This is a genomic window from Gimesia alba (assembly GCF_007744675.1).
In the GTDB taxonomy this organism is placed as follows: domain Bacteria; phylum Planctomycetota; class Planctomycetia; order Planctomycetales; family Planctomycetaceae; genus Gimesia; species Gimesia alba.
In genome coordinates this window covers 3,434,707-3,492,377 of record NZ_CP036269.1, presented here as the reverse complement: position 1 = coordinate 3,492,377, position 57,671 = coordinate 3,434,707, and the positions used below count along the sequence as shown (strand labels likewise).

Genomic DNA, 57,671 nt, shown 5'->3' with positions numbered 1-57,671 from the left:
TTCGCGATCAACATCCGACCTGGGGAGGTCGCAAGATATACCATCGTCTGCTGGCCTTGGGGCACAAACAGGTCCCGGCTGCCAGTACCATTACCGCGATCTTGAAGCGACATCAGCGTATTGATCCGGAAGAGTCAAAGAAACGTCAGGAATATCAGCGTTTCGAACGCAGCGAGCCGAATGAGCTCTGGCAGATGGATTTCAAAGGGGAGTTTTCAACTCTTGACCAACGCTGGTGCTATCCACTGACTGTATTGGACGATCATTCCCGTTTTTCTCTGGTCTTAAAAGCCTGTGGAAATCAGAAAGGCCCCACAGTTCAAAAACATCTGCGAGATGCTTTTCGCCTTTACGGACTACCGCAAGCGATGTTGATGGATAACGGGACTCCCTGGGGATCAACGGTCAGTCCTGGGAGTTATACTCGATTTTCTGTCTGGTTAATGAATCTGGATGTGCGGGTAATTCATGGCAGGCCTTACCATCCCCAGACACAGGGAAAAGAAGAACGATTCCATCGGACGTTGAAGCAGGAGGTCTTGCAGGGCCGTCACTTCAAGAACCATGCAGAACTGCAAAAAACGTTTAATCGCTGGCAGCAGGTGTATAACCAGGAGCGTCCGCATGAAGCCCTGGACTATAAAACGCCCATAGAGCGGTATCGGGTGAGCTCTCGGTCGTACCCGGAACGCCTGCGACAATTTGAATACGACTCAAGCTTCGAGGTCAGGAAAGTAAACAATACGGGACGCGTTGTATTCAAGCGAAAAAAGTATTACCTGAGCCGTGCGTTTCGAGGGCAGCTGGTTGGAATTCGTAGTAATGGAAGGGATGGTGAATGGGATATCTATTATCGCACATTCAAAGTTGGGAAGATCGAACTGAGAAAACAACGTTCCCGGCGTAAGAGTCGTCAACGTTGATTGAGCTCTGTTCGCTTCGCTCTCAGAGCTCAATCAACGTCTTGTAAATAACGAAAGAAAGTGTTACCTATGTATCCGAACGGTTGTGTGCCATGTGTCCGGTCTAAATACTTGCCACCAGTGAAAGACAGTGGGGGCGTCCCTACCTCTTTTGATTGATTGAAGCCATTCATTGATCGATTCTTTTCACACACAAACAAGTCACTGCTTTCATGAAGTTATGACGAAAGGAACCCCTCTCTTTCCCCAAGAGTTTTTTCGTGGATGGGACGTCAACTCTTAACACTGTTGGACAAGCCAACAGTGCCACCCAACGCAAATAAAATCACGTGCCATGTGTTTCGGTGTGGATTGTTTATCTGGGGGCGTTCGGGGGATATCTGGTAGGATTCTCTTTCGGCGGGCGGACATATGCGTTTCGCTCTTACTTTGGGAAGTCGTCAGAGTGAACCTTGGGTTTCGTAACAGCGCTCAAGGTCAGGTAATATTTTTTTATAGTTCAGAGGATGATTCTCAGAAAAAGTCGCCTTTACCGAGGTCGGGAATTACCGGGGCTAACGCCCTGCGGCTAATGATCAAAACAAGATCAGTCGTGTGACATTCGCTCCGGTTCCTCACCATATGCAAAGACGAAATTGAATTAAGAAACGATCCCATGGATCTCATCGCTTTGTTTTAAATTGTTGTTCTGCTGATAAAGTTGTCCTGCTGTTTAATGAATTTTCGTGAGGGGCATGAGGGAGTCAAGATAAAATGGAATTTGATGAGTGGCGAAATGGTGGTGAGATGTGTCGGCATGTTGACGAGACGTGTCTCTTGTGTGCTGGTTGTGCGGCGATGTGTGTCGACCCGCATAACTTTTTGAGGCTGATTTTTTCAAATCTGGCTGAAACCAGCGGGTTTTATAGTGCTCATTTCGCTCGCGGTTTGCAACCTTCACCTGAACCAGTACTGAGCACGCGCGCGACGCGCAACAGAGGATAATCTGAAATTGCGTCAGGGAGTCAAGAGCGACTTTCTTCAGCAGGGGGTGATTCATGCACTGGTGTCGAATAAGCAGCAAAAAAGGAATTTTGTACGACCACGAAAAAAATGAAATCACACGAAAATGAAGTAACCTGGGGATTCAGGGCGCGGCGTGATTGAGCAGGAATTTTTGAATATGCGTTACTCAAACTGGTGTCGTTTCAGTAGAATACACGGAACGATTGACTACGAGGCAGGAGAGACATCATCATGCAAGACATCCAATTTAATTTTGAACGTGTCTGGAGTATCGAGCCCCCGGGCAAACATCTGCTGGAAGGCCCCGTCCTTTCACCCGACGGCACGCGGGTTTACTTCACCGACTGCTTCCAGGGGACAATCTACGAGTTCGATCCCAATCAGCCGACGGTTGCGCCGACGGAAATTTATTCTTACGCACCCTACTGTTGTAACGGGTTACAGTTTCTCCCGAATGGCAAGCTGGCCGCCTGCCTCTGGAAGGGAACGATCTGGCCGAAAGGGATGCTGCATGAACTGGACCTGCAACATAAACCGAAGCCCAAAACAGAACTGCGGATCTCACATTCCACGACCGGCAAACAGTTCCGGCACCCCAACGATCTGGCGGTAGATGAAGCGGGGGGCGTCTATTTCACCGACCTCCGCGGCGGTCATGTCTATTACTATGCCTGTGGGGACACACAGGCGAAATCCTGCCTGGAGCTGGATAAGCCGAACGGCATTGAGCTGCAGATGGTGTCAGGAAAAGCACAATCTCTGTATGTCGCCGACTCAGGAACCTCGACAGTGCTGCATTATGAGATCAAGAGCCCGGGTGTGATTGGCAAGCAGATCGCCAATCAGCATTTCAAGATCAAACATGCCGTTGATGGTCTGGCACTGAGCTCTGATGGTCTACTGTTTGTCGCTGAAAAGGGAGCCGTCTACGCGCTGGACGCCCAACTGGATCCGATCGGCCGTGCGCCGCTCATGAAGGATGATCCGCCGATTCCCTCCAATATTTGCTTCATTGACGAAAAACGATTTGTCGTGACCAGCTACCGTTCCTTTTTATGTCCCAACAAAGCAGAACTCTTCATCGGCACGATCGAAGATTAGAAAATCAGGGGAGCAGAAAATGACTTCAAAAGTAAGTAGCTATGCAAGTTTCTTCGTTTGTGTTGTTCTGCTATTTCCAGCAGTGTTGAAGTCAGAAGAGAAGTCAGGTAAGGCCGCGAACACAGAGCAGGGGTTGAAACGGTTTCGCGTCGGTCAGCCAGCGCCTGTGATCGAAGGTTTCGCCAGCGATGGGAATGTGAGCAATCTGAAAACTAATAAAGGCAGTTTTACTCTCCTCACCTATTGGTCGCTCAACGACAAACAGTACGAACAGAATCTACGCACCGTGGAACGGATCTTCCAAAAGCACGGAGCGCGTCCCGATTTTAAAATCATCAGTTTCTGGAGGGATGACTGGCCTGAATACCAGGCGGAAATGAATCGGCGCGGATCTGCGTTTTACGGCAGCCGCAACTGGTGGAAACTGAAATTCATTGATTCCGATCGCAGTCAAAAAAACGAGAACGAACCAGACCGTATCTGGGGAAGCGATCTCAAACCCAACTCGACTCCCGTTTATATTCTGCTGGACAGAGAACACAAATTCCTGGCGATTGATATTCCCGGCGACCAGCTTGAGAAAACGGTGGAGAAGTATCTCAATGCACCAGCAAACTAAGCGCGCCCTTCATTCCCGCAAAATCAGCTCGCTGCCACCAGAATCTTCTGGAAAGCCAGGAGTCACCTTGGTACGCTCGCATTTGAGCAGGCTTCCAAGTTCCCACAGTAGAAATGCTGCGAAGCGTTTCGGGTTCAGGTTCTTCGAAAAAGGGAGGCGTATCATGTTTCGTTACGGTACTCTACTTGCCAGCTTCATGCTCATTGCAGCGACGTGGGGAATGAACGACGTGGCGTGGGCTCAATCCATTCAGGTCCGTTTCTCGCCGCTTTCAAAAACGTCCAGCATCCAACCTGCTGACTTCTTGTATCACATTCGTACCGATTCCATCACCCCCGAAGCCAGACGCAAACAACTGGACCAGGAAAAAAAGAGCTATGGTCCCATCCTTGACTCTGGAAAATGCGTCCGCAAGCAGGGCCCCGCGACCGAACAGGACTGCGTCGGTCTGGTCACCGAATGGTTATACTGGGGTGGCGATCTGTCAGCACGAAACCGCATCGCCGAACTGCGCGGCGGGGGAGCGGATCAGTTTTACCAAAACTTTCTGAAGCGGTTTTGCACAAAACAGAGTGGCGAATCTGCAAGCCGAAAAGGTGATATCGTCGCCTTCCTGAAAGATTATCCCAATGGCACAAGCAAATGTTTGCACGTGGCGTTGGTTACCGACGGCGGCAAGATCCTCTCGAAAGATGCAGACGGCAGCGTGTTTCTGATTTCGGGCGGCAACGATTCACTCAAGGTCCCCTTCAAAGGTTTCAATTTCGAATATTGGCGGCCGAAAGAGAAACTCCGCGCGGAGATGCTGTACGACTTCCAAGGCAGGGAGAAATCCAAAGCAAAACCGATACTGGCAGGTTGGCAGCCCGTGAATGCGAAACGCGTGAAAGGACGCTATTATCTACCAGAAGAACTCGCTCAGGTCATGAAACTATTTTCGAAACCGGATACGTTAGAATTCATCGCAAACAAAAACGGTTCCGACTTTGTCGTTAACGACAAAAGTTTCGTCGACCAGATTCAGGGAGTCTTCGATGTCCTCAAAAAAGCAAATCCCCAAAAGGGTCAATCAGACGATAACATGACGATCAACCAGATGAAACTCACGATCAGTGGTTCCCGGAACGAGTGGAAGGTCACAGGTAATGTCAACGTGACTTACACCACTGTCGAGAAGGGTAAGAAAAAAGAAAAGACAGAAGATTACCCGATAAAAGCAGTTGCCAAACCACACCAGAAATAAGCGTGGGATCAGGAACAAGTATGAATGCGTCTTACAAAATCAAAGTATTTCTACTCAGCAGTGGTCTGTTTTTCTTGTCAGCAATCGCATCGGCTCCCGCACAAAAACCGACTGCGAAGGAAAAACATGAGCAGAAGAAGGTAGTGCAATCTCTGCTGCAGGGAATGCAACAGCAGCGGTCACTCCTGAAATCAGGCGAATTCAAAGCCGACGCTGTCGTGACGGATTTCGCCACGCCGCTACGTATTGAGCTGAAAGCGGATTGTTTCTTTTCCCAGCAATTCAAAAAGTTTCGGTTCGACCAGGATGTCAAACAGATCACCCCTCATCCAAAAAAGAAGGGTGAAAAACGAACATTGCATTCTCGATCAATCTACGTCAAAACGCCGGAGTACAGCATTCATACGGAAGGGAATAACACCGGCGTCAGGATCAACGATCCGGATTACAAGCCGTATGGCTATTTTTCACCGTTCGATATCCGCGTGATCGGCCTGATCAACGACTCCGAGCTTTTGTATGGCATGTCGCGCTCAGGCAGTCGATGGTTCCTGCCAGGAGTACTACAGATGTATCAATCTTACGAATTGGAACGCATTACCCGGCATAGTGAAGGCGTGTACGAGGTCACCTGGTTCTTCGGAAAGTCAAACGAATTTAAGCTCGTGCTCTGGATTGACGAGCTTCACGGATTTACTCCCACGAAATATTCTGTTTATCGCAAAACGGGCACGCCTAAACGATTTGACTCAAAACCCGCCATCAAGAGTGAAATCACCTGGAAAGAAATCGAATCCGTCTGGGTTCCCGTCGCTTTCAATACAGACAGTCAGTTCAATCATCAGCGGCTCGAAATGAAATTCGAATGGCTTAAGATCAATCAGCCGATTCCCGCTACGGTTTTCACCGTTGATGGAATGGAATTACCGAAGGGACGTCGAATTGAAGATAACGGTGCCCCCGGTATTATTGAAACATCGGTCATCGATCACCGGGGCGGTACAAAAAAACTGATCCGCGGCGGCACGTTTATACCCGATAAAAAGCTCGAATGAATCATTGCTGAGTGTAAACCGTTTTTCTAAGACGGCCCATCCACAACCGTACCCAGTTTCCGCAGTAGCTCAAACGTAAACAGACCTGTGTTATGTCCGTCGTTGAAGGTGATGCGGTAGGCGTAGTTGCCCGCGAGGCTCATCCGTTCGACCTTGACCGGCTGGAGTTCGACAGGCGAGAGTACTGTCAGTTTCATGGGTTCGGCCTGTGCTGCTTTGCGTTCGTTGCGGCATGTCACACAAGGACAGGATTTGCGTAATTCTGCGAACGTGTAGCGACGTTGTTGACCATCGCTCCAGCCGATAAGAATGGCATTCTCTTCAGTGAGTTTTTTCAATTCCGTAGGAGTGGGGTCCATGTCGTGTTTATTTCTTTTTTGCATCGAGGGGTACGATATAATACTCGATGCCGTTAATCTGATTTCGTTTCCAGTTATCTGGAATACGTGGAATCGCGGATGGCCGCGGGACAACTGTGGCTTTTTTTCCCGGCAACTGAAGTAGCATCGGAGGAGCCTGCGGAGGAGTCTGTGGGAACACTATTTTCGGGGGGACCTTTTCCAACTCTTCCACACGTTTCTCGAGCTGTTTCACCCGCTTGAGTAACTCTTGCACGCTCGCTTCAGATGAATCCGGTTCCGGAGCACTGCGCAGACTGTCCGTCAGCAAACCAATCATAACAAACATTACCAGCAGTGGAATTGTCCAGCGACGCATGAGAAACACTCCTTTTTCTTAGGTTGACTGAAGAACCAATCCGTTCACAAATCAGAATCCGAGAAACCAGTCCCGAGAAGACGACCTCTGATTGACGCTGTAATCGGTCGAAAAGTTCCCTGCGGCTCTGCTCTTTCTGAAGTCTCATGCGCGAATTATAGTAAAAAACCGAACAACGAGCCAAGGTCATAAGTAGATCTCAGCATTGTGGATCGTTGTACTCAAAAAAGGATCATTCGATTCCGTCTCAATCTTTCAGCTCAACAACGGCTGCACCACATTCCCATGCACGTCGGTCAGACGATAGTAACGGCCCTGGAATTTGAACGTCAGCTTTTTGTGGTCGATGCCTAAAGAGTGTAGAATCGTCGCGTTCAAGTCATGCACGGGCAGGGGGTTTTCAGTGATATTGTAGCTGAAATCGTCGGTCTCGCCGTAAGTCAAACCCGGCTTCATCCCGCCTCCTGCCGCCCAGACTGTGAAGCATCGCGGATGATGATCGCGTCCGTAGTTCGTGGCGGTGAGGGTTCCCTGACAATACACGGTCCGGCCAAATTCTCCCGCCCAGACTACCAGTGTATCATCCAGCATGCCTCGCTGTTTCAAGTCGAGGATCAATGCCGCCGTCGCCTGATCGGTTTCCCCCGCCAGTTGTTTGATCTTACTGGGCAGATTCAGATGGTGATCCCAGCCGCGATGATACAACTGGATAAATCGCACGCCCCGTTCTGCCAGACGCCTCGCCAACAGACAATTGGCGGCGTAGGTTCCCGGCTGTTTGGCCTGCTCGCCATACAATTCAAACGTCGCCGCTGATTCCTGAGCAAGATCCGTCAATTCGGGAACCGAAGTCTGCATCCGAAACGCCAGTTCATACTGTGCAATCCGAGTGGCAATTTCGGGGTCTCCCTTTGCTTCCAGTGCCAACCGATTGAGCGCACCAAGATCATCCAGCATTTCCCGCCGCGCCTGTTTATTCACTCCGGGTGGATTCGAGAGAAACAGCACCGGATCACTCGAACGGCGAAACTTCACTCCCTGATGTTTCGTCGGCAAAAAGCCGCTCCCCCACAAACGATCGTAGAGCGGCTGCCCGCCCGCTCCTGAAGTCAATGCAACAAATGTCGGCAAATCCTTGTTTTCACTCCCCAATCCATAAGAAATCCACGACCCCATACTGGGGCGGCCTGCCTGGATGCTGCCGGTCTGGAGAAAGGTAATTGCAGGATCATGGTTAATGGCTTCGGTATACAGCGACTTGACCACACACATCTCATCTGCGATTTTCGCCGTGTGTGGCAGAAGCTCACTGATCCAGGTTCCGCTCTTGCCGTGCTGCGCGAACTTGAACATCGAGGCGGCGATCGGAAAACTATTCTGCCCCGATGTCATGCCGGTTAACCGCTGGCCGCGGCGGATCGAATCGGGAAGTTCGGTCTTGTGAAATTTTTTGAGGGCTGGCTTATAGTCAAATAGATCCAGCTGAGAAGGAGCCCCCGACTGGCTCAGATATATCACTCGTTTGGCCCGGGCAGGGAAGTGCAGTCCGCTGGAACTGGCAGGTTGTGGCTCTGCGGCCCCCGATTCCTGCAGCAACGTCGCCAATGCCGCCAGCCCTACGCCAGCTGTGTTCTGCCGCAAAAAAGAACGGCGGTTGACCTGCATCTCTAATTCGTCTCTGATATTTGACATCAATTATTCCCTGTTGATCGTTTCATCCAGGTTGAGAATCAGACTGGCAATCACGGTATAGGCCGCGTGTTCTGCCATGTTGTATTGCTTTGGAACTGGTGATTCTCCGACAGTCAGAAATTCTTTCGCAGCCCCCGGATTTTTTTGAAAGCGTTTTAAGTATCGTTCAAAACCGCTCAAAAATATTTCCAGTTCCCGTTCACTCGGTTCCCGTGCGAGCACAATACGCATTGCGTACTGAATCCGGGCCGCTGGCTTTTGCTCCCTTTGCTTGAGCATCCGCTCTGCCAGTTTGCGAGCCGCCTCCACATACGTCACATCGTTTAATAGCGCCAATGCTTGCAATGGGGTATTCGTCCGCGAGCGTTTCACAATACAGGTTTCCCGCGACGGAGCATCAAACGTCGACATCGCGGGTGGAGGTACCGTCCGTTTCCAGAACGTATACATGCTGCGACGAAACAAATCGTCGCCTGTCCCCGGTTGATATTCCTGACTTGCTATCTCTTTCCAGACACCTTTTGGCTGATAAGGTTTGACCGAAGGGCCACCAATTTTTGTGCGTAACAATCCCGCAGAAAACAACGCCTGATCGCGAATCATCTCGGCTGACAAACGCAAGCGGCTCGCTCGGGCCAGTAGTTGATTCTCTGAATCAGCCTGCTGCAAAGCCGCTGACACATGCGACGACTGACGATAAGTGGCAGACGTGACAATCAACTTCTGTAACCGCTTGACATCCCAGCCAGAACGAATAAATTCTGTCGCCAGCCAATCCAGCAGGTCCGGATGTGTCGGCCAGGCGCCTTGCGAACCGAAGTCTTCGGTCGTTTTCACCAAACCGTTTCCGAAATACATCTGCCAGTAACGATTCACAATCACCCGTGCCGTCAATGGATTCATGGGATCAACGAGCCAGCGGGCCAGTCCCAGACGATTGCGGGATAGATCTTCTGGAAGGGTCCCCAGACTGGACGGGATTCCGGCGGAGACCTTTTCGCCCGGCTTATCGTACTCACCCCGCATCAGCACAAAGGTTGGCTTTTTCTGTTCGCGTTCCTGCATCACCATGCTGGTCGGCAGACTGCGATAAAATGCTTCGCGCTGCATTTTGATTTTTTGTAATGAGGAAAACAGAGTACGATATTTTTTGGGGGCTTTGTCTGGTGCTATAACTGACAAATAAAAATGTGTCAGCTTTAATTGTTGCTGCGGAGTGCGCTCACCCTCCGGTATCTGTACAATCTGCCGGACCGGCTCTGCAACAGAAGCGATTGCGGCCCGATCGGAAGAGAATTGGAAATTGTAAATTTTCAATTCATCGATTAGTCCTTGATAATGATCCGCACCGTGATACGCCCCGAATTCCAGTGGTGAAGGAAACGAAAAACCGCCTGTCAGGTAATTTAAATTGACTTCCAGTTCCTGCGATTCGCCGTTCACATATAATTGAAAATCCTGTGCCTGAGAATTACCAGCATACGTCAACACAATATGCGACCAACGGTTCAACTCCAGTTGATTTTTAGTCCGCAGCAAAATCGCATCATCCAGCCAGCGCGGTCCGAAATGGATCTGTAAGCGGCCTGCTTTGAGAAAAACGCGAAAGCCACTCTCATCTTGAGCCGGTGTAAGTGAAGCGAGTATCGTTCCACTCGGCTGCTGTGGATAAATCTGAAATTCCAACGAAAATGGGTCCTTGTCACTCAATGTTGGTTTTTGCTTTGTCTTATAAGATTGAGTTCCGTTTAGCTGTATTGCCTGGCCTGCGATACCCTTTACAAACGTCGGTTTTTCCAATGAGGTTTCTTTCTGATCACTCGTCAGGTCACTGGATGCATTCGTCTTTTTGGCATAGAAGTCCGTGTTCTGCTTGCCGATCACCTTGAGCTTCAACTCTCCGTCGAAGGAAATCTGATAGGCCTGATCTTGCTCCGGAAATGGTTTTTGTAAGTCGCTTGCCGGCGGCTGTTGTTCCCAGTAGGTTTGAAATTTTTTCAGAGCAGGTGTCGCCTCTTGCAGCATCTGTTCATAGCTCTCGATTTTCTGATCGAGTTCTGCCAATTGCTGTTGCTGCTGTTTCGTCGGCGCTTTGATAAAGGGCGCGGCATTGCCGTATTTAATCGCGCGGCCACGTTCAGGGATATTATTGAAAAACGCGATCAGCTGATAAAATTCTTTTTGCGAAATGGGATCATATTTGTGCTCATGACAGCGAGCACAACCGATCGTCAGCCCCAGCCAGACCGTGCCCGTCGTCTCGACCCGATCGACCGCGTATTCAAGCAGGTATTCATCGAAGATGATTCCCCCTTCAGAATTGGCACGATGATTTCGATTGAAGCCGGTTGCAATTCTCTGGCTGAGCGTCGGCTCAGGTAACAAATCGCCGGCCAGTTGCTCAACCGTGAATTGATCGAAGGGCATATTATTGTTGAATGCTTCAATCACCCATTCACGCCAGCGCCACATATGCCGCTCACCGTCCGTCTGATAACCACTGGTGTCTGCATAACGGGCCGCATCCAGCCATTCCATCGCCATTCGTTCGCCGTAATGGGGAGATTGCAAGAGCCGATCGACCAGCTCTTCATAAGCGGTTGGAGAATCATCTTTGAAAAAACGTTCCTGTTGAGCCAGAGTCGGGGGCAGGCCGGTCAGGTCCAGACTCAAACGCCGCAGGAGCGTCGATTTGTCTGCTTCAGGCGAAGGAGTGAGCCCCTCTTGTTCGAGCCGCGCGAGTACAAATGTATCAATCGGGTTCCGCACCCACCCCGCCTGTTTGACTTGCGGAACTTCCGGACGGCGGGGACGAATGAAGGCCCAATGTTTCTGCCACTGCGCCCCCTTGTTGATCCACTGTTTTAGCGTTTCAATTTGTGCGACCGTGATTTGTTTGCCTGAAGTGGCAGGAGGCATCTGTAAATCAGGATCATTCGAAATCAGTCGGGCGAATAATTCACTTTCCGCCGCGTTGCCTTTGACGACGGCCCCCGGCTTGTCAGCCGTCCCCAGCAAGCCACTCTCCTGATCCAGTCGCAGATCAGCTTGACGCTGAGACGAATCGGGACCATGACACTGAAAACAGAGATCAGACAGAATCGGTCGTACGTCACGGTTGAACTCGATTTCCGCGCCTGTCGCCTGATACCCTTTCAGACAATAAACGAGAATCAGACTTGATATCCAGGTAATATTTCGGACTCGCTGTCTCATCAAAGCAGTCTCCACTCCGACATTTCTGATTGTGGCTGCACCAGTAACCATACTGCAACGCATCAAGCGTTGATTATATCATGACAGACTCAGCGGAGCTACAGTTGAACTGATCGGTACCGAAAAACGAATGGGGATCGTCCGTATCTGCCAGCTATTTTGTTTTTTCATTCGCCTGCATTTTCCGTAAAGTCGCAATGGATTCCTGTAGCGCCTGTTTTGCTTCCGGCGTCTTTAAATCATACAGAAAAATCGAATACCCGGCTCGTTTCAACGGTTTCAAAGATCGGAAGCCCTCAAACGGATCTTTCCCCTGTGTATACAGTCCTTGCAGATGATTCACCGAAAGCGCCAGACTACTCCACCGATCGATATCATCAGGCAGTGTCTCTTTTAACGACAGTACCGAAATCCCATATGCTTCCGGCCGCGCGGTCCCGAAATAGTACAGCAAACACCTGTCGCGATCGTCAGGAGGCAGGTCAGCTAAAGCCGCTTTGAGTGCCGGCAAATCTTGCCCCCAGTCCATGTTGGAATCGAGCAGATATTTGTGACCCGCTTCCGGGCCGCCGACAAGCCCATTGAAGTAAGCCAGATAATGCGGCTGAATCGAAGTGATCGCCAGAATTTGAAACCCGAAACAGAGCCCGGCAAACGTGTAAACCAGAAACGTTTTGTTTTTAAACCAGCGCATGAACTGGTCAATCGTAAACAGAAACATCAGCGGATAAACCGTGAGCAGATAACGCTGTCCCAGATTCAGTCGACTGGTGAGGGACATTCCCAGTAACACAGCGATCGCCAGAATCCAGATCAAAGGCGCATGATTGGTCGGTTCCTGCCCCATCGTAGAAGGACTATTTTCTGCAGCAATCTCGGGAACTTCGCCCCTGGAATGGCGCCACGTTTTCCAGAGATCCAGTAGAAAGCAGACACTCAAAATCAGCCCCAGCACCGTCAGTAATAATTCCACCGGCGTACTTTTCCAGAGCCAGGTCAGCGGAAAGTAATACCACCAGCCAGTGTTGGAGACCTGCCCCATTAAATATGCATCATGTCCTGCCGAATTATGCAGGAACTGAAACAGGACGCCCGCAAACGGAGCAGGGCGTTTCAGATGAGTATGGGAGACTTCCATTATGCGTTCGGCAACCGGACCTCGCCCCAGAACGCGAACCCAGGCGGAATAGTCCGGCGTTTCTGCATAAGGTACTGTCTTTAGCGGACCACTGAAGCCGAACAGATGAAATGCCCATGTGAAAGGAATCAGCAGCAACAGTAACAGGGAAAAAGAAACGGTCACCCGCTTGAACAGCAGCCAGAGCATTTTTTTTGAGCCGGCACTGATTTGCGGAATCGCAACAAGAACCATGATGATCAACACACAAGGCAGCAAAAATATGCCGGAATATTTCGCTGAGATCGCAAGCGAAACGGCAATCGCCAGCCAGCATAAATTTCGGGTAGACGGTGCCTTCCAGTATCGGGTAAGTGTCGCCAGAGCAATCAACGCCATCAATGTGAAACAGGCATCGGTCGTGGCCAGTGAAAAATGTGCGATCATCGTCGGCGAGAACGTTACCAGAGCCGCCCCCAGAAACCCCGCGGCAAAGCCTCTACGGTGCAGCAACCAGAAGTAAATCAGCAGCATGGTCGGGATACCCACCAGCAGTGCGTTTAATAATCGTGCCTGATTAATCAGGGGGGGATCGGAGATTTCCCCCTGCCACCTTTCCGAGCGTTGACTGCCTCCCGCCGACCAGGCCACGGGCAGATAGGTCAGTAGAATCGGAATCGGGGCGACGCCCTCACCACTGATGCGTTGATCCAGCTCACTCTGGTCCACACTGGTCAACGCGGTATTCAGAAAAAAAGTCTCATCGAAAGTCGGACTTTTCACACTTCGAAAGCTGCTGGTTTGAACCAGAATCAGCGCCCCTAACAGTAACGGCGCTCCACACACAATGAGTGGTTTATGTACCTGCTTCGAAGAAATCGCATTCAGAATCGGCATGATCGGCTTTTTTAACAGGGACGAAACTAAAGAAGGGAACCAACCTTCATCATAAATTCCAGATCAGGGAATTCCTAACGATTTATCGTCTGTTTAGAAGATTTCCCGATTCAGCAGACGCCCCCTGAACCGCTTGAATTACTCCCCCTCTTCGCACGATACCAGCGATAGAGCTGCCGAAACGGCGGAGTAAACTGTTCCTCATTTTCTAATAACATCTGGTCTATGACGGCGAGCTCAAAGAATTCGCCCCGTTCGATCTCCTGCGGATCAAATGTGAACGGCCCATCGCAAAACGTACGAAACAGGACGGTATGCTCATAGGCGTTGTGAGGAGTTCCGGAAAATTTCTCCAGCCATTCCAGCGGTGTCTGAATACCGATCTCTTCCAGCATCTCCCGTTCGGCTGATTCCAGATAATCCTCACCCGCACTCAGATGGCCGGAAGCGGAAGAAGTATAGCAGTGAGGATATTCATCTTTTGTTGCAGATCGAAACTGCAACAACAATGCCCCCGCAGAATTGAAAACAAATACATTTGCAGCCCGATGCAGCAACTTTCGCGCATGTACAACAGAGCGGGGGAGTTGTTCTATCACCTGGTCGTGTTCGTCGACCACATCAAACAGTTCTTCTGTATTCATCACTGTCAACTTACTTCGCGCAGAGCAAACGCAAAAGGGCCTACTCTCGCAGCAATGTTACTTTTGAAATAAACAGAGGCTCGATCAAAGTAAGCGAACTCACTGCACAACAAAAGCAGAATAACAGAAACAGAAGACTAAATCGAATTCTCGGAGAAATAACTTTCTTCGAAATCTTCCTGGCCTTCGTCGTCATAATAGCTGACAACGTAATTGGCCATGCCGATGGTGATGATGTCGCCGGGATAAAGCGGAGCATCGTTCACTTGAGCAGAATTCACAATCGTCCCATTCGTCGATTCCAGATCTCGCACGCGGACGGAATTATTATGGAACGTCAATTCACATTGTTGACGACTCAACATCGGGTCCAGAATTCGAATATCACAGCCGTTACTTCTTCCAAGTACAACGGGTAACTCATCAACACTGACCTCAATATCCGGTAAATCGGGATGATCACTGATAAGATGAATTTTCATGGAAGGAACCTTTTACTCTCGGGCAGAAGTTGAATCAGTGTGGTGATTTATCAACATCTGCGGCTGGGGTAGGCCAAATGGGGGGTAGGACCAAGTGAGGGTAATTTACTGCAATACATTAATTCACATACGTGAATACTTATGCGTAATTCTACTAATTCGTTTCACAGCATGCAATGGGAAACCGGAAAAAGATCGCAAAATCTGAATTTCCCTCAGAATGCGAGGAATCAGCGATTCCCGAATGAACGTGGGATCTGGGAGTTCAGCGAGATTTCTCTGATGTTGTGTTACAATTCCCAGAAATTTCTTCCGTCGGTAACTTCCTTAATGGTAAAATTTTAGCGGGCCAGTTTGTATCTATTAACGTCTCAGAATATCGCGATCGAGAAAGGTAATCTTCTACGATGGGCAACTTTGTTGGTTCGTTTATCCTGTTCCAAACCACTCTCGATCAGAAAGTCCACTGGCTGGCACACTGGAATTATGAACGTCAGGAATTCATGCTGCCTGGGGCGAAAAAGAAGCCTTATGAAACCTTCCAGCATTGCCTGATTTCCGAGATCGAAAAGACTTTTGAGCTGGTCCCCTTTGAGGACTTCATCATCTCGCAAGACCCGCAGGCACATCTGGCCTTCAGCGACAAGCCCGCATCTGAGCAACCCTCTGAACATTACATTATTGAGCTATTTGACTTCCAGGCTCTCAAAAGTTCGGCCCGTAAGATACTGGAGGCCGACCTCCGCAATCGCTGGGTGAACGAACAGGATATTGAAGAAGGGACAACAGCAGACGGCTTTCCCATAGCCAGCCTGTTTCGCGCACTGTTCCACAAAGCCAATCTTGCCGGTCGTCTCTCCTGACGCAGAACTGGTTTTTTCCAAAAAATTCCGACTGCCTGCTCATCAGGTTTCCGTTTCAGAGATGATTCAGTAGAATTAAAGCTGAGACGCGCTGATTGTAGTATTATGGGTTCCCTTGAATCTATAATAAGAACAGTCGGAGAGGAGAGACCGTTATGTTCTCGCAAGATGCGATCTGATGATTCACTTGTTTATTTATTCTGAACCGAGCACATGAGCCCGGCTCCCAAGCTTTGGAGAGATCAATGAAGAGCCTTAAGACAATGACCATGCTGGCCGCCGTGCTGGCGATCGCCTGTTCGAATTCGTTTGCTGGTGAGACTGGCAAGAAATCCGTGCCCCCCGTCTTAAAACACAAAATGAAATCTCTGGATGGCAAAGAAGTCGATCTCAGTAAATATCAAGATAAAGTCTTGTTGATCGTCAACACCGCCAGCAAATGTGGTGCAACTCCCCAATACAAAGACCTGCAGGCACTTCACGAAAAATACAAAGATCAGGGACTGGTTGTCCTCGGATTTCCCTGCAATCAGTTCGGTGCTCAGGAGCCTGGCACAGCAGTACAGATTTCTGAGTTCTGCACCAAAAACTACGGCGTGACCTTTGACATGTTCAGCAAAGTCGACGTCAACGGCGAAAATGCCACCGACCTCTACAAATACCTGACGTCCAAAAAAGCGAATCCCAAAACCGCCGGCCCGGTCAAATGGAACTTTGAAAAATTCCTGATCAACCGCGATGGTGAAATCGCTGCCCGCTTCCGCACACGCGTCAATCCGCAATCAGAAGAGGTCACGAAAGCCGTCGAAGCAGAATTAAAAAAGAAATAATCCGTCTCTGATTCAAAATAAAAGGGATGCATCTACATGAGATGTGTCCCTTTTTTTATAGAATGCCTTCAGACATGAACTATAACTTTTTCTCTCCACAACAAATCTGTTTCGGCTGGGATCGCTTTCAGGAAGTCGGTCCACTGGCCGCGTCTCTGGGCAAACGGGCTTTGATCATCGGCGGTTCCCGCTCATTGGAATCAAACGGGGTGATTGAAGAATTGAAACGCTTACTGCTTCGATCCAACATTGAGAGCGAATTCGTTCGCACCATTTCCAATGAGCCCGAGGTGGCTGACGTTGATCAGACCACCAATCTCCTGCATCATCTGGGAGCGGGAGAAGGGGATTTTCTGATTGGTATCGGAGGCGGTTCAGGAATCGATCTGGCCAAAGCCTGCGCCGCGATGATCACCAACCGGGAAAGCGATACCGTTCTCGATTATCTCGAAGGCGTCGGAAAGGGCTTAAAACTGAAACAGGCACCGCTGCCGCTACTCGCGATTCCCACCACCGCCGGAACCGGCAGCGAAGCCACCAAGAACGCGGTCATTTCCAGTTATTCGCCCGCCTTTAAAAAAAGCCTGCGTGCCGATGAGATGATTCCGAACCTGGTGCTCTGCGATCCCAAACTCGCCTGTTCTGTTCCACCTGAAATCACAGCCAGAACCGGCATGGATGCGATTACCCAATTATTGGAAAGCTATATCTCCTGCCGCGCCCAGCCCATTCCACAGGCACTCTGCCTGCAAGGTCTCAAACTGGCATTGCCTGCACTGGCCGAAGCCGTCGAAGACGGTTCGTCCCGCACTGCCCGCGAAAGCATGGCACATGCAGCGTTACTTTCGGGAATCGCCTTAGCTAACTCAGGTCTGGGAATGGCACACGGCGTCGCCCCCGCACTGGGGATTCACTGCCGCATTTCCCACGGATTGGCGTGCGCCGTCATGTTGCCAGCCACGCTGAAAACCAACCTGTCGGTCCGACAAAAAGAATACGCCGAAATCACCCGATTTCTCGCCCCGGAACTTTCCCTCTCGGAAACAGAGGCTGCACAATACCTGATTGATCAGATCGAAGCCCTCAATGATCGCATCAATATTCCTCGCAACCTCTCAAGTCTCGGCGTTTCTCAAACACAAATCCCGGATCTGGTGGCCAGCTCTCGCGGAAACAGTATGAGCGGCAACCCGCGCGAACTTTCCGATACGGAGCTCACCCAAATTTTGGAAGACCTGCTGTAACCGATTTCCTCCTGCAAGTTATCGGACTTGTGAAGAGCACTCATTTCATTCTACGATGGCATTCGTTAAAATGCGTTTTTGACCTTACGCACTCACGGAGAAGAAACTCAATGCCTCGATCTATAGTCAAGCTGCTCATCCTTGTATTCTTTGCTATCAGCACAACGGGTTTCGCACAAGCAGACCCACCTGCTTACCATCCGGTTAAAGCCAAACTGGTCAAACCCCGTCAGGGACTCGGCAACACCCTGAAGAAACTCAAACAGAATGAAGAAGTCCGTGTGGCATATCTAGGAGGCTCTATTACAGCCGCCCCCGGCTGGAGAGTCAAAACAACAAAATGGTTACAAAAGGCGTTTCCCCAAGCGAAAATCCATGAAATCCACGCCGCGATCGGTGGGACCGGTAGCAACCTGGGAGCGTTTCGTCTGGATCATGATGTCCTGCAACATCACCCCGATCTGGTCTTCATCGAATTTGCCGTCAATGATGGAGGCCGGCAGCCGGAATCCATCTGGGAATCGATGGACGGGATTGTCCGTCAGATCTGGAAATCAAATCCAGAAGCGGATATCTGCTTTGTTTATACCTTCCGCGTGAATTATGAAAAGGATCTGAGAAAAGGTGAGTGCCCCCGGGCTGCATCCGCGATGGAACTGCTGGCTGACCATTACGGCATTCCGTCGATCAACGTCGCATTGAAAATTGCTGAACTTGAGCAACAGGGAAAACTCAAATTTACATCCGACAAACCCCTAGCCGCGGAGATCGTGCTCTTTTCCAAAGATGGCGTACATCCCCTTGATCAGGGACACGAAATCTACACAGAAGTCATTGCCGATGCCATCCAGCAGATGCAGCCCACATCCAAGCCTGTGAATCATGCATCAAAACTCAAACAGCCGTTTGTCACCGGACACTGGTCCGATGCCAAAATGGTCCCGTTGAATCAGACGATGCTCTCCGGTAATTGGCAGGAGTTGCCAGCAGACAATACTCTGCAAAAACGATTCGGCGGCCGCATGGGACAAATCTGGGAAGCAGACAAGCCGGGCAGTCGCATTACCTTTCGCTTTCGTGGGACTCAAGCCGCTCTCTACGATCTGTTAGGCCCCGACGGCGGTCAAGTCGAGATCACCGTCGATGGAAAACCGCATTCCAAATTAACGCCACGGTTTGACAGTTATTGCACCTATCATCGGATCGCGACATTAAATCTTGCACAAGATCTCGATCCGAACAAAGTCCATTCGGTGACAGTCGAAATTCATCCGGAACAGCCCGACCGCAGCCCTGTCGCGTTCCGTCTGAAAAATCCCGAAGAGGAACTCAAATCTCCCAAATATCAGGGGACAAAAATCCGCGTTGGCAAAATTATGTTACGTGGTGAATTAGTTCCTTAAAACGGTGAATAGATCGATCCCTTTATCCTTTGTAGCAGAGAAGGCATTTCGAAAATGATCATCGCAGCCGGCCTGAGCCCGGCCTGGCAACAGATTTTGGAAGTGAACTCACTCGAGGTCGGCGAAGTCAACCGCTGCCAGTCTGCGCACTGGTGTGCTTCAGGCAAAGTGATTAATGTGGGGGTTGCTCTCCAGCACCTTGGCTGTCCTTGTGAAACCATTTTTCCTGCCGGTGGTTATGCCCGGAGTCTGATCGAAGCCGAACTGAACGAGCTTGACGTTTCGTTCCGCGACCTTGATCAAGAAAACCCGACTCGCATCTGCACGACGATTCTAGACCGATCTTCCGGACAGACAACGGAACTTGTTGAAAATGCAACTCCCCTTTCAGAACAGGAAGTCAAAGCGTTTGCTGCTGAATACCGCCGCTGCGCTGAAACAGCGACGGTTGCTGTCCTCACGGGATCGCTGCCGGAAGGAACCCCTGTTACGTTTTATCGAGATCTCATTGCCAAGACGAAGTGTCCGGTTATTCTCGATGCCCGGGGCAGTGAGCTTGAAGAGGCGTTAACAGCCACGCCTTTTCTAGTCAAACCAAACCACGAAGAACTGGAACGCACGCTCGACCGCGCTCTTTCCGGTACTGAAGAATTAATTAAAGGCATGCAGGAAATCAATCGCCGCGGTGCGACCTGGGTCGTAATCTCGCAGGGAAAATCTGCCTTGTGGGCCACATCCGCCGATGAGGTCTATCGGTTTATCCCGGCCTCTGTCGAGGCAGTCAACCCGATTGGATGTGGTGACAGTCTCGCAGCAGGCATCGCCAGTGCAATCTATCAAGGTTGGACGGTTCCCGAATCGATTCGTTGGGGCATGGCTGCTGCCGCTGATAACCTGACACAACTACTCCCCGCTCGACTTTCCGACTCCCGTGTGCAGGAATTGTACAAGCAAGTCGAAATGGAACAGGTCGTCTGATGAGCGAGGAACCCATTGACCCGGACAGCATCCTGGAAGCCCGGCAAATCGGCAGACAGACCGCGGCCGGACAGTGGCTGATACGAGATATCTCACTGGCTGTCCATCCGGGGGATCGGATCGCCATCGTTGGTCCGACTGGTTCTGGGAAAACACTTTTCCTCCGTTCGCTGGCCATGCTTGATGATATTCAGGAAGGGGAACTGCTCTTTCACGGAAATCCACTCAAAGACAAAGAACTCCCTGAATTTCGCAGTCAGGTCGTTTACCTGCAACAACGGCCAGTCTTAATTGAAGGGACCGTAGAAGACAATCTGAAGTTTGCGCTGCAATTTCAGGTCAATCAGCACAAATCGCACGACATCGCTGCGGTCATCAGTTTATTGAGTACCTTCGACAGACCCGAATCCTTTCTGCAACGCCAGTCTAGCGCACTATCAGGCGGAGAAGGGCAGATTGTCGCGTTACTGCGGGCCTTGAGTCTCTCTCCTCAGATTCTGTTACTGGATGAGCCTACGTCCGGCCTCGATCCCGGCACGACAAAACAGTTTGAAGCGATCATCCTCAAATGGCTTTCCACTTCGGATCAAAGTCCTGCCTTCGTCTGGATCACACACGACCACAGCCAGGCAGACCACGTCGCCAGACAGATTATGACGTTTCCGGAAGGGACAATTTCGCCTGTGCAGGAAAGTCCGTAAGCGATACCTGCTGCAGTCTGATGAAGTTATATTAAATAATTCAGAATCAGATTGGAAAGAAATTGCAAATCAATTATGCTTAATACTGTTGGACTATCTCTCACCCATTCCAAGGAGACAACCGATGCCTATTGAGATTCAAGACCATCCAGATCAGAGCTATGTCGAAATTAAACTCTCCGGCAAACTGGTCAAAGAAGACTATCACGATTTTTCTCCCATCATCGAAACGTTGATCGAGCAGCGTGGCCCACTGCACATGCTGGTCGAACTGGAAGATTTTCACGGCTGGACTGCAGGTGCACTCTGGGAAGACGTCAAATTTGATATCAAACACTTCAAAGATATCTCGCGACTGGCGATGGTTGGTGAAAGCAAGTGGGAAAAAGGCATGGCCAATTTCTGCAAACCATTCACAACAGCCAAAATTAAATATTTCGACATTGCAGATACAGATGCAGCCAAAACCTGGATCGCGGAAGAGAGCTAAGCCACACTAACTCCGCACATCGTTCAATTGCCCGTTCCCGCCCGAACGCGATTAACCAGTTGGACCAGCAATTCAGTCGTCCATTCCTGCTCTGCGGGAATGGCGACTGCTTCTGACTGCTCGGCTGCTGTCAAGGGTTCAACCTCTGCCAGCTGATGTGCTAAAACTTCGGTCGTCGCATCTGAAGGGTCGCCGCCGGCAGCCTCGCGCGCCGCAATTCGTGATTCCAAAACCTTGCGGTCGGCCGAAAAGTACAACAACAGAAAAGGAACGTTCATACTTTCAGCCAGTTTCCGAAACAGGCTGCGTTGCCAGGCTTTGAGCGTGGTCGCGTCAACAATCACATTCCAGCCTGCCTCTAAAATGGCTTGCGCAAGATCAGATAATCGTTGATAGGTTTTATCGGTAGTCTCCCGTGAATATAATTCGGCGTCTGCCAACTGCAACTCTGTCTGCAGCCGTTTGCGTTCCGTATCTGAACGAACCCGAATCGCATTCATCCCTTCCAGCAGCAGGCCGCTCCCATACGACTTCCCGCTCCCTGATACACCGTGTGTCAACATCAGTACGGGTTCTGTCGGCATTACATATTTCTTGGCCAGTTCCAGATACGACCAGAACTCCTCGCGAATTTCCGCCTCTTCCGCTTCCGATAAATGATGCTGGCTTAACCGCAACGCAGCGACCTTGGCACGCACCATCGCCCGGTAGGACAAGTAAAACCGCAACAAAGGAACGCCGGCATAATCGCCCGTCAGTTCCAGATAGCGATTCAGGAATCGCATGGCATAGTCTGCGTGCCCCCGATCTTCCAGGTCCATTACCAAAAAAGCGACTTCGCTCATCACATCTACCCAGCGTAAGGCAGCATTAAACTCCAGGCAGTCAAACAGAGTCACTCCCGTATCGCTCAGAATCATGTTATTCAGATGCATATCACCATGACACTCGCGAATAAACCCCTCTGACTTGCGTTGTGTCAATAACGACTGATGCGAATCGTACCAGCGTTCGTTTTCAGTTCGAATCAATGCGACCATTTCCTGAACCGCAGCATCAGTCGAAAACAACTCGCTCAGATGACGAAAGTTTTCTTCCACCGGCGCCATGATTTTTTCCGGCCTGCCATACTCCAAATCGTCACCGGCAATGTCGATTTTCGTATGAAACTCAGCCACTTCCTGCGCCAGCAAATCAATGTGCGCCGTAGTCAGAGTGCCTTGTTCAATCGCATGGCTCAGCAGATTCTCCTGAGAAAACTGAACCATTTGCACCGCATAATCAATCACTTCGCCGGCTCCATCCAATTCAGGGGCGGCTTCGGTTCCCGTTATGGGAATGACTTTCAGATAAAGATCCGGTGCCAACCTGCGATTCAGACGGACTTCTTCCTCGCAGTACTTCTTACGCAATTCTAGCGTGGAAAAATTGACGAAGCCCAGATCGACATGTTTCTTCAGTTTATACGCGTAAGAGCCTGTCAGCAGCACCCAGGAAATATGCGTCTCCAGCACCTGAAATTCATCAACGGGATGATCAAAAAGGGATTTTTTCTGTAGCGATTCAATCAACATGCTGCTTCTTCCATGCTCCTGCTGCGTTGAAGATGATTCTCGACAAGGCTGTATTATAACAGAATCGAAGCAGGGCGCAGAGCGTAGAAGCAGTCTCATCCCGGTTTTTGGGCGATCAGAATGTAGTACGGAACCTTACAGAACGGCACGTAGGGGAGACTCCCCTGATTTTCTTTCAGCGAGATCATCTCAAACCGATCCAACAGGTAAGGCAAATGATCGGGATTGAGAAAGACGTTATCGCCGGCAAACCAGGTCGGCCAGAAATGGCGCTGAAACCAGGAGTGTGACTTTCGATTGACCTGGGGATATTTCCTTGATACGTAAAAATCAACAATTCCCAACATTCCTCCCGGACGCAACAAATCCCAGGCATGATTCACCGCTTGAAACCAATCAGGAATCATCGTCAGAGAATAAGAAAACGTGACCAGATCTACTTCAGATTCTGGTGGCGCAAATCGAGTCGCATCGTCGCAGACCGCTTTTACGTTTCCCCAGCCTCGATCCGCAATTCGTTGCTCACAGACATCAAGCAGAGGCTGGCACAAATCGACCAGATATGCACGTTGAAACTGAGCAAGCCGCTCTCCCCATAATTCTGCGTTCTCACCTGTTCCCGCTCCCAGATCTACCCAGACGCCATCTTTGGCTACGGGCAAACTCTCAAACAATTCACAGCGCCCATGTAATAAGCGTTTGCGGAACTGGTCGTAACCGGCAGCCTGTCCGCCATAAAACGAATTAAGCCGTTCGGCGTGTGTTTGACCGTCAATGCGGGAAACCAACAGATGCCACAACGTTTTAAATTCACTTAACCGCACACTCAGATTGCTCATTTCGTCCTGCTTTCAGAAAAACGGTTTGAAGGGCGCTGCATACTCTCCGTTACACCAGCAGATCTGCAATATAGAAACTGCCGTAGGTATTCACGCGGTCCTGCTCATGCAGCTCCGAGGCAAGTTGGCTCTGGTAGTTCAGTAGTTCGCCTACCTCACGTTCCCGTCCTGCAGACTGCACCTTCAAAGGATCAATGAAATCGACTTCCATCCCAGCACTACGCCAGATAATCCGGGTCTGCTCGGCAGCGCGATCCAGAATCGCCTGCCATTCACTCTGCAGCATTTTAGGCTGTGCACCAGCCATCCAGTCCATATGGTCTAACAGCACATAGCGGGAAATCGTCCCCTGATGCTGCTTCAAAAACCCTTCCACGGTATTCGTATTCACGGTGACCCGATCAATCAACCCCGCTTTGAGTCGCTCAAAATTCTCCGGTTTGAGATATTCGGGACAACAATTCGGCTCATAACTTCCCGTCAGATAGACACGCCAAAAATAGTTATCTTGCAGAGAACGGCTGGTGAAAACCGTCTCAATCCGATCAATCACAAACTGCACAATTCCGCCAGGATAACATTGATCAATCTGCGTCCGTTGAGGGCGGGGCACTCCCAGCATGGAGAGTGTCAGATCCCGTCCCATGCTCCATTTAATCATCCGGGTCCACAATAAATCATTCAATTGGCGAGACTGATAAATGCTGTTTTGCTCCGTCACATCCCGGGCCGCTAATAAAGAATTGATATCATCTCGAATCTTGGCTACCCGATCGATATAACAGTTCACAAACCAGGCAAACAGTCCCGATGAACCACGGAAGTAAAAACTGGAGCGTTTCCCTTCACAAGAAAAGAATTTCCCGTGACGGTCCCAGTATTTGCGGGCAGTAATTGAAAGATCATTACGCAACTTCTGTAGGTACAGATCTTCCCAGTTCCTGGATTGCCCCCGGCCAAACAAATCAAAAAATGCTTCGTAATCCAGATTGCGGATCGCCGACAGCTTTAGTTCCAGAAGGGCATTTTGCTTGGGATTCATATCGACCGCATGCACCCGTCGTGGCTCATCCAGCAGATAGTCCAGTGCATTACACCCCGCAGAAGTAATCACCAGAACCTCATCTTCTGGACCGATTTCCAAAGCCCGTCGATCAAGGCGGGGGTCTTCCCAGCAGGTGTTGTAAACGAGATTGCCCTGATGAACCCACTGAAAACTCTTACGGCTGATCCGTTCTGAAATCATGAATTTTGCTCCCACAAATTGATCAAATGAAGGTTGATTAACGGCGAATCAACCGTAAAGGGTGACATCGTTTTAGAAATCGGTTTATTAAACTTGGCATCTCTGTTTTCGAATAATCCTGCTGTGCATTACGATTCACGACAGTCTGTGCCGGTAAAGCTGCCTTTTGAGTAGGGGCAATTTCCTGATCGAAAAATACAATCTCCATTGCACCATCGCTGTATTCAATCAGTGCGCTGCAGTGCTCCACCCAGTCACCGGTGTTGCAGTAATCGATTCCGTCAATCTCAAGAATATTGGGAGCGTGAATATGACCGCAGATGATCCCTTCACAGAGTCGTTTGCGGGCGTGACTGGCCAGTTTCTGTTCATAATCACTGATAAATCGCATCAGGTGTTTCACTTGAGATTTGACTGCCGAAGAAAGAGCAAACTTTGACTGCCCCTTGCGTTTCAACAGACGATTAAACAGACTGTTCGCCGTCAGCAGAACGTCATAAGCAAAAGACCCCAGAACCGAAAGCCACTGCGCACCGGTTTCAAACTTATCAAACTGATCGCCGTGGATGATCAGAAAACGTCGCCCGTCCGCAGTGATATGGACGAATTCATCGGAGAGCGTGACAAAACCAAAACGTTTGCCAAAATCACGTAGAAAATTATCGTGATTACCCGGAGTGTAAAAGACTTCTGTCCCTTGTGCACTTAAAGCTTCTACCCGGTCCAGAATCGCATTATAACTTTGCGGCCAGCGCCACTTCTTGCGTAGCTTCCAGCCATCAATCAGATCGCCCACCAGATACAGGGATTCTGGATCATGCGAGTTCAGAAACTCCAGAAATTCGTCCGCCCGTGAGTGCATGCATCCCAAATGCACATCGCTGACAAAAATGGAACGAATCGAGCGACACGCCGCTGTGGCTATGGGTTCCTCGGACACGATCATATCATCCTCCTTAATGACATTGCTCCGCGAAAACGCTTGTCCGCTTCTCTGATGACACAGCTCTGACTGTGGACTCTTCTTATTTTTTCTCTGTTCATTCTGGCGGGGATGATACCAGCCAATTATTCGTTGATGATGAATGCTAAGTTAAGGTCTTGAGAATTCACAAAAGCAGCAATCCCCCGCTAATTAAAGATCCGGTTAAGGTTAGGAAATCAATCCGTGAAGAGCCTCTTCCTAAGAGGCCTGCCTTCTCATCTCACATGGAACTATTTATGATTCAGACTTTACTGGCTTCCCTTTTCCTGATAACGACGGCAGGCGATCTTCATGTATGATTTAACACCTTTGAATATTGCATTGGCGACACTGCTCGTTTTGGTCAACGGCATCATCTCCATCTGGCTCAAGCTAAACATGGAAAAACGCCTGCTGCTGGCTGCCTTGCGTACTGTGGTGCAATTGCTGTTGATCGGTCTGATCCTGGAGTGGATTTTCGAACTCTCCTGGTGGTCGGTGATCCTGCTCCTGATGTTCACGATGACTCTCATCGCCAGCCTGACCGCCGTGCAACGTTCGCAACGTCGTTTCCCTGGCATCTGGCTGAATAGCATGGTGGCAGTCTTCGTCAGTTCCTGGCTGGTCACCGGTTTCGCATTAACGGTGATTATTCCGCCGCAAAACTGGTCGAAAAACCCGGCTCAATACCTGATCCCACTACTCGGTATGATTCTGGGAAACACGTTGAATGGAATTTCGCTCGGCTTGGATCGGCTCAGCGAAGAACTCGTTTTGCGCAGAGCAGAAGTGGAACTCAAACTCACATTGGGTGCCACTCGAAATGAAGCAGCTCGGGAAGCTTTGCAAAACGCCGTTCGCTCAGGCATGACGCCGATTATCAATTCGATGATGGTCGTCGGTCTGGTTTCACTGCCCGGGTTAATGACCGGACAAATCCTGGCCGGTGCCAGTCCACTGGAATCTGTAAAGTATCAAATCGTGATCATGTTCCTGATCGCCTCGGGAACCGCATTGGGGACAGTGATGTCAGTACTATTGGGCTATCGCCGACTGTTCAATTCGAAACACCAGTTCCTCTTTGAGCAGATCAGAAAAGTCGGGTAGGGTAGAATTAACACAAGCAGACGTTATTCAAAAGTCAGTTTTTCAAACAGAGCTTTTAAGACCGACTCCGGGTAGAGCACAAACGACATTTCCCGGCTTTGAATCACCGCGTTCGCATCCATCTGCTGTCGCACACTCACCAGTTCTTCGTTAATCTGCTCCCGCAGTTTCGTTGTTAACCCCGCTAGCTCTGCATCAATCTGTCGCAGTTCACGAAATCGCTGCCGGTTAACACGACGGCGTTCTGCCTGGTCTCCGGATCCCTCTTGCTCGCTGGCAGCTTGTTGCTCACGAATTAATGCCTGCTTGCGGTCTAACAGAGGCGCCGCTTCTGACAGTTGGTTGCTCGTCAAATGACGATCCGAATTGAAATCCAGATCGCGTAAAATATTTTTCAGGCAAGTTTCGTCGCATTGCTGCACATCGTATGGTTCGCAGAATGGCAAAAACTTGGTCGCAGACAGCGTCAGATAACGGGGGGGCGTCAGGTGAAAAAACCGAGTAAAGATCCGGTCCGTCATTTCATCATACTTGGCACCGCCGATTCCATGCACGAACAGATCCCCTAGAAACAGACGGGCAAACAGTGTCGTCGTCAAGGCCCGTGTGCGCAACCGAATTCCCTGGGATGGTAATTGCTTCAGAACTTCAATTGCCGCAGATAAATCGCAGTTTTCCTGCATCGGAAGCGTCACGATTTCATTCGTTCCGTCGGAAAGCAGGACCTTGTCCTGATTGCGTTTCACGAACAGCTGGTGTCGACGACTCTCGCCCGCGTGCCAGATCCAGAACGGAGATTCAATCCAGCCATCTTGCTCCGACAGTTCCGGAACCGGGTGCGTTTTACTCCGCACGCGATTCACTTTACGGTATTCACCCAACACTTCATTATGTGTGGCACGAAACGACTCTGCAAACTTGAATAGATAGCAGGCGAACCATAGGAACGGGCTCGTCGTACACAACCGACTGATAGGGAGTTCCAGATTCTCAACACCCCAGCGTTGTTCTTGTGCATGCCGGGCGGCCGTCAAACAATCCGCTAACCGGTCGGAAACATTCAACTGTTTCATCGCCGCAGGCCAGATTTCGTGCAATAGCGGAGCAGACAAATCAGGCCACTGCTGGAGAGCCGCTTCCACCCGGTCGGAAAAGGAGCAAAAAAGCTCCCGGTTTTGCACTGTTGTTTCTTCCCACGGCTTGGGCGAAATTGCTTCATCGAACGCGATATCAGTAAAAGAGGGAGCAGAGCGAGTTCCCTGGGGAACGCGAATCGAAGTTGAACTCACCAGATCATTATCAACAATCAGGTTCAAACTCAGCCCAGACGTTTGACGGGCTACTTTACCTATTAAAAGATTCTTCACCCACACGCCCGGATGGTACAGCGCCGGCTGGTGTCCCGTAATCAGTAAGAGACGCTCGTTGAGATCTTCAGGAAGCTCAACAGAGTTTCCTGTCAATTCCGCCGTATACCGGGCGGCCTCTTCCAGCACACTGCGGCGTGCCCACTCTCGCAGGCTGGAGATAATTTTTCCGCTTCGGTCCCGGGAACAGGCAGCAAACATCCGCCGGTTTTCTTCAGCGTCGCTGATAATCTGACTTAGCTCAGGGCGGGAGAAGATGGCGTCATCGTAGCGTGGTACCCGCAAATCCTGCTTGACCCACAACGGCTCCGGAACGGATTCCGTACTGGAATCAAATCGAGAATCAGGATTCTGACAGGGAAAAGGAGTCACTGAAGACATTTCAATGCTTTAATGGTGTGCTGAAAGTGATCAAAATCATTTGCCGTCTGACGAAGCAATTCACCAGACATAAATACGACGCGGCGAGCACTCTAGATCGCATCACATTTTACCATAGCCTGTCTCAATCTAATATACTCGGTCCAAATGACCTTGGAGACGCTAGAATAAAACTGGACACAGTCTAGTTTGACTAGTCTCCTGCTAAATGTCGAGTCTTTTTGAATTGAATTCAAATGGAAAGGCACTGATGCAGCCGATTCAGGCCAGTTGTGCAAAACCACTCACAATTCACTCGCAGTAAGAATCGGTACGATCGTTACAACACTCAGACGCACAGCAGGTTAATCCCGCTGCCTGCATCTCGCGGTCGAGCACTTCATCGTAATAGGCTTTTCGTTTGATCGCATCATCCAGTGAACCACCGAAGCTGCGTTCTTCCTCGAGATACACCAGAGGAACCGGGAACTCGACAATCTTCATTCCCTGTGCGGCTGCCTGCACCCATAGCTGGAGCGGCATCGCGTACCCCAGATCGGTCACGTTAAATTTCGACAGACACTCGGTCCGATAAGCTTTCAAACCACAAAAGGCATCCGTAATTTGAAATCCCAACTGCTCATTGATCCGCCGTGTGACCGCCACATTGATCTGGCGACGATCTTCCGGGGGAATACTGGCACCATCATAACTTTTCAGATAGCGGCTTCCCGAAAGAATATCGATCTCAGCATCTTCACGCATCTGCTGAACTAATTCTGGCAGTAAAGCAGGCTCGTGCTGTCCGTCACAATCGATGGTGATCAGTACGTCATATTCATCCTGGTGTGCTACAGCAAAATCAAACGCACTTTTGAGAGCAGCTCCATACCCCCGATTCTCCGGATGAGTGATGACTTTGACTCCCGATAGTGCTTCCAGCAATTCCGGAGTCTGATCAGAAGAACCGTCATCGATCACCAGAATTTCTTCGGCATACTTTCGGACTTCGGTCAAAACTTCGATGACATGTCGTTCTTCGTTGAAAACCGGCAAAGCGATTAATGCTTTCCTGCTCATAAACAGATCCTTTGAAAATCTGGAGTCTTCTATCGGATTTTTTCAGCACAGTTCCATTTTAGAACGCACTACCTCTGGGTCAACTATCTCGCCCCTTCTAAGACATCGAGAGCGGGAACAATGTGAAAACTTCTCCGCCGGTTGGTTGTGAGAATGCATAAATCTTCTACAATAACGACAGTGGATGTATTTGCACAGAAATTGGTTTCGTCCCCATTCCAATGAGTTCGACACACCAGGCAATATACGGAAAGTCACCAACCCTCAGACTATTTAGACGGAAACAAAGGAGTTAATCACATGGCTTATACGCTTCCCGAGCTACCTTATGCTTATGATGCGCTGGAACCCCACATTGATGCACGCACCATGGAAATTCACCACACTAAGCACCATCAGGCCTATATTTCCAAGGCCAACGCCGCTTTGGAAGGTCACGACGACTTGGCTGCCAAGTCCATTGAAGACCTGGTCAGCGACCTGAGTGCCGTTCCGGAATCGATTCGGGGTGCCATCAGAAATAATGGTGGCGGACATGCCAACCACAGCCTGTTCTGGACAGTCATGTCTCCCAATGGCGGTGGAAACCCCAGTGGTGCGCTTGGTGATGACATTAACTCCACTTTTGGTAGCTATGACGCTTTCAAAGAACAGTTTTCCAATGCTGCTGCCACCCGTTTTGGAAGTGGCTGGGCCTGGTTGTCCGTCGATGGAGGCAAACTCGTCGTTGAAAGTACGCCTAACCAGGACACTCCGCTCTCTGAAGGTCGTACTCCCATTCTGGGACTCGATGTCTGGGAACACGCATACTACCTAAACTACCAGAACAAGCGTCCTGACTACATCTCAGCATTCTATAATGTGATCAACTGGGAAGAAGTCGCGAAACGTTACGCTGCAGCCAAAGGGTAATTGACGTATTTTAATCGATAATCAACCCCTAAATTGCCGATAATATGAAAGCGGCCTTCATGTCTTTGGAGGCCGCTTTTGGGTTTTAGGGGAATTTCATGTCAAATCGCGGCAGTTTCTTAGTAGCCATCTTGCTCTGCTTTGCTTGTACGCAGGCCGGCTGCCGAACCATTCCCGATTATCATCAGCCAGCTGGCTTCAGTAGCACCTATCACCAGGCGATTTATCCCGAAACTGCAATTGCGTCACTCTCAGATGGTGCAACTAAGGGAGGCCCCAAAGACCAGGGGGTCTTTTATCCCACCGATGTTAAGGTCAAACAGCCAAAGTACCATGCTCCCCTGGCTGAAATTAGAGGCCTCATCACCGACGAAGAGCTGAAAAACGAACAACGTAAGCTGCAATTCGATAGCTTAAGACGGGCTGACGACTACATAAATGACGAACAGATCTACGACCAAAACTTCCCAGCTCCAACCGCCTGGTAGCAGTTCAATACACGACGCAAGCGTGATTTGCCGTTGTAAAGATTACATAATCCCAAAAACTGAATTTCAGTTACGGATTCTGCTTTTGACAGGAAAATTGTTACGAGCTATCTTCCCGCTCTGCCTTAATGAAGATTTGGCTGTGATGAAATCTTCATAGAATACCGTGGTTATGGGAAGGACCCCAAAAGTGGTGAATGGTCAGCATGTTGTCGTCTTTGACGGTCTGAATGAAACAGAAGAAGTACTCAAAGCAGTATTAGAACCCCAGGGATGCCGGGTCAACCGAATTCGACAGCAGCATTCTGATTGCCTCAGCACCCAGAATGAAGTTCCCAGTATTGTGGTTGTCCACGATGATGACGCCAATCAGTTCGCTGCCAGTCAACCAGGCTGGAACCAAGTCCCCAAAGTTATCATTGGTTCAGTACGCAAAGCACACACAGCAAAACAAAATCAATCAACCCGCTTTCTCGTTCAGCCTTTTCAATATGCAGAATTGATCGATTCGATTGAAACCCTCTTAAATCAGCCTGAGTCAACCCAGTCACAATCTGGAATTTCTCCGATCAGATAATCCCTCAAACTGAAGCTGGGATTTGAACAGGGCTCCCCATTGGGATATGATTCTAAACAGGGGATAAGCAATCCAGACTGAATCACATCGAACAGGAGTGATATGCTGGGAAGTTTGCCTGTCTCGCTTGAGATCAGTAGACAGCAACTTACTTTTTGCGAACAGGGTGACTCAAAGCAGAACTGAGCCAGTTCAAATCTGCTGACACCAAATGTGAAGCATAGCACACGAAGCGTATTCGTCTGACAACACCATCATGCGCGGCAGGCCCAGTTAACGACTGGTAAGAAACAATGAAAAGGTTGATACGGAACGACGGGACCAAAGCGACTCTGCTGGTTATCCAGGGCGTTGATTTGGGAACTCGATTTAAACTCGGCACCGAGCCTGCGGGAGTAGGGCGGGGTGTTCGAAATGAGATCCGCATCCTGGATACGGAAGCCTCGCGGCAGCATGCTGTGATTTCTTACAAAAACGGCGGCTATGTCATCGCCGACCAGAACAGCTCCAACGGCACTCTGGTCAACGGGACGCAGATTCAGTTGGCGAAACTCAGTAACGGCGATCACATTCAAATCGGCCGTAGTCTGTTACTGTTTTCAAGTCAGGCGATTGATGAGGATTCCCGCTACATGGCGGAAAAAATTGATCTCATCAGCAACGAAGATTCCAATCACTCCAGTATTACACATGAAGTCAATCATCATTTTGATTCTGTCATTCTGGATACCGCCGAAGTCACAGGCGCTGTCCAGCAGCAGGCAATACAAAATGACCTGCAGGCGCTCTATCGAGTCGCTGAAGCCTCGGTCAGCCCGACCATCTCACAGGAAGAATTGCTCAAGCGGATTCTTGACCTCACGATTAACACGGTTGGAGCAGACCGGGGTTGTATGTTGATCACAGACCCGCAATCAGGCGAAGTTCTGCCTCAGATCTATAGCAGCAGGGATAAACAAAAAACCGGTCCACGCATGCCGGTCTCGCATAGCATCGTGGACTATGTACTCAACAAAAAACAAGGTGTTCGCACATCGGATGCCCGGCGTGATCAGCGTTTTGAAGGAGGCGGCAGTATCCTCCAGGCTGGTATCCGCGAAGCCATGTGTGTTCCTATGCAGGGTCGTCACGAACTGATGGGCGTCATCTATGTCGATACGACGACTGCTCATCCGGAAATTTTGCTCAAAAATGGCTCCGTTGAAAAATTCAGCGAAGAACACCTCAGACTGCTGGTAGCAATCGGACGCCAGTCCGCATTGGCGATCGAAAATTATCGATTTCAAAACGCCATGCTGAAAGCAGAACGCTTCGCAGCAATGGGACAAACTATCGCCACCTTGAGCCATCACATTAAAAATATTCTGCAGGGAGTGCGGGGCGGCAGCTACCTCATAGATATGGGGCTGAATAAATCAGAAGAGGAACTCGTCCGCAAAGGCTGGAATATCGTTGAAAAGAATCAGAACAAAATCTATCACCTGGTGATGGACATGCTCACCTTCAGTACCGAGCGAAAACCAGCATTGGAACCGGGATCGATTAATACCCCGGTCAAAGACATTGTGGAATTAATGCAGGCACGTGCTGAGGAGTGTGGCGTTCAACTGAAATGCGAACCTTCAGAAGACCTGCCGGAATCGGTCTTTGATCATGAAGGCATTCACAGAGCAATTCTGAATATTGTGATTAATGCCATTGATGCCGTGGAAGGCTCAGAGCAGGGGATTGTACTCCTTGAAACCAAATACTTAGCCAAACCAGATCAAATATTAATCATGGTCTCCGATAATGGCCCTGGGATTCCACAAGATCAAATCAGTAAGATTTTCAACCTATTCGAATCAACCAAAGGCGCACGGGGAACGGGAATCGGTCTGGCCGTCAGTCAAAAAATCATTCGAGAGCATGGGGGCGAAATCAATATCGAAAGTGAAGCCGGGAAAGGCTCGCGATTCACACTTTCGATTCCGCGTCTGGATGAAGATCATCCGCCCGAACCAGCCTCATAAACTAATGTTTCAGCATTCCCTTAGAAAGCACGATTGATTCGCGATCGTTTCCCAGGGCTTTGGTTTCCCCCCTGAATCATTGTCTGTAGCTCAGCAGGATCAGCGCCCAGCGGTTCTTTTAAATCGGACCAACTGGCGGCCTTGCAGGTCGGCAATAATTGAAAGTGGACCGGTTCGATTTTTACCAAAGGGGGCAATTTCTGTTCCTGCAAGATGATGCCACCCCGGATTGACAAAGCATGCTGATCGGCCTCATCACCAAACAGACGTCTCAATTCACTGGAAAATTCCGCTTGCGATTTTTGAGTGCCTACCCCGTCCTGGACATGAAGACGCTCCACCATGAAGCCATTGGAATTCCCCCACCATTGAATTTTCTGATCATCCTTGATCCCTTGTGGAATTGAAAATAAATGAGCCGTTTTCGAAAAATCAGAACGGGCTGCAGAAGTCGCAGGGGCAGGCAGGAACAGTGATTCATTGGCAAATACCCGAGCAGCAGCATTGCCGCCTTTCGTACCATTGGGGACTTGCTGGAAGTCAAATACAGTTTCCCCAGGTGCCAACGTGCTTTGACTCAGAGAAATCTGTAGCGTTGCAGAGGCAGAAGCCTGTGCATTCAATGCAAAGATATCTTTCTGACTCATGAGCAGACTATTCCGAACCTCAAGATTCAGCCGCGGCGTACGCGATTCAATAATCGTTCCCGAAGCGGACAGAAAAGAATCAGTCATGAGCACCTGATTCGATTTCCCGCTTGTGGAAGGTTCAACATAGACAACAGACTGAAAACGTCTGTCGTTGATCAGCACCGCACGCAGAGCACACTGATCTAACGCAAGTTGACTGTCCTGGCAAACCAGAAAATGCTTGGGAACCACTCCTTTTCGTTCCATAGAAATCCGAAAGTTGCCGCCCTGCATCTCCAAAGTCGAATTCTTCAGCGAGATAAACGAGGATATACCCGCTGTCTTTGAGTCGCGTGGACGTTTTTTGGCAGCAGAAGGCAACAGTCGCAGTTCCACCACCAGAGGAGTCCCCGCAGTTTGCTGAAACTGGAGACGAACCTGCTTGTTTTCCAGACTGATCGGAGAAGTATAACAGACACCCTGACCACCGACTTTGACATTCGTTGGACCTGAAATAGCAGGACTCTTGAGAAATTCGCTCAGATTTCCCTTGGTCATGTCAAACGAAACCGTCTTCGCTTTCGCAAACACCTTCTGAATAGCCGGTTCGATCTGTGGTTTATTCAAATTCGCATTCAGGCGTTTCAGCTGCCCGTCAGAAAGAGCCTGCAACGCAGCGGGATCACAGCCGGCAATCACACCCCCTTCGGAAATGGCGTAGACGGCTTTCTGTTTTGAAAAATTCAACAGAGGTTTCACAAAAGCAGGAGCCTGAAGCTTACTGAATTCGGCAGGCAGATCAGGATTGAACGCCTCTGCCGCTAATATCTTGCCCCAGCTTTGCTGCCAGGTACGATGAGAGTCGATTTGAAACACATTCTTCGCGTTGCCGGGCTCGGTAGAACGCAGATAACAAGGCCAGCCCCAGAACAGGGAACTCTCCACCTGCAGTTCCAAATCATTAAACCGGCTCTGACTCTGTTTCCGCAATTTGTCCTGAGGCCAGTCTTTCAGCGAGATTGCCGCGGACTGTTTTTCGGACGGATTGCCAATCAAAACCGAGTTCACAACAACAATCTCAGTTTGAGGTTTCACAGTCTCAGACTGATCCGACGGTTTTAACTTTTTTAGTTCCGTCGACCCATCCAGCTCTAAGATCGATCGATCAGAGAGCAGGGTACTGGAAAAGATTCTCGCCGTCCGAGGCAGTTTCCGCTCCTGCAAAATGGCGCGATATTTTGTGTTGGTGTCCAGACTTTCCAGTTCCAGACATGGCGCTCCCTTTGTGGAAATAAAGCAATTGGAAACCAGAACATCCGCATAAAGCTGATCAATGCGAATCGTCTGCAGCTGATTACCTGTCACAACCGAGTTCTCTAAAAGTACCCGTGTCTCACCTTCAGGTCGCAGTGCTGTTGTGCGCGGATCTCCAGTGGAATTAATTAATCGAACCACTCGTTTGCCTGTCCCCGTGAGTGAGAAGGAGCAGTCTTGGAAAGTCAGGTCACTTTGCTTTATACCAAATACATTACAAACTCCAGTGCCGGGAAGCTGCGAAGCATCGCACAAAAAATGAACTCCCTGCAACCGCAGGACACCTGATGAAAACGAAAGCAGATCGGTGTCAGGCTGACTGGCTTTCAGATCGCCTGCTTGAAGCAATACAACCGGGGACTGTTCAGAATCCCCCATGATAATGAGTTGAGAGACCCCCTGTAATCGATGTGGCTTGAGTTGAAACGGTCCCTGACCGTACAAACGAATGACAGCACCACTGGTAGTCACCGCTTCGACTGCTTCATCAAGACTACCAAAAACACCGGGATCAGTTGCACCGGTAGCAACCTTGAGTACCGGTAATTTCGGATCGATCGCATCTGCTTTCCCCCTTGCTAAATCAGAAAAGCCTGCCCCCCATTCCGGAAGATATTTTTTTTCCTTCCCGCGGACGGCCATGTTATGCCATGTTTTATTTGACTGTTTACTTTGATCGGAAGCTGCTTTGTCTCCCTCATCTTTCGCAACTTCAACCGTCGACTGTGAGTCGTCATTTTCCTCGGTCGCTGCCTGAGTCTCGTCTTCCTCCGGGGCCTCACCAGGAGCAGCCTGCTGACTGCTCTTCTGATTCTGTTCCGCTGTCGCGAACGGATTACTTCCCGGGCCCTGCGGGACCGGAGCGGAAGAACTCAGTGCGTTTATCCCCCACCAGATCAAAAGAATCAGCAGAATCACGGCTCCGGCCAACATGGCAATTTGCCGGTAATCAACCGCGATTTGACTATCGGAGCCTGTACTTTCGGCAGGTGGCGCTGGCGTTGGCTTATGAGATTTACGTTGCGGTCGACTTCGTGATGCAGATTCTTGCGGCGCTGCTTTGGAGCTGGAAGACCTTTTCTTAGGACGCTTTCGCTGCTCAGCAGGTGTGTCCGGCTTTCGAGCACGAGCAGACTGCCTGGTTTTCATGGCCGAGTCAGAAATGACCGAGCCTTCCTCTTCCATCTCCGGAGCAGGGCGGCGGGAGCGGGACGGCTTTTCTACATCATCAGACAGCGGTTCACTTCCTCTTGAGCTCTTTCGCTCCTTCGTTTTCTTGGATCGATCCCATTCCGGCATTGCTGCCTCTGATTCGACCTCTACTTCTCCCGCCAGTTGTTGCAGGTCAAAACTGGTACTGAGGCGGCTGCTCGATTCCTGCTCTTCCTCATCCTCGGTCTGACTGCTGAAATCAGGAATGAATTGATTGATTTGAAAATCGCTACTGTCCGCCGGCAGATTCGTATTAGGTTCGATTGCCGCGTGTTCGCCATCAGACTCGCTGGCTAAAGCTTCCAGAACATTATTATCGACATTAGATCGCTTCAAATTGGAATTTTTCAAGTCTTCCAATAACTCTTCAGGATCTTGATAACGCGCGTTCTGGGCTTTAGCCATCATCCGTTGAATGATCGCCACAATACCTTCCGGGACCCGATCATTCAGTTCACGTGGATCGGGCGGGGGAGTAGTGGCATGCGCCGCCAGCTTATTGGTCAAGCTGCCTTCGGAAAAAGGAGCGCGCCCCGTCAGCATGTGATACCAAGTACATCCCAGCGAATAAATATCGCTGCGAATGTCCGCGGCCTTGCTGTCACGTGCCTGTTCGGGAGCCATATAATCAACGGTTCCCACGGTCGTACCAGCACGGGTAATACTCGTCTCGGTATTATCATCAATCGAACGCGCTAACCCCAAGTCTGTCAGTTTCACAACCCCATCTTGTCGAATCAGGATGTTCGCCGGCTTGATATCTCTGTGTACAATTCCCTGCTGATAAGCATGCGCCAAGGCCTGGGTCACCTGGGTAATGATTTCCAGAGAACGACGCACCGGAATCCGATCTCGTTTATTGATCAGATTATGTAAGTCGGTTCCTTCGACATACTCCAAAGCGATATAAAGATAACCATCTTCTTCGCCGGCATCATAGACAGAGACAATGTTCTCATGTCGCAGGTGTGCAGCAGCCTGACCTTCGGCTTTAAAACGTTTAACGAGAACCGGGTTCTCAGCCTTATCTCGGGGCAAGATTTTTAATGCAGCCAGACGATTCAGCGTTGTATCGCGCGCCAGAAAAACGGCCCCCATTCCTCCTGCGCCAATTTCTTTCTCAATCTGATATTTGCCGAGAGATTCCATCTTGGGGACGCGCGCAGACTGGCGTTTTTTCTTTTCAGGAGTATTTTTATTCTGTTTGGCCATCGCCTACCCCGGAACTGTCTGAATCGACAAATTCGAAAAACGCCTTACTTTATGTGACCGCTTTTTTGATTTTTTTTAGAACTGATAATGAGTCACAAGATAACTGAAGATGCAAGACCTTATATCATAGGCAGTTGGAAGGGAAGAGTCAAAATAGAGTCTCACTCTTTTCTGCATTTCCAAGACAACAGAATCTGAACATTATGGACACAATTCACTTTCAGGTGCAACAAGGTCCGGAAATCAGTTCAAATCGCATCTGACCAGTCCAGGCATTGGACCAGCCCCGATTTCAACCCACAGATGCACCATTGTCCAAAAGGGTCACACGCCACTTCGATGGCTTCATCGGGAATCGCCCCTCCCCAAAGCAGCTTTCCCTCCTGATTTAACCAATACAGTTCCTGTTCAATGGTCGCAGTGACAATCCGATTTCCTTTAAAATCACAAGCGAGCACTTTGGGGGTCCCCTCAAAAACGAGCGTTCCCGCTGTGTCCCCTTCATGATCAAAAATCAAAATCCCATAGTTAAATCCTGCCAGAAAAATCCGCCGGCCATCCCCGGCCACTGCGATTCCGCCACAATTCGACCAGTGCTTCTCACTCCAGATACAATTTCCTTCCAGATCGTAGCAGTCGAGTAGTCCGTTTTCAGCAGCACCAATCAAACGCGGCTCACTGACCTGAAACTCCAGATAACTCAACGGACGCATCGGCTCAAAACTGGCCACTTTTCGTTTCTGCGAATCAATAATAATCGTCTTGCCACTGGCCAGGCTGACAGCGATATAATCGCCATAAGAATCCATCGTGATCGCCAGAGCTTCCACAGAAAAAGAAATGGCCCACAGCACATTCAAGTCACGATCAAAACAGCAGATATTATTATCAGCATAAATCGCGGCGCCCAGTTTTCCTCGATCACTCCAGTGAACCAGTTGCACTTCCTTGATGCCGCGATTTAAATGCAGAAACTGTCCTTGCCGATCCAATAAATAAAGGCCGCCCGAAATATCGGCGGCCAGTATTTCTCCGGTTTCACGTGCCAGATCCAGCGCAATCAAAGGAGCTTCTGTTGAGAATGACCACCGTAAACTGGGTGTCATTCCTTTTCCTTGTGTGAGCCAGGCGGCACGTTCATCCATCATGGTGCTACAGCGTATTGTCTTTGCAGAATTTGTAAGCCACGTTTGATATCAGAATCAGCTGCCAGCTTTTGTTCTTGTGACGCACCATACATGGCGGTCTGCAACTCATCTTTCTCAACCGTGATACTGGGTTTGATCCCAATCTTACCATAAGTGTTTCCCTGAGGCGAATAGAATTTCGCTGTTGTCAATCGTAATCCGGTTGAACCACGAATCGGGAAGATACTCTGCACCGACCATTTGCCGTAAGTTTTACGACCAATCACAGTCGCCCGACGATGATCAGTAAGGGCTCCTGCCACAATTTCACTGGCACTAGCACTGTTGCCATCCACCAGTAAAACCAATGGAATTTTCCAGGTACCAGGACGGTGAGCCGTATAGCTCCAGTTCTGATCTGCAACACGCCCCTTGGTCGAAACCAGCTTTCCTTCTTCCAGGAACCGGTCGAGAACTTCGACAGCCGCAGATAACAAACCACCCGGATTTCCACGAACATCCCAGATCAAAGACCGCATCCCTTGGCCGTGCAGCTTTCTCAAAGCAGCATCCAGTTCAGAAGCCGATGTTTTCTGGAATCCGGTCATTTTGATATAGCCAATTCCGTTTTCCTTATCGATCATTTTCACAACCGGAAAACTTTTCACCTGCACCGCTTTACGGGTGACTCGCGCTACGCGAGTCTTGCCGCTGTCCGGACTTTCCAGTTCCAGAACAACCAGACTTCCCGAAGTTCCACGCAGCAGGTTTGCTGCCTGGTCGGTCGTCATGTTTCGGCAGTCTTTCTGATCAATACTCACAATGTGATCGCCGGCCAGAACGCCCCCTTTTTCGGCGGGACTGTCCGGCAGCACATTGATTAACAGCATGCCTTCTCCGATTTCCGCCTTCATCTCGATACCGATCCCGACAAATTCCCCTTCGATATTGTCGTAAAGATCTCCCAAGCGATCAGGCGTCAGGAAACTGCTATAATCATCTAATGCGTTGCAGCCACCAAACATGTATTCGGAAATGACAGCTGTGTCTCGCAAACCCAGTTGACGGTAAGACAGATCACAAACCTCATTGATCAGCTGATGTGCCCCGTGATGACTGGAAATTGATTTATTCCAATAGTTCTCTCTCAAGATCCGTCGAACTTCGCGAATCTTTTCCGGAGGCACTCCGCGCAAATGCGCTTTAATAAACTGATCATTTGCCAGCGCCAGATACAGGCTCTCTGTACCATGGGCGACATAAGATGTCGTGCTCAAAGGATCGACGAAATGCGATTGAATTTTTGATAAAATTTCGTCAAACAGAATAAACGCTTCGCGGCGGGACTGTGACAAGAGAACCTTGGAAAAGCTCGAGTCCATATAACGACGGTCAATTCCAATATGAATCTTCGCCCGTCGCAGGCCGTATTTGATATTGTCGTTATCAGGCCACTCTTTCAAAGACTCTTCGTAATGCTCGATTGCCTTGATCCATTGCCGGGTTCGCTCATATTCTTCCCCTTTGGCTATCGCCTGGGTTTGAGTGACCGGAATGACAATTGGCAATGCACCGGGATCTGCATAGGCAACACTCGAACCGAGTGCCAGAGAACATCCCAGTAAATAAACCCACAAATGTTTCGACTGTAATCTCTTTAGAAGTAGCGTCTTGGTAGATGAAAACATAATTCCCCCTCTATACCAGTACGTTCTCCCGCTACTGATGGCCGCCACAAGCAGGGCTCATCGAAAGCAAGCAGGAAAACCGTCGCTGGTTAGCGCTGCACTAAAACTGTACAACGTTTATTTAAACAAGTATCTTGCCGATATGTTTAACATAAGCCACAAAAAAACGGTCGTCAAACAATCGTTTTCATTAAGATACGGCATGACCCGCATAATCGATTCATTTTTAAACGACCATTCAAAACCGGAACCAGACGCATCGACTCCGGCAAGAGGGTGTTTTTCTTAACTCGTTACTACGACGTGCGCATTCTGCCCTGAATGGTTTCTCCATACCCGCTAAACCAACCAACCGGAATAACCGAAACCCGGGCAATTCACTTCAGAAAATAGCAGAAGAAAAACCAGAATTCACTCAACTCGCCAGTTGGTAGTTCAACGCTCCTGCCCCCACAGCATCGCCAGTTGCACTAAAACATCAACGGCCTGCTGCATCTCTTCAACCGATGTCCATTCCAGTGGCGAATGCGGATTATGCTGCCCACTGGAGAGATTTGGCGTGGGCAATCCTTTTTCAGTCAATAGACTCCCATCGGTTCCGCCTCGAATCACATCCAGATTCGGTTCCAGGCCAGCCGCCCGCGTCGCTTCGATCGCCTTTTCCAGAGCCCGCGGCTCTTTCGGCAAACCATCTCGCATGTTGCGATACTGTTTGTGGATCGAAATCGTAATTTCCGCCCGCGGATGTTTTTCCCGCAAGGGTTCTGCCAGTGACTCCAGCAGTTGGGCATATTCTGCCAGTTTCTCTGTCTCAAAATCCCGCAAGATCAAACGGGCCGAGGCTTCTGCCACACCCCCTTCAATATGGTAAGGGTGAATGAATCCCTCGCGCCCCTCTGTCGTTTCCGGGCTGAGTGTCTCGGTTGGCATCCGTGAAATCAGATCGGTGAGAATCCGAATGGCATTGACCATCACACCTTTTCCCACAGAAGGATGCGTATTCACTCCCCGCACGGTAATCACAGCCTGGTCCGCAGAAAACGTTTCCGAATCAATCCGGCCGCTACCGTCACTGTCCAGCGTATAAGCACAACAGACGCCGAACAGGTCCAGATCCAGCTTTTCAATACCGCGACCAATTTCTTCATCACAAGTAAAACAGAGGCGGATCGGACCATGCTCAATCGAAGGATCTTCCATTAAATGAGCGGCTGCCGACATCATCACTGCCACGCCCGACTTGTCATCAGCGCCCAGCAGAGTCGTCCCGTCGGTGGTAATCACCGTTTTCCCCACCATCTGCTTCAATCGCGGTTCTTCGCTGACTCGGAGCACTCGCGAAGGATCGCCGGGCAGTACCAGATCCTGACCATCATAGTTTTCATGAACGATCGGCTTCACATGCGTGCCGGAAAATTCCGGCGACGTATCGACGTGTGCCACCCAGCCAATTGCTGGCACATCTCCCTCAACCGTACTTGGAATCGTGGCCATCACAATCCCGTACTCATTGATCGTCACATCTTCCAGCCCCAGTTGTTCACACTCTTCAAACAACATCCGGCTCAAATCCAGCTGTTTTTTCGTGCTGGGAAACGAGGGACTTGTCTCATCAGACTGAGTATCAATTTTGACGTAACGCAAAAAACGATCGAGTAATGTATTCATCAGATGTCACTTTATATTGCAGGGGAGATGTGAAAGAGAAACGAGACGCCCACTAGCGACCCGCTAAAAATTGTTCTAAATCAAAGGTAACAAATTCGATGGCCTGATAACCATCCCGCTCATAGAGCAAACCGATTGTACCGTCTGAGAGTGCCGCCAGAGAGGAATAGGCGGCCTTCCCGGGCGATACCAGCCTTGAAGCCGACCATGTTTTGCCGTCATCTTCACTCAACCGCACGGTCATTTTCTCTCGTTTTTTGCTGGCCGGGTTACTGAAGAGCAATTGTCCCGGCTTCCCGGATTTTGGAAAACGAACTCGAATCAGGCTCGCTTGACAAACCGGCTCAATCAGCGCTGCATCCAGCGTTTCCGCAGACCAGGTCGCCCCGCCATCATCAGAGTAGGCAATCGCCCGCCGGTTTTTACCGTGATAGCTCCGCATATTCATCAACAACCGACCGTCGGCCAGTTCCACGACCGCACATTCGTTCGTCTTCACACCAATCGGCTGACTTAGCTGCCACGTCTTGCCATGATCGTCCGAGTAAATCGCATGCGCCCGCCGTACCACTTTTCCGTCCAGCGTCACATTATGATCGCAGGGAATCACCAGCCGTCCTTTGTGAGCACCACGTGTCAGCTGAATCCCATTACCGGGCCCAGTCGCGTACCAGGTCCAATCCGGTATCTTCGTGGTCTTCGTGATTTCATAAGGCGTCTTCCAGGTCACGCCGTCATCATCGGAATAACTCATATAGACCCGCCGCGTATCCCGCGCGGTTTTGTCTTTGATCTGCTTTTCATGATCCTTGCCATGATTCCAGGTCAAAGGCAGCCAGATCCGTCCCGTCGATTCATCCACCACCGGGCAGGGATTGCCGCAGGTGTTTTCACCATCATTCCAGAGCACCGACAAATTGGACCAGGTTTTTCCATTATCCGTGCTTCTTTTGAGAACCAGATCGATGTCGCCACTGTCTCCTAAGTTGTTCTTGCGTCCTTCCGCAAAGGCCAGCAGCGTTCCTTTTTGAGAAACAATTAGCGCGGGAATACGGAACGAGTGATAACCACCGTCGCCTCGCTGAAAAACGACCGTTTTCGTGATGGTTTTCAGAGCAGGGGACTCTGGTTCCAATGCGAAGGCATCAGACATCCCTTTGGAGAGAAACAGCAGACAGGCAACCAGCAGAAAAGGAATGCATTTTTTCATAGACGAGACGCTCCGCAGCAGGGACAAACAGGGTGAATGCACAGAAAATGAGTATACCGCCGTGAGAATGGCGTCACAATCAACCAAATTCGTCTACATTTCCCCTTGAATGCAGCGGTTGACTTGCGATCAAGCAGGAATTTGTTAAGCTTTCGACTTCTCAGCGGCTTTTTTGCCGATAAAGTGAGATATCGAAGGAAGTTAGCACCGGAAAATCACTTTTTTCCCGACTTAACTTTCAGTAGCACAGGGCATACTATATAGTGTGTCCCAACCCAAATTTGGCGGTGTAGCTCAGTCGGTTAGAGCAGCGGAATCATAATCCGCGTGTCGGGGGTTCGAATCCCTCCACCGCTACTTGTGTCATAAGAAGACACACCCAGACAAACGAAAAACGCCTGAACCCCGACATTGTGGATTCAGGCGTTTTTTATTGACTTGCGATGTCTAAAAGCTTCGGCTCGGGACAAAACAAAGGGGCCGTTCACATCCATCCCGCCGTCGCATCAACCTGGCAGGTGTGAAGGCTGACGCGACGGCGGGACGAAGGGGAACTCGAAAGCTCTTTATCCAAGATTGTTAATGTGGATCATGTCGTCTAGTGTCCACAAAAGGATTTCTGGCCCAATGTTCTCAACAAAACTTAGGGCAGACCGGGTAAACGGAGCAGAAGAGACTATTATTCCTAGCGATAAGTCCTCCAACAGCATCGCCCCAACTAGTTGTCTTACTACGGAAATCGACACTTGCGATGAGCTTTTATATTTCTTCACCTCAACTGCAGCAGTCCTACCGCGAAAATTTTGAACTTGACAATCAAATCCACTATCTGGCCCCTGCGGTTGTTCGGTGACGTCACAACCTTGGTACCTGAACCATTCGGCAATGATTTTCTCAAATTCGCGTGGAGTAATTCCGTCTAACACATCGGGGCGTGTCGCGAGAATTTTTAGCTGATCGACCGGACTACCTACGTGAAGCTCATCGTACCATGTTGGTTCTTGAAGATCTTGAACTCTGTTTTCTATTTGTTGAATCAACTTTGAAAGTGGTGTATTTCGCTGGATGAAAACCGAATTTTGGACGTCGAATGGTATCAATTTAAAGTCATCGCTAACGATTATAATTTGCTTGTTCTTTGCGAATGCGTACCCAAGCTCAAACATCACATTCGGATTATTTGTGTCGAGAAAACAGATAAAAATACTACATCTGTTTATTGCGTCAACGATCGACTCATGTGCATACGCCGGTGGATAAATACTCGTATATAAGTCAATTGGCTCAATATCCGATAATACCAAATGATGGTTTAAACGGTCAGCGAACATGAGTGCTTCAGAATCTCGGTAATTGTAGGACACAAATACACTTTTCATTTTCGGATCCTTAAAGTGTTGTGTAGTGCCCAGAATTCGTACAGTGCATCGATCCGTGTTTGTTCGTCGTTAGCTGTCACTACTCCATATTCGGTGAATGTAGCCAGTGTTGTGTTACATTCATTTAAACGCGCCTCTAGAATTTCGTCGATTTTTAGTTCAAGGCGTCTGTTAATGTCGGCCCTCTTATTCATGATAGTCTCATTAGCCACATCATTTAGATACTCGCGCTGAATTACGATAGTCCACCCCTTGCATGTCGAATGTTTCCAACTTGGGACATGCACATGAAAATTGGAGGACAATTCATCAAATAATTCTTTAAGTAATTCACTGATCTCGTCATGTCGCCAGGGAAGAGCCCCCAGTTCAGGCTGTATCAGCGACTCCATGTCGTAAATGAATAGTTCGCCTGTATCTGTAAGCCGAAGTAGTGCATCGATAATAATCGACGCGAATGCCCCTGGTTGCAATTCGTGTGCTGTGTTTGTGCATGTGATAAAGTCAAACTTTTCGTTATCGTCGAGAAGTTTCGTAAACTGGCTCAAGTCACCATGTTTAAATGAAAATGACTTGAACCCAAGACCTTTTGCCATCCGACCTGCAGTACGCGTATTTTCAATATTAATGTCATAGCCAGAATAAATGAGCTTCGAGCGATTCTCAGAGGAAAGATTTTCAGAGAGTTGCGATATGATCTGTCCTTTACCACATGCAAGATCCAGCCAGTTACAAGAGTCAGTTCCTGGTTTCTGAAGCTTACCGTTAAGAATTGTGAGCGCAGACTGGTGCTGTGGTAGTATCTTGCTGATATCGTGAACCGCATCCGAATCCGCTATCGATCCCATTTAGGTATTATTCCTTTGATGTTGTGGCAAAATTTGTGCTGGCTTCGCGCGATTCGGAATATTTACTCTCAATGACGTCATGTCACAATTGACACCAGACATAATACTGTACATAAACAGATTATCAAGAGATCTGATACTTAAGTTGCACAATTACAGAGTCAGGTGAATATAATACTAAAATTCTTCAGTTACTAAATAATGAAGTAAGCTCATAGTTCATTAGATAAGTGAAATTTGATTAAACTCATAAGCACTTGTCTTAGTTCTTCAGACAAGTGCTCCCAAGAGCGAGCAACAAACTGTAATTCAGAATCATTTGTGTAAACCGGAGTGTAAACGCCATTTCCCTCTCGTTGCTTCTCATTATCATCTAACGGGTTAGGCATTTCAGAATTCGGAATCATAATCCGCGTGTCGGGGGTTCGAATCCCTCCACCGCTACTTGTGTCTTTTGAGGACACACCCAGACAAACGAAAAACGCCTGAATCCCAATGTTGTGGATTCAGGCGTTTTTTAATTACTGCTCAATCCTTATCGAACACAGTGAATTTACAGCTGTGACAAGAAATGTGGACTAGCTGGAGGGAGAGACTAGCCGTCTCAGTTTAACTGGATCACTGTCTGCCTCCAGTAGCCAAACGTCTCGATCTGCAAAGTATTGGATGAGCTTCCTATTTTCTTTTTGGCCTAAATCATGCGCCCAGATGATTTCTGAATCATCGATGTCTGCCCGGTTATAGACCCACTCCACATTAGGACTATGGTGGGGTGAATACTTGACGATAATCAGGTCCTTGGGGGAAACCTGAGTCAATTTCTTAATAATGTCTGCTCGTTTCAATCCTACAGCATACATCTCAGGTTGATCTGGACTCTCAATGTAAAATCGAGTTTTCGTAAAACTTGTGATGACGAACAAAATCCAGAGGCCCGTCACAAACAGGAGGCCGCGATTCCGATCTTTCCAAAACGAGACTCGCCAGTGTCGCGCGCATTGAATCAGAATAAAGAAGATGAGTGGAAAGATTGGTGCGAGATAATGACCTAAAAAAAATGTGACAGCACAAAAATGAAAAAGGCTAATCGATATGACAATAATCAAGGCAACTCTTCCCCAGCGATCCCTCATGACCCAGGGCGTCATCAGTAAAAGAACTCCCATAGGAAAAACGAAAACAAAATACAAAAAGTACAACATTTTTCTAAAAATTGTTAATCTGTATCCCCTTCCAGTCTGCTGTACTTTGTAATTCTCCAGAGACAAACCATAATGGAGTTTTTGTAAATGTGGGTTGTAAGGTTCCAAATCAGTTCGGGGGCTTTCCCAGAGGAAAAGCGGCGTCGGTGAATATTTTTCTTCGTGAACCTGATAGGGAAACCGAGAGACGTTTCCTGTTACTTTGTAATTATAATATCCCAATGAGAGAATGATTATTAAAGACGCGGCCCCCAATGGTACTAGTAATGATCGAACGATTCGAATTCCAGAAAATTGAGTTTGCTTGACGATCCAGATGACTAGTAGAATTGCTGCTGAAATCGCTGTTAAGAAGCCTTCAAATGGCCGACTGATCGCCAGTAAAAATAAACCCGTTGCAAAAATCAATGTGGTACTGGTACGAGGTTGCATTATGATTCGACGCAAGGCACCAAATAAGAGAGCCCCTCCCAGAATAGCAACAGCTCCTCCCCAATAACATTGTCCCCAAATAATCATCAATGGATGCAAGGTAGCCATGAGACCTCCCAGGAATGCCCATCCGGGTGGGACCCATGCATGCAGCATCCAGCAAATCGCTGCACATGCCATTGCAACACTCAACCAGACCCCCACAATGGGATGTCCCGTGGTAACTTGACCTACCGCTAGAAATATCCCCTGGCCAGGAGGATATTTTGCAGCATAAGTTGGTTCATGGAAAATATGAAAGCTTTCAAAATGTTTCCAGAAGGGATGCGTAGGGTTTGTTATTCTTCCCTGAGAAAAAGTATCTGACGTGAGAAGATAACCAAACTCGTCTTGAACGCAGGGAAGTGGTATTTTGTAACTGGAAACAACAACTGAAAGTACAAAACTTAAAATGAAAACGGTCAATATCGATCTTACCGGTGAACTAAACCAGAGAGCAATTTGTTTGAATCGCTGTAAACTTCTGAACTGGATAAACCGTTCGGGTATCACATTAACGAGAATGACTAACACGGCTAACATGAACACGTTTAACAGAAAAATAACGAGATTCATTTTTCCGGGTTCGCTCCTGTTTCCATAGTTACAAATCTAAATCAAGTATGTCACCAACAGATAAATCAAGTGATTTACTATACGAATAGCCCAAACCCATCACCACACTTAATCTCTATTTTCTCTCTCCAAGTAACAAATAGTCGATGATTCAATTAAGTGTTTCGAATTTAGAAATCCTAACCAGCTGCAAAATTATTCGTCTTAATTCTTGTGACATTTGCTCCCAGCATTTTTTACAAATTCCAACTCATAATCATTTGTGAAAATCGGAGTGGAAACGGCTTTTCTCCACACCCAGACAAACAAAAACGCCAGAATCCCGGCTTTGAAGGTTCCGGCGTTTTTGTATTTTATATTTATCATCTTAACTCAACTTCATCTGCACTCAGCCCCCCAAACGCCTCTTGACACTTTCAGCCCAAAACGCGAAAGTTCCAATGTTGAAAATCGTTATGAAGGTCTGCAATCAATGGAAAGGCCAGAGGGGTATGGATGCTGTTGCACTTTATGCTGCGAAATTGACCAGTGCGGCCGAGGGTGTTGCGCCGATTTCAGCGGGGGAAACTGTCTCGGCCGGGATGGCAATCGGGCAGCCGCCGGCTTTGCTCGCGGCGCTGGGTGAACGACTTCGCTCTGACGACCTGAAATCGATTCGCTTTTACTATAAAATCGGCATGCAGCCGATCAGTGAGTCGCTGCTGGTCGAAGGGATTCGAGAAAAGATTGATCCGCACTGCTTCTTCCTGAGCGGCACCGAGCACCAGATTATTAAAGACCAACAACAGACGGGCCAAAAAGTCATGAGCTTTGTCCCCGTGCATTTCAGCGATCTTCCACGGCTGTTCAAAGAAATCATCGATCTCGATACCTTTCTGGTCACCGTCAGCCCTATGGACGGGGGCGGGTATTTCTCCCTGGGTACAAACAACGACTTCGCTTCCACCGCTGCGCGGCACTGTAAACGGCTGATCGTGGAAGTTAATGAAACCATGCCGCGTGTGTTTGGGCAGTCACAGATCCATGTCAGTGAAGTCGCATCGATTGTGGAAAACAACGTCCCCCTCATCGAAGCAGGGGTCGCCGAAACGTCGGAAGCAGGTCGCGCGATTGGTGCTCTGATTGCACCTCTGGTCCCCAATGGTGCCACGATCCAGCTCGGAATCGGTCGCGTGCCATCCGGCGTCGCTGAGGCATTGAGTAATCATCAGGATCTGGGGATTCACACCGAACTCTTTTCCCCCAGCATGGCCGAACTGATTCAAAAAGGGGTTGTCACCGGACGAAAGAAAACGCTGCATCCGTTTAAGCATGTTTTCACGGTTGCTTTCGGAACCAAAGAATCTTACGCCTTCATGAACGATAATGCGGCCTTCGAAAGTTATCCGTCGTCGTATGTGAACGATATCCGCGTCATCTCGCAACACGAGAACTTTATCTCGATTAATACGGCCATCGAGATCGATCTTTACGGTCAGGTAAATGCCGAATTCATCGGCGAGCACGAATACAGCGGCTCCGGCGGCCAGTTTGATTTCGTCAAAGGGGCTTCGCTGTCGAAAGGGGGGAAGTCAATTATCGCCCTGCAATCCACGGCGCGTCAGGGAACGCTTTCCACTATCGTACCGAAGGTCGCCATGGTAACGGACCCACGGATGGATGTGGAATATGTCTGCACCGAACACGGCATCGTCAATCTGCGAGGCAAATCAACCAAAGAACGGGCGGAGGCGCTGATCAGTATTGCCCATCCCGATTTTCGCGATGAACTGACTGCAGCCGCACAACGCGTGACTCTCATTTGAGGTACAGTATGTCATTGATCACTGTCAGCAACGAAGATCGAATTGGAACGATCGCGTTCAACAATTATCAAAAGCGGAATGCTCTAAGTGCCAATCTGATCGACGAAGTTCTTTCAGCATTCAAGACGATGCAACAGAATGGCACGCGCGCCGTGATCCTGCGGGCTGCGTCCTACGAAAAGGTCTGGTCGGCTGGTCATGATGTGGATGAACTTCCACAGGCGGATACCGATCCGCTCCCTTATGATGATCCGCTCGAAAAGCTGTTGCGTGCTGTCCGCAGTTTTCCCGCGCCCGTGATCGCGATGGTCCATGGCTCCGTCTGGGGAGGCGCCTGTGACCTGGTGGTGAACTGCGACCTGGTTCTTGGCGATGAAACCTGCGCGTTTGCGATTACTCCTGCCAAGCTCGGGCTGCCTTACAATGCTTCGGGTTTCCAGAGCTTTCTTTCCCGATTGCCTCTCAATATCGTCAAAGAGCTGTTCTTCACTGCCAACCTGCTTACCGCGGAACGGGTAGAGCAGGCCGGTCTGATCAACGAAATCGTGCCTCAGGCAGAACTGGAAAGCCGCGTTTATGAGATGGCGCGGACTATTGCGTCCCGCTCAGCGGCGTCAATTTCCGTCGCCAAGACAACGCTGAATATGCTGAGTCAGGCCACTCCTCTCAGTGCATCACAGTTCGAATACATTCACGGTCTGCGAAGGAAAGTCTATTATGGCCCTGACTATCACGAAGGTATCCAGGCCTTTCTCGAAAAACGCGCTCCTGAATTTCGAGTAGACCCGGATCTCAACGAGACGGTTCGACCTGATTCACAGACTTGACGATTAGCGACGCCCGATCAGATTTCCCAGGGAATTAAACCGAAAGCCCACCATCAACTGGTGTGAAGTCAGATCAGCAATATAATTTCCCGCTGCGGGAAAGGGATTAAAATTCGCATTCAAGTTGACGGTAGTGGCACCGTAGTCCATATAGCGATACCCCACGTCAACCGTCCAGCGCTCACTATGTTCCCAGGTAACGCCGCCTCCAATTTGCCAGGCAAAATTGTCATAGCGGGTACTTCCACTCACGATTGTATCGTTCACGCTTACCCTTCCGCCATTCGCACCAATTCCACCACCAATGTAAAACGTCTTCGAATTCTTCAGTGGAAAATCCAACCAGAAATTCGTCATGACACTCCAGCGGTCTTCATAGTCGACTTGATACATCTGCATGGGACCTTCACTCTGCAGGCTGTCTGTTTCCAGTCCTCCCAGTCCCCGAAAGGCACCTTCGACTTCGACACGAAACGCTTTGCATTTGCACCCAAAGGGAATCCGTGCCCCCAGCGCCAGCCCGAAATCGTAGGAGACATTATTGTCTGTCCCACCATTCGTGAAGACCGACAAAGAGTTAAAGCCACCACTTTCCAGATGGTTAACGGAAGCGTAGTTATTCGCGGAGACATACAACGAGACCTGGTCAGTCCAACTAGCACAGCCGGTTGACACGCAGTCTTCCAAGTCTCCTACACAATTTTCAAAATCACCCAGGTTTTCAAAATACTGAGCACTGCCTGCAATCAAATTTCCAGACGTAAAGAGACTGGCACTCATCGCCAGCATTACTGCCACAAAGTACTTGCAACCTCTCATTATTAGACCCCCAATTATTTGCAGAGAGACTGTACGGAATTTTGCAGGCCACCGTACGTCATGTTCTCATATGTTTAACATATGTGTGAAATTACACCTTTCAGTATCGGAAGCAGTCTGAGGAATATCCCTGTCGTTCTAGTAATTCAGAGGTGGCTGGGAACAGTTTCCTGCAGTCACAACGATCAGGAATTCTTTATGTATCTGGCGAAGATCAACAAAATTAATTGTCGAATCAATCACGCCAGATCCCCCGAATGAGCTTGTTTCTCGGGAATCAATCGTTGTAAGAACATTAGCAGATGATACAAAATTATTTATCAGTGCGATTAGAGAAGAGATACGGATAACAGGTCTTAAAAGAGGAGACTTCACGCTGCTATGACACGAGTTACATTGCGAACACCAATCTAGGCAATTTATAGCAATTACATGATTTACATCACTCCATATCCTTGGTACATTGATTTCAGTTCACTGATTCCTGCAATCAGCCTGAATCCGGCTCCTGCCAAGAAATAATCCCAAAATTATCGTTATCAACCCGGAGTTCATCACACCATGGGTCTCATGTGTCGTCTGTCTTTGCTGTTTGTATTTGTATCCTCGATCGTAATACTCAACGGTTGCGAAAATGCACCGCAGGCAGAACCAAAGTCTGACACTTCAACAGCTTCAACCGGACCCCGCGAGTTGGAATCTCCTGAAGAACTGCTCAAAAAAGTCGAACAGGCGATCGAAATTGCCCGCAAGCAGTATCACTTGGAATCAGACAAGCACTCGCCTTGGGAAATCTATCACGGCATCCTGGCATTCCGGAAAGACTACAAGATCAGGAAAGAGGGCAAAGACGTCAACGCGCTCGAATGGATTTCGTCGGGAGTTTTCTTTGACAAAGAACCCTGGTTTCAAAAAACCGAGTTCGGCGGACGCGCGCATCCTTATACGAAATCAAATGCCTTCGAAGGACACAAAAATCAATCGCTGGCTGTGCTGGCGATGGCCGATGTTCCCTTGGACCACACGTTCCAGACCCCCGATGGTCCGATTACCGTCGCTGACATCGTCGACAATGCCAAAAAAGAAATGCAGGAGAACGAAGAAGTCACCTGGTCTCTCTGGGCTCTCGTGCATTATCTCGGCCCCGACGCCTCCTGGCAGGATAAAAAAGGGGAAGAGTGGCGAATGGACGATCTGGTTTATATGCAAAACGCGACGATCTCCAATGACTCCGCTTGCGGCGGCACGCACGCATTATTCGCGCTGGCTTATGCCAGAAATACCTATCAGAATTCGGGACAACGTCTGAGTGGTTTCTGGCTGGAAGCCGATCAGAAAATTCAGCGTTACATTGAAGAAGCCCGCGCGATGCAGAACTTCGACGGTTCGTTCTCTTACGATTACTTTTTCCAGAAAAGCGCCAGCAATAATTTTCAGGAACGGCTGGAAACCACGGGACATACCCTGGAATTCCTGATGATGGCACTGCCCGATAAACGCCTCAATGAAGAATGGGTGCGGAAAGCAATCTCGCTATTGGCCAATGATATCATTGACAATAAAGGAGAAACCGTTGATTACTCGGCACTTTACCACGCCATTGATGGATTGGTGATTTACCGCAACCGCATGTCGCCCGATCATACCGCTCAACTGGGCAGCAAGAGCTACCCCAAAACGCCTACCGAGTCGCGAACCGACGTCAAAGTGCTGAAGCCCGTTCAGCCTCCCGCAGTCAAGGCACCGGCACCACCGCCGACACCATAAATCGAACGTTCTATGTTGGCTTTGATCTGACGCTCAAACAGTCTGATCAATGTGTTCTTTGTCGTTGCTACTACCAGAAGAGACGGCGCTGCTCATATTTAACAAGAAAAAGCCGGTCAGCAAAAAGTCGACTCCCACGAGCGTCCCCACGGCCCAGATTCCCGATAGTGGCCACTGAGCTGCTATTAAGCCTCCAAGCAATAGCGAAATCACACCACTGAAGAGAACGCTCATGCGCCCCTGATTGGCAGGAATATTAAACGCCAACATAATCTTCCAGCCCCCCTCAAAGAGGAAAAAGAACGCCATCAGCATCGCCAGTAAGCTCAGTCCGTAAATCGGATGGCTGACCACCATAATCCCTGCGATAAACATGAGTGCCCCGAGCAGTATATGCTGAGTCTTGCCAGGAGCTCCAGATACTTGAGACCCCTGTAGGACATACAGGAACCCACCGAGCAACAGGAAAAAACCAATCACAAAGACCACGGCGGTTCCGGCAATAAAAGGCGCAATTAGTGAAATTACACCAATCACGCAAAGAATAATGCCTGTTAATTTGAAGTCTTTTGCGCCTGGCAGGGGTGTGTCGGTCATGGGGTCTCTCATTTCGAAAATTGAAAAAACTGTAGTATACAGAACCTATTAGAAGCGCGGACGTGAAAATCAGATGCGGGAAAGCTTTGAATCCCCAGCGTTCTGCACAAAAAGAGAGCAGGGATGATTGATCTGCTATCAACCCCTACTTCACACTTCATTCTCGGTAACCGGGACTCGTCGCCTGCAGAAAAATCAAAAAGTTGTTTTTTGAACTGATAATGCGCAAAACGCAGACTTGCAGGACTGGTCGTCTTACACAATTGGCACACCGCTTGCTTACTTAGGCTTATTATTAAATCTTGCTGCCTTCACAGACAGAGCTCTGGAATTCTCCATGACATCTGTACTGTACAAAGCGCGCTTTGTTGAGGCTGCCTGCATGTCATCATTTTTTTATTAAGGAGATTTCCGTGTCCTTTCCCAAACGTCCCAGAAAAGGATTTACACTGATTGAGCTCTTGGTGGTCATCGCCATCATTGCAATTCTGATCGCCTTGTTACTACCTGCAGTACAACAAGCGCGTGAAGCAGCACGACGCAGCACATGTAAAAACAACATGAAACAGTTGGGCCTGGCATTACACAACTACAATGAGACCTTTAAGGTACTCCCCTACTCAGTCTCTCATTCGGGTTCGTGTAGTGGGGGATCCGCCAGTACTGCCAGCACAGTCACACTCAACCACCGCGGCTGGTTGCTGTTACTCCCTTATCTGGAGCAGAGCAGCTTATACAATAAGTTTAATGCGAGCCTTGCCACAGGATCATACAATCCTTCAGGTGGCACAATCGTCGCCCCTGGTGCAGCCGGAAACCCCAATGATGAAGTCGTCTCCACAATCGTGAAAGCTTTCCAGTGTCCTTCTGATTCCACTCCCGAAGTTTACACCACAACGACGAGTACTCATTATTCGATCTCTCCAGGGAACTCAACTTTACAGGGAGTGTTCACGAATTATGACTTTAGCACCAATAGCGAATATACGACCTGTACCAACTGGGGCGCTCTTGCGATCACGACTCGTCCCATGTTTGGTTTCAATGGCTGTGCTAAATTTCGTGATGTCACAGACGGCTTGAGTAACACAGTCGCTGTAGTAGAAACAACACGATATGTTGCGAATGGAGAAGGGACCGCCTGGGGTTATGCCAAATGGGTTGGTAACGGAACCAATTTCGGTGGAGCCAATATCAACACCTGGTACTCCAGTGGCCCCGTCGGTTTTCTTGCCTCATGGGCCTATTCAGGCAGCTTGCACACCGGAGGTTGCCATGTTCTCCTTGGAGATGGTGCGGTCCGTTTTGTGAGCGAAAATATTGATGCCACTACCCGCGTCTATCTCTCTCGTATCGCCGATGGCAATGTGATCGGTGAATTCTAAATAATCCGCATACGGCGACCCTGAACTATTTTACTTCAATCATCAACCGGTTACGACTTTCGTAACCGGTTGGCTTCATTATTTTCATTTTCCTGGATGATTTTATGGCTGCCAGAATTTTATGTATCATTGGTCTGCTGTTCCTGAGTGCCTGTGACTCAGAAACACAACGTGACGAATTGAAAGTATTCACCACTTGGGGAACAGTAAAAATTAAAGGGAAAGCAGTCCCCGGTGTTTCGGTGGTCTTTTTTCCTGAAGGAACGACAAAAGGTCAAGGTGGTCGAGGTACTACCGATGAATCTGGAAAGTTCATGCTGAAGTATCAGGATGGAAGAGACGGCGTGCCTCCGGGAAACTATAGTGTTCTGTTCGAGCACTTCACAATGCCCGATGGTTCCAAAGTCCCCGAAAGTGAATTTCCAGCCGATGTCGGCGCAATTAATCAGTTGCCGCACAAATACAGCGAATTTGGTTCATCCCCGTTTAAAGCAACAGTCCCCGAGGGAGGAACTGCGGATCTGGAATTCGACCTGAAATAAACAACGTTATTTGAAAAGAGTTTGGCACGAAAAACGCCGCAATCCCTGTTCAACAGAATTGCGGCGTTACCTTCGTCTTTATTTCAGTAAGATGAATCAGGGCTTCGATTTCAAATCGAACAGCAGGAAATTCTCCTCGCCCGATTTCACTTCAGCCGTCAGTTCGCTTGTCTCTGGATCGGTATAATGTTTCGGAATCAGTGATTTCGGTGCCTGATTGACTGGTTGATTCGGATCAAAGGCTGCAGACGCATAACTTTCAATCGCCACCAGGTGATATCCGACCTGGGCGCCATCTCCTGATCTGATTGTCATGAGCTCGAATGTCCCATCTTCGTTGATATTACCCAGAGCCATTCGTCCCGTTGTCCCTCGGTTTTTATCCGGAGTGAATTGAACGCTGCCGCTGGGCAGAGGTTTCCCATCCAGCATTACCTTGCCATTCACTCTTGCCAGGGGAGGGGTATCGGTGGGGCCTTGAGTACAGCCTGTTACCAGCAAACACAACACGAAAAGAAATAAGAGTCGTTTAAATAAATACTGCATGCTCAGTCTCCAATCACCTGACCATCAGCGACACTACCACGATACCGCCAGACGTTGATATCAATGTTCTCACTCACAAACACCACGCTACCGTCTGCGTTCAACATATGAACGCCTCCGACGTGTTGAGAACTGAAGGGCACCACGGTCCAGTCGTTCGTGTACGCCGTCTTCGGGAAGACCTGATTCGGACCATAACGCATCACTTTGACCGCACCACTTCCTTCGAGTGTAATGCCACGTACCCAGGGACTGCAGCGGTTATCATAGCAGGAACCACCCGATCCCCAACCCACGTCTGACATAATAGAGGGACGATACTCACCATAGATAAATGTGTTCGTGGTACCATCTGTAATATCACGCATGCGTGTGTTGCTGTTCGGCCAGAAAATCCCCCTTTGGCCCGCAGGCAGGCTGCTACCGTTTCTAATTCCGACCTGAGCTCCCGATGTTGCATAACCGGCGACTCCCAGGTAATTGGTAATCGCCTTCTTAGTGTTGCTGTTCCAACCTCGATAGCCATGCTCTGAATGAACCGTTTCCCCTGCATACGACGGGCAAAGATAAGTCGGCACGACATTCGCCGCTAATGATACGTTCGCAGGGTTCGCATAACTGAGACTGAAATCAAATTTGTTATACAGGGGCGCCAGATCCATAAATGGCAGAATCATCACCAACGGTCCCATACTGTTTAACTGGGGATTAACAGTAGAGGTGGCTGTAAATGACCAACCAATACTGCCAGGAGGAAAGCTGGAATGAGTATCGTGATAATTATGTAAAGCGATACCGATCTGCTTCAAATTATTCTTACAGGTCGACCGACGTGCTGCCTCGCGTGCCTGTTGCACGGCAGGTAATAACAGTGCAATGAGAATCGCAATGATGGCAATCACAACGAGTAATTCAATGAGCGTAAAACCACGTCGACCTCGGGAGTGAGGCTGCTTCAACATCTAAATATTCTCCGGTAAAACTAGGTAGGTATAATCACAGAGTGTTCATTGGCCGAGAATAGAAAACCGAGCACAAAGCTCGCAGAGGCCAGACTCAGGGAGGGAACGATATAGGCACATTTACAGGAAGGATCTCATA

General features: G+C 49.2%; 47 protein-coding genes and 1 tRNA gene (1 of these 48 running past the window's edge). 23 read left to right on the top strand and 25 right to left on the bottom strand.

Annotation, left to right across the window (positions count from 1 at the left end; translation table 11 throughout):
- From Pan241w_RS13070 to Pan241w_RS13050, 5 genes are all read left to right on the top strand, one after another.
- Positions 1-923: the 3' portion of an IS481 family transposase gene (locus Pan241w_RS13070; protein WP_198000503.1), read on the top strand. It extends 214 nt beyond the left edge of the window; the window shows 923 of its 1,137 coding nt (coding positions 215-1,137); the start codon falls outside the window, past its left edge; its stop codon occupies positions 921-923.
- A gap of 1,236 nt (positions 924-2,159) precedes the next feature.
- Positions 2,160-3,029, top strand: coding sequence for an SMP-30/gluconolactonase/LRE family protein (locus tag Pan241w_RS13065; RefSeq protein ID WP_145216243.1), 870 nt, complete (start codon positions 2,160-2,162; stop codon positions 3,027-3,029).
- A gap of 19 nt (positions 3,030-3,048) precedes the next feature.
- Positions 3,049-3,648 (top strand): hypothetical protein, encoded by a 600-nt coding sequence (locus Pan241w_RS13060; protein WP_145216241.1) that lies wholly within the window; start codon positions 3,049-3,051, stop codon positions 3,646-3,648.
- 163 nt (positions 3,649-3,811) lie between these two features.
- On the top strand, positions 3,812-4,891 hold the full coding sequence (locus Pan241w_RS13055; RefSeq protein WP_145216239.1) for a CHAP domain-containing protein: 1,080 nt from the start codon (positions 3,812-3,814) through the stop codon (positions 4,889-4,891).
- A gap of 20 nt (positions 4,892-4,911) precedes the next feature.
- Positions 4,912-5,946 (top strand): outer membrane lipoprotein-sorting protein, encoded by a 1,035-nt coding sequence (locus Pan241w_RS13050; protein WP_145216237.1) that lies wholly within the window; start codon positions 4,912-4,914, stop codon positions 5,944-5,946.
- 26 nt (positions 5,947-5,972) lie between these two features.
- On the opposite strand, the gene Pan241w_RS13045 is transcribed toward Pan241w_RS13050, so the two are convergent.
- The 7 genes from Pan241w_RS13045 to Pan241w_RS13015 form a co-directional block, all read right to left on the bottom strand.
- The gene (locus Pan241w_RS13045) at positions 5,973-6,305 is read right to left on the bottom strand and encodes a DUF971 domain-containing protein (protein WP_198000502.1); all 333 of its coding nucleotides are present in this window, start codon (positions 6,303-6,305) and stop codon (positions 5,973-5,975) included.
- 7 nt (positions 6,306-6,312) lie between these two features.
- Complete coding sequence (locus tag Pan241w_RS13040; protein ID WP_145216231.1) at positions 6,313-6,663, bottom strand: hypothetical protein; 351 nt, start codon at positions 6,661-6,663, stop codon at positions 6,313-6,315.
- A gap of 255 nt (positions 6,664-6,918) precedes the next feature.
- Positions 6,919-8,355 (bottom strand): DUF1501 domain-containing protein, encoded by a 1,437-nt coding sequence (locus tag Pan241w_RS13035; RefSeq protein WP_145216228.1) that lies wholly within the window; start codon positions 8,353-8,355, stop codon positions 6,919-6,921.
- A 3-nt stretch (positions 8,356-8,358) separates the two neighbouring features.
- Positions 8,359-11,571, bottom strand: coding sequence for a DUF1553 domain-containing protein (locus Pan241w_RS13030; RefSeq protein ID WP_145216223.1), 3,213 nt, complete (start codon positions 11,569-11,571; stop codon positions 8,359-8,361).
- Between the two features lie 154 nt (positions 11,572-11,725).
- Positions 11,726-13,585 (bottom strand): ArnT family glycosyltransferase, encoded by a 1,860-nt coding sequence (locus Pan241w_RS13025; RefSeq protein ID WP_145216221.1) that lies wholly within the window; start codon positions 13,583-13,585, stop codon positions 11,726-11,728.
- Between the two features lie 110 nt (positions 13,586-13,695).
- On the bottom strand, positions 13,696-14,229 hold the full coding sequence (locus tag Pan241w_RS13020) for an NUDIX hydrolase (protein WP_145216218.1): 534 nt from the start codon (positions 14,227-14,229) through the stop codon (positions 13,696-13,698).
- A gap of 137 nt (positions 14,230-14,366) precedes the next feature.
- Entirely contained in the window at positions 14,367-14,711 is a 345-nt protein-coding gene (locus Pan241w_RS13015; RefSeq protein WP_145216216.1) for an FHA domain-containing protein, read from the bottom strand.
- Positions 14,712-15,118: 407 nt separating this feature from the next.
- Here Pan241w_RS13015 and Pan241w_RS13010 point away from each other — a divergent pair, with 407 nt between their 5' ends.
- The 7 genes from Pan241w_RS13010 (at position 15,119) to Pan241w_RS12980 (ending at position 21,220) form a co-directional block, all read left to right on the top strand.
- On the top strand, positions 15,119-15,574 hold the full coding sequence (locus Pan241w_RS13010) for a hypothetical protein (RefSeq protein WP_145216213.1): 456 nt from the start codon (positions 15,119-15,121) through the stop codon (positions 15,572-15,574).
- A gap of 245 nt (positions 15,575-15,819) precedes the next feature.
- Positions 15,820-16,404, top strand: coding sequence for a glutathione peroxidase (locus Pan241w_RS13005; protein ID WP_145216210.1), 585 nt, complete (start codon positions 15,820-15,822; stop codon positions 16,402-16,404).
- 74 nt (positions 16,405-16,478) lie between these two features.
- A complete protein-coding gene (locus Pan241w_RS13000) occupies positions 16,479-17,648 on the top strand; it encodes an iron-containing alcohol dehydrogenase (protein ID WP_145216207.1) in 1,170 nt (389 codons plus the stop codon).
- A gap of 110 nt (positions 17,649-17,758) precedes the next feature.
- Complete coding sequence (locus tag Pan241w_RS12995) at positions 17,759-19,051, top strand: GDSL-type esterase/lipase family protein (protein ID WP_145216204.1); 1,293 nt, start codon at positions 17,759-17,761, stop codon at positions 19,049-19,051.
- Positions 19,052-19,105: 54 nt separating this feature from the next.
- Positions 19,106-20,029 carry a 1-phosphofructokinase family hexose kinase gene (locus tag Pan241w_RS12990; protein WP_145216201.1) on the top strand — a complete coding sequence of 308 codons (924 nt, stop codon included), beginning with the start codon at positions 19,106-19,108 and terminating at the stop codon, positions 20,027-20,029.
- Positions 20,029-20,730 (top strand): ABC transporter ATP-binding protein, encoded by a 702-nt coding sequence (locus tag Pan241w_RS12985; RefSeq protein WP_145216198.1) that lies wholly within the window; start codon positions 20,029-20,031, stop codon positions 20,728-20,730. The genes Pan241w_RS12990 and Pan241w_RS12985 overlap by 1 nt, the downstream gene beginning before the upstream one ends.
- A gap of 124 nt (positions 20,731-20,854) precedes the next feature.
- On the top strand, positions 20,855-21,220 hold the full coding sequence (locus tag Pan241w_RS12980) for a SpoIIAA family protein (RefSeq protein WP_145216195.1): 366 nt from the start codon (positions 20,855-20,857) through the stop codon (positions 21,218-21,220).
- Between the two features lie 23 nt (positions 21,221-21,243).
- On the opposite strand, the gene Pan241w_RS12975 is transcribed toward Pan241w_RS12980, so the two are convergent.
- The 4 genes from Pan241w_RS12975 to Pan241w_RS12960 all read right to left on the bottom strand — a co-directional run bounded on the left by Pan241w_RS12975 (position 21,244) and on the right by Pan241w_RS12960 (position 25,825).
- On the bottom strand, positions 21,244-22,794 hold the full coding sequence (locus tag Pan241w_RS12975; RefSeq protein ID WP_198000501.1) for a bifunctional aminoglycoside phosphotransferase/ATP-binding protein: 1,551 nt from the start codon (positions 22,792-22,794) through the stop codon (positions 21,244-21,246).
- 95 nt (positions 22,795-22,889) lie between these two features.
- Entirely contained in the window at positions 22,890-23,633 is a 744-nt protein-coding gene (locus tag Pan241w_RS12970; RefSeq protein ID WP_145216187.1) for a class I SAM-dependent methyltransferase, read from the bottom strand.
- Between the two features lie 49 nt (positions 23,634-23,682).
- Positions 23,683-24,879, bottom strand: a complete 1,197-nt coding sequence (locus Pan241w_RS12965; RefSeq protein WP_145216184.1) for a DUF3419 family protein — start codon at positions 24,877-24,879, stop codon at positions 23,683-23,685.
- A gap of 37 nt (positions 24,880-24,916) precedes the next feature.
- Positions 24,917-25,825, bottom strand: a complete 909-nt coding sequence (locus Pan241w_RS12960) for a UDP-2,3-diacylglucosamine diphosphatase (protein WP_145216181.1) — start codon at positions 25,823-25,825, stop codon at positions 24,917-24,919.
- Positions 25,826-26,155: 330 nt separating this feature from the next.
- Here Pan241w_RS12960 and Pan241w_RS12955 point away from each other — a divergent pair, with 330 nt between their 5' ends.
- Positions 26,156-26,950: an ABC transporter permease gene (locus tag Pan241w_RS12955; RefSeq protein WP_145216178.1), complete on the top strand. Its 795-nt coding sequence runs from the start codon at positions 26,156-26,158 to the stop codon at positions 26,948-26,950.
- Positions 26,951-26,973: 23 nt separating this feature from the next.
- On the opposite strand, the gene Pan241w_RS12950 is transcribed toward Pan241w_RS12955, so the two are convergent.
- Both Pan241w_RS12950 and Pan241w_RS12945 read right to left on the bottom strand, forming a co-directional pair.
- On the bottom strand, positions 26,974-28,698 hold the full coding sequence (locus Pan241w_RS12950) for a hypothetical protein (protein ID WP_145216175.1): 1,725 nt from the start codon (positions 28,696-28,698) through the stop codon (positions 26,974-26,976).
- Positions 28,699-28,989: 291 nt separating this feature from the next.
- Complete coding sequence (locus Pan241w_RS12945) at positions 28,990-29,757, bottom strand: glycosyltransferase family 2 protein (protein WP_145216172.1); 768 nt, start codon at positions 29,755-29,757, stop codon at positions 28,990-28,992.
- Positions 29,758-30,057: 300 nt separating this feature from the next.
- Between Pan241w_RS12945 and Pan241w_RS12940 the strand changes: the two genes are divergently transcribed.
- The 4 genes from Pan241w_RS12940 to Pan241w_RS12925 all read left to right on the top strand — a co-directional run bounded on the left by Pan241w_RS12940 (position 30,058) and on the right by Pan241w_RS12925 (position 33,746).
- The gene (locus tag Pan241w_RS12940) at positions 30,058-30,669 is read left to right on the top strand and encodes a superoxide dismutase (protein ID WP_145216169.1); all 612 of its coding nucleotides are present in this window, start codon (positions 30,058-30,060) and stop codon (positions 30,667-30,669) included.
- Positions 30,670-30,767: 98 nt separating this feature from the next.
- A complete protein-coding gene (locus tag Pan241w_RS12935; protein ID WP_145216166.1) occupies positions 30,768-31,157 on the top strand; it encodes a hypothetical protein in 390 nt (129 codons plus the stop codon).
- Positions 31,158-31,329: 172 nt separating this feature from the next.
- The gene (locus tag Pan241w_RS12930; RefSeq protein WP_145216163.1) at positions 31,330-31,734 is read left to right on the top strand and encodes a hypothetical protein; all 405 of its coding nucleotides are present in this window, start codon (positions 31,330-31,332) and stop codon (positions 31,732-31,734) included.
- Positions 31,735-32,027: 293 nt separating this feature from the next.
- Positions 32,028-33,746, top strand: a complete 1,719-nt coding sequence (locus tag Pan241w_RS12925) for an ATP-binding protein (protein WP_145216160.1) — start codon at positions 32,028-32,030, stop codon at positions 33,744-33,746.
- A gap of 20 nt (positions 33,747-33,766) precedes the next feature.
- Here Pan241w_RS12925 and Pan241w_RS12920 read toward each other — a convergent pair whose 3' ends face one another.
- From Pan241w_RS12920 to Pan241w_RS12900, 5 genes are all read right to left on the bottom strand, one after another.
- Positions 33,767-38,113: a serine/threonine protein kinase gene (locus tag Pan241w_RS12920; RefSeq protein ID WP_145216157.1), complete on the bottom strand. Its 4,347-nt coding sequence runs from the start codon at positions 38,111-38,113 to the stop codon at positions 33,767-33,769.
- Between the two features lie 248 nt (positions 38,114-38,361).
- Complete coding sequence (locus Pan241w_RS12915; RefSeq protein WP_145216154.1) at positions 38,362-39,219, bottom strand: hypothetical protein; 858 nt, start codon at positions 39,217-39,219, stop codon at positions 38,362-38,364.
- 38 nt (positions 39,220-39,257) lie between these two features.
- The gene (locus tag Pan241w_RS12910) at positions 39,258-40,928 is read right to left on the bottom strand and encodes a S41 family peptidase (protein WP_232107442.1); all 1,671 of its coding nucleotides are present in this window, start codon (positions 40,926-40,928) and stop codon (positions 39,258-39,260) included.
- A 435-nt stretch (positions 40,929-41,363) separates the two neighbouring features.
- On the bottom strand, positions 41,364-42,596 hold the full coding sequence (gene pepT, locus Pan241w_RS12905) for a peptidase T (protein WP_145216151.1): 1,233 nt from the start codon (positions 42,594-42,596) through the stop codon (positions 41,364-41,366).
- A gap of 52 nt (positions 42,597-42,648) precedes the next feature.
- Positions 42,649-43,806, bottom strand: a complete 1,158-nt coding sequence (locus tag Pan241w_RS12900) for a sialidase family protein (RefSeq protein WP_145216148.1) — start codon at positions 43,804-43,806, stop codon at positions 42,649-42,651.
- A gap of 283 nt (positions 43,807-44,089) precedes the next feature.
- On the opposite strand from Pan241w_RS12900, the gene Pan241w_RS12895 reads away from it, so the two are divergent.
- A tRNA-Met gene (locus tag Pan241w_RS12895) sits at positions 44,090-44,163 on the top strand.
- Positions 44,164-44,372: 209 nt separating this feature from the next.
- Here Pan241w_RS12895 and Pan241w_RS12890 read toward each other — a convergent pair.
- The 3 genes from Pan241w_RS12890 to Pan241w_RS12880 form a co-directional block, all read right to left on the bottom strand.
- Positions 44,373-45,185, bottom strand: a complete 813-nt coding sequence (locus Pan241w_RS12890) for a restriction endonuclease (RefSeq protein WP_145216145.1) — start codon at positions 45,183-45,185, stop codon at positions 44,373-44,375.
- The gene (locus tag Pan241w_RS12885; RefSeq protein ID WP_145216142.1) at positions 45,182-46,033 is read right to left on the bottom strand and encodes a class I SAM-dependent methyltransferase; all 852 of its coding nucleotides are present in this window, start codon (positions 46,031-46,033) and stop codon (positions 45,182-45,184) included. The genes Pan241w_RS12890 and Pan241w_RS12885 overlap by 4 nt, the downstream gene beginning before the upstream one ends.
- Positions 46,034-46,611: 578 nt before the next feature.
- Positions 46,612-48,282 (bottom strand): hypothetical protein, encoded by a 1,671-nt coding sequence (locus Pan241w_RS12880; RefSeq protein WP_145216139.1) that lies wholly within the window; start codon positions 48,280-48,282, stop codon positions 46,612-46,614.
- Positions 48,283-48,722: 440 nt separating this feature from the next.
- Between Pan241w_RS12880 and Pan241w_RS12875 the strand changes: the two genes are divergently transcribed.
- The gene (locus Pan241w_RS12875; protein WP_198000500.1) at positions 48,723-50,087 is read left to right on the top strand and encodes an acetyl-CoA hydrolase/transferase family protein; all 1,365 of its coding nucleotides are present in this window, start codon (positions 48,723-48,725) and stop codon (positions 50,085-50,087) included.
- Between the two features lie 8 nt (positions 50,088-50,095).
- The gene (gene scpB / locus Pan241w_RS12870) at positions 50,096-50,914 is read left to right on the top strand and encodes a methylmalonyl-CoA decarboxylase (protein WP_145216136.1); all 819 of its coding nucleotides are present in this window, start codon (positions 50,096-50,098) and stop codon (positions 50,912-50,914) included.
- 3 nt (positions 50,915-50,917) lie between these two features.
- Here the strand turns inward: scpB and Pan241w_RS12865 are convergent, their stop codons facing one another.
- Complete coding sequence (locus tag Pan241w_RS12865) at positions 50,918-51,733, bottom strand: outer membrane beta-barrel protein (RefSeq protein ID WP_145216133.1); 816 nt, start codon at positions 51,731-51,733, stop codon at positions 50,918-50,920.
- A 561-nt stretch (positions 51,734-52,294) separates the two neighbouring features.
- Between Pan241w_RS12865 and Pan241w_RS12860 the strand changes: the two genes are divergently transcribed.
- Complete coding sequence (locus Pan241w_RS12860; protein WP_145216129.1) at positions 52,295-53,500, top strand: hypothetical protein; 1,206 nt, start codon at positions 52,295-52,297, stop codon at positions 53,498-53,500.
- A gap of 33 nt (positions 53,501-53,533) precedes the next feature.
- Here Pan241w_RS12860 and Pan241w_RS12855 read toward each other — a convergent pair whose 3' ends face one another.
- Complete coding sequence (locus Pan241w_RS12855; RefSeq protein WP_198000499.1) at positions 53,534-54,097, bottom strand: HdeD family acid-resistance protein; 564 nt, start codon at positions 54,095-54,097, stop codon at positions 53,534-53,536.
- Positions 54,098-54,510: 413 nt separating this feature from the next.
- Between Pan241w_RS12855 and Pan241w_RS12850 the strand changes: the two genes are divergently transcribed.
- Complete coding sequence (locus tag Pan241w_RS12850) at positions 54,511-55,482, top strand: DUF1559 domain-containing protein (RefSeq protein WP_145216123.1); 972 nt, start codon at positions 54,511-54,513, stop codon at positions 55,480-55,482.
- Positions 55,483-55,586: 104 nt separating this feature from the next.
- Positions 55,587-56,024 carry a carboxypeptidase-like regulatory domain-containing protein gene (locus Pan241w_RS12845; RefSeq protein ID WP_145216119.1) on the top strand — a complete coding sequence of 146 codons (438 nt, stop codon included), beginning with the start codon at positions 55,587-55,589 and terminating at the stop codon, positions 56,022-56,024.
- Positions 56,025-56,120: 96 nt separating this feature from the next.
- Here Pan241w_RS12845 and Pan241w_RS12840 read toward each other — a convergent pair whose 3' ends face one another.
- Together Pan241w_RS12840 and Pan241w_RS12835 are read right to left on the bottom strand one after the other, a co-directional pair.
- The gene (locus tag Pan241w_RS12840) at positions 56,121-56,570 is read right to left on the bottom strand and encodes a hypothetical protein (protein WP_145216115.1); all 450 of its coding nucleotides are present in this window, start codon (positions 56,568-56,570) and stop codon (positions 56,121-56,123) included.
- A 2-nt stretch (positions 56,571-56,572) separates the two neighbouring features.
- Positions 56,573-57,532 (bottom strand): DUF1559 domain-containing protein, encoded by a 960-nt coding sequence (locus tag Pan241w_RS12835; protein WP_145216112.1) that lies wholly within the window; start codon positions 57,530-57,532, stop codon positions 56,573-56,575.
- Between the last annotated feature and the right edge of the window lie 139 nt (positions 57,533-57,671).

What these genes read in the sequence shown, in the direction of transcription:
- Pan241w_RS12960 (WP_145216181.1), bottom strand. Translation starts at nt 25,825, where the DNA reads ATGATCGTGTCCGAGGAACCCATAGCCACAGCGGCGTGTCGCTCGATT.
- Pan241w_RS12975 (WP_198000501.1), bottom strand. Translation starts at nt 22,794, where the DNA reads ATGTTGATTGAATCGCTACAGAAAAAATCCCTTTTTGATCATCCCGTT.
- Pan241w_RS12880 (WP_145216139.1), bottom strand. Translation starts at nt 48,282, where the DNA reads ATGAATCTCGTTATTTTTCTGTTAAACGTGTTCATGTTAGCCGTGTTA.
- Pan241w_RS13015 (WP_145216216.1), bottom strand. Translation starts at nt 14,711, where the DNA reads ATGAAAATTCATCTTATCAGTGATCATCCCGATTTACCGGATATTGAG.
- Pan241w_RS12950 (WP_145216175.1), bottom strand. Translation starts at nt 28,698, where the DNA reads ATGTCTTCAGTGACTCCTTTTCCCTGTCAGAATCCTGATTCTCGATTT.
- Pan241w_RS12875 (WP_198000500.1), top strand. Translation starts at nt 48,723, where the DNA reads ATGTTGAAAATCGTTATGAAGGTCTGCAATCAATGGAAAGGCCAGAGG.
- Pan241w_RS13005 (WP_145216210.1), top strand. Translation starts at nt 15,820, where the DNA reads ATGAAGAGCCTTAAGACAATGACCATGCTGGCCGCCGTGCTGGCGATC.
- Pan241w_RS12970 (WP_145216187.1), bottom strand. Translation starts at nt 23,633, where the DNA reads ATGAGCAATCTGAGTGTGCGGTTAAGTGAATTTAAAACGTTGTGGCAT.
- Pan241w_RS12925 (WP_145216160.1), top strand. Translation starts at nt 32,028, where the DNA reads ATGAAAAGGTTGATACGGAACGACGGGACCAAAGCGACTCTGCTGGTT.
- Pan241w_RS12840 (WP_145216115.1), bottom strand. Translation starts at nt 56,570, where the DNA reads ATGCAGTATTTATTTAAACGACTCTTATTTCTTTTCGTGTTGTGTTTG.
- Pan241w_RS12920 (WP_145216157.1), bottom strand. Translation starts at nt 38,113, where the DNA reads ATGGCCAAACAGAATAAAAATACTCCTGAAAAGAAAAAACGCCAGTCT.
- Pan241w_RS12985 (WP_145216198.1), top strand. Translation starts at nt 20,029, where the DNA reads ATGAGCGAGGAACCCATTGACCCGGACAGCATCCTGGAAGCCCGGCAA.
- pepT (WP_145216151.1), bottom strand. Translation starts at nt 42,596, where the DNA reads ATGAATACATTACTCGATCGTTTTTTGCGTTACGTCAAAATTGATACT.
- Pan241w_RS12900 (WP_145216148.1), bottom strand. Translation starts at nt 43,806, where the DNA reads ATGAAAAAATGCATTCCTTTTCTGCTGGTTGCCTGTCTGCTGTTTCTC.
- Pan241w_RS13045 (WP_198000502.1), bottom strand. Translation starts at nt 6,305, where the DNA reads ATGGACCCCACTCCTACGGAATTGAAAAAACTCACTGAAGAGAATGCC.
- Pan241w_RS12990 (WP_145216201.1), top strand. Translation starts at nt 19,106, where the DNA reads ATGATCATCGCAGCCGGCCTGAGCCCGGCCTGGCAACAGATTTTGGAA.
- Pan241w_RS12955 (WP_145216178.1), top strand. Translation starts at nt 26,156, where the DNA reads ATGTATGATTTAACACCTTTGAATATTGCATTGGCGACACTGCTCGTT.
- Pan241w_RS12930 (WP_145216163.1), top strand. Translation starts at nt 31,330, where the DNA reads ATGGGAAGGACCCCAAAAGTGGTGAATGGTCAGCATGTTGTCGTCTTT.
- Pan241w_RS12965 (WP_145216184.1), bottom strand. Translation starts at nt 24,879, where the DNA reads ATGATTTCAGAACGGATCAGCCGTAAGAGTTTTCAGTGGGTTCATCAG.
- Pan241w_RS13035 (WP_145216228.1), bottom strand. Translation starts at nt 8,355, where the DNA reads ATGTCAAATATCAGAGACGAATTAGAGATGCAGGTCAACCGCCGTTCT.
- Pan241w_RS13050 (WP_145216237.1), top strand. Translation starts at nt 4,912, where the DNA reads ATGAATGCGTCTTACAAAATCAAAGTATTTCTACTCAGCAGTGGTCTG.
- Pan241w_RS13060 (WP_145216241.1), top strand. Translation starts at nt 3,049, where the DNA reads ATGACTTCAAAAGTAAGTAGCTATGCAAGTTTCTTCGTTTGTGTTGTT.
- scpB (WP_145216136.1), top strand. Translation starts at nt 50,096, where the DNA reads ATGTCATTGATCACTGTCAGCAACGAAGATCGAATTGGAACGATCGCG.
- Pan241w_RS12995 (WP_145216204.1), top strand. Translation starts at nt 17,759, where the DNA reads ATGCCTCGATCTATAGTCAAGCTGCTCATCCTTGTATTCTTTGCTATC.
- Pan241w_RS12935 (WP_145216166.1), top strand. Translation starts at nt 30,768, where the DNA reads ATGTCAAATCGCGGCAGTTTCTTAGTAGCCATCTTGCTCTGCTTTGCT.
- Pan241w_RS13055 (WP_145216239.1), top strand. Translation starts at nt 3,812, where the DNA reads ATGTTTCGTTACGGTACTCTACTTGCCAGCTTCATGCTCATTGCAGCG.
- Pan241w_RS12835 (WP_145216112.1), bottom strand. Translation starts at nt 57,532, where the DNA reads ATGTTGAAGCAGCCTCACTCCCGAGGTCGACGTGGTTTTACGCTCATT.
- Pan241w_RS12865 (WP_145216133.1), bottom strand. Translation starts at nt 51,733, where the DNA reads ATGAGAGGTTGCAAGTACTTTGTGGCAGTAATGCTGGCGATGAGTGCC.
- Pan241w_RS12855 (WP_198000499.1), bottom strand. Translation starts at nt 54,097, where the DNA reads ATGACCGACACACCCCTGCCAGGCGCAAAAGACTTCAAATTAACAGGC.
- Pan241w_RS13010 (WP_145216213.1), top strand. Translation starts at nt 15,119, where the DNA reads ATGGGCAACTTTGTTGGTTCGTTTATCCTGTTCCAAACCACTCTCGAT.
- Pan241w_RS13030 (WP_145216223.1), bottom strand. Translation starts at nt 11,571, where the DNA reads ATGAGACAGCGAGTCCGAAATATTACCTGGATATCAAGTCTGATTCTC.
- Pan241w_RS13000 (WP_145216207.1), top strand. Translation starts at nt 16,479, where the DNA reads ATGAACTATAACTTTTTCTCTCCACAACAAATCTGTTTCGGCTGGGAT.
- Pan241w_RS12940 (WP_145216169.1), top strand. Translation starts at nt 30,058, where the DNA reads ATGGCTTATACGCTTCCCGAGCTACCTTATGCTTATGATGCGCTGGAA.
- Pan241w_RS12915 (WP_145216154.1), bottom strand. Translation starts at nt 39,219, where the DNA reads ATGACACCCAGTTTACGGTGGTCATTCTCAACAGAAGCTCCTTTGATT.
- Pan241w_RS12945 (WP_145216172.1), bottom strand. Translation starts at nt 29,757, where the DNA reads ATGAGCAGGAAAGCATTAATCGCTTTGCCGGTTTTCAACGAAGAACGA.
- Pan241w_RS12885 (WP_145216142.1), bottom strand. Translation starts at nt 46,033, where the DNA reads ATGGGATCGATAGCGGATTCGGATGCGGTTCACGATATCAGCAAGATA.
- Pan241w_RS12910 (WP_232107442.1), bottom strand. Translation starts at nt 40,928, where the DNA reads ATGTTTTCATCTACCAAGACGCTACTTCTAAAGAGATTACAGTCGAAA.
- Pan241w_RS13025 (WP_145216221.1), bottom strand. Translation starts at nt 13,585, where the DNA reads ATGCCGATTCTGAATGCGATTTCTTCGAAGCAGGTACATAAACCACTC.
- Pan241w_RS13040 (WP_145216231.1), bottom strand. Translation starts at nt 6,663, where the DNA reads ATGCGTCGCTGGACAATTCCACTGCTGGTAATGTTTGTTATGATTGGT.
- Pan241w_RS13020 (WP_145216218.1), bottom strand. Translation starts at nt 14,229, where the DNA reads ATGAATACAGAAGAACTGTTTGATGTGGTCGACGAACACGACCAGGTG.
- Pan241w_RS12845 (WP_145216119.1), top strand. Translation starts at nt 55,587, where the DNA reads ATGGCTGCCAGAATTTTATGTATCATTGGTCTGCTGTTCCTGAGTGCC.
- Pan241w_RS12860 (WP_145216129.1), top strand. Translation starts at nt 52,295, where the DNA reads ATGGGTCTCATGTGTCGTCTGTCTTTGCTGTTTGTATTTGTATCCTCG.
- Pan241w_RS12890 (WP_145216145.1), bottom strand. Translation starts at nt 45,185, where the DNA reads ATGAAAAGTGTATTTGTGTCCTACAATTACCGAGATTCTGAAGCACTC.
- Pan241w_RS12980 (WP_145216195.1), top strand. Translation starts at nt 20,855, where the DNA reads ATGCCTATTGAGATTCAAGACCATCCAGATCAGAGCTATGTCGAAATT.
- Pan241w_RS13065 (WP_145216243.1), top strand. Translation starts at nt 2,160, where the DNA reads ATGCAAGACATCCAATTTAATTTTGAACGTGTCTGGAGTATCGAGCCC.